Source organism: Pseudomonas sp. StFLB209 (genome assembly GCF_000829415.1).
In the GTDB taxonomy this organism is placed as follows: domain Bacteria; phylum Pseudomonadota; class Gammaproteobacteria; order Pseudomonadales; family Pseudomonadaceae; genus Aquipseudomonas.
On sequence record NZ_AP014637.1, the window covers coordinates 4928271 to 4985941 of the forward strand.

46 protein-coding genes, 2 pseudogenes and 1 riboswitch (2 of these 49 cut by a window edge) are annotated in these 57671 nt (G+C 57.0%); of the genes and pseudogenes, 21 read left to right on the top strand and 27 right to left on the bottom strand.

The features are described 5' to 3' along the window. Nucleotides 1-270, bottom strand: partial view of a taurine ABC transporter ATP-binding subunit gene (gene tauB, locus PSCI_RS22145; protein ID WP_045491114.1) — the beginning only. The gene continues 525 nt to the left of window position 1, outside the view; the window shows 270 of its 795 coding nt (coding positions 1-270); it begins with the start codon at nt 268-270; its stop codon lies off the left edge, out of view. A gap of 146 nt (nt 271-416) precedes the next feature. Continuing rightward, nucleotides 417-1397 (bottom strand): taurine ABC transporter substrate-binding protein, encoded by a 981-nt coding sequence (tauA, locus tag PSCI_RS22150; protein WP_045491116.1) that lies wholly within the window; start codon nt 1395-1397, stop codon nt 417-419. A 342-nt stretch (nt 1398-1739) separates the two neighbouring features. Here tauA and PSCI_RS22155 point away from each other — a divergent pair, with 342 nt between their 5' ends. Further along, nucleotides 1740-3095: an LLM class flavin-dependent oxidoreductase gene (locus tag PSCI_RS22155; RefSeq protein WP_045491118.1), complete on the top strand. Its 1356-nt coding sequence runs from the start codon at nt 1740-1742 to the stop codon at nt 3093-3095. Between the two features lie 171 nt (nt 3096-3266). Here the strand turns inward: PSCI_RS22155 and betA are convergent. Together betA and betB are read right to left on the bottom strand one after the other, a co-directional pair. Then, a pseudogene (gene betA / locus PSCI_RS22160) lies at nt 3267-4946 on the bottom strand (choline dehydrogenase); the annotation flags it as partial. A 142-nt stretch (nt 4947-5088) separates the two neighbouring features. After that, nucleotides 5089-6561 carry a betaine-aldehyde dehydrogenase gene (gene betB / locus PSCI_RS22165; protein WP_045491120.1) on the bottom strand — a complete coding sequence of 491 codons (1473 nt, stop codon included), beginning with the start codon at nt 6559-6561 and terminating at the stop codon, nt 5089-5091. A gap of 539 nt (nt 6562-7100) precedes the next feature. Between betB and PSCI_RS22170 the strand changes: the two genes are divergently transcribed. The 3 genes from PSCI_RS22170 to PSCI_RS22180 all read left to right on the top strand — a co-directional run bounded on the left by PSCI_RS22170 (nt 7101) and on the right by PSCI_RS22180 (nt 11122). After that, nucleotides 7101-9047, top strand: coding sequence for a BCCT family transporter (locus tag PSCI_RS22170; protein ID WP_231906615.1), 1947 nt, complete (start codon nt 7101-7103; stop codon nt 9045-9047). A 237-nt stretch (nt 9048-9284) separates the two neighbouring features. After that, nucleotides 9285-10604 carry an LLM class flavin-dependent oxidoreductase gene (locus PSCI_RS22175; RefSeq protein WP_045491123.1) on the top strand — a complete coding sequence of 440 codons (1320 nt, stop codon included), beginning with the start codon at nt 9285-9287 and terminating at the stop codon, nt 10602-10604. Nucleotides 10605-10717: 113 nt separating this feature from the next. Beyond that, on the top strand, nt 10718-11122 hold the full coding sequence (locus PSCI_RS22180; protein WP_045491126.1) for a DUF2251 domain-containing protein: 405 nt from the start codon (nt 10718-10720) through the stop codon (nt 11120-11122). Between the two features lie 42 nt (nt 11123-11164). Here the strand turns inward: PSCI_RS22180 and PSCI_RS30265 are convergent, their stop codons facing one another. Together PSCI_RS30265 and PSCI_RS30270 are read right to left on the bottom strand one after the other, a co-directional pair. Continuing rightward, nucleotides 11165-12028 carry a methyl-accepting chemotaxis protein gene (locus tag PSCI_RS30265; protein WP_442965479.1) on the bottom strand — a complete coding sequence of 288 codons (864 nt, stop codon included), beginning with the start codon at nt 12026-12028 and terminating at the stop codon, nt 11165-11167. Next, a pseudogene (locus PSCI_RS30270) lies at nt 12020-13009 on the bottom strand (HAMP domain-containing protein); the annotation flags it as partial. The pseudogene PSCI_RS30270 and the gene PSCI_RS30265, both read right to left, overlap by 9 nt. Before the next feature lie 65 nt (nt 13010-13074). Continuing rightward, nucleotides 13075-13175: riboswitch (guanidine-I (ykkC/yxkD leader) on the top strand. 65 nt (nt 13176-13240) lie between these two features. Between PSCI_RS30270 and PSCI_RS22190 the strand changes: the two are divergent. From PSCI_RS22190 to uca, 6 genes are all read left to right on the top strand, one after another. Further along, nucleotides 13241-14308, top strand: a complete 1068-nt coding sequence (locus PSCI_RS22190) for a putative urea ABC transporter substrate-binding protein (RefSeq protein ID WP_045491131.1) — start codon at nt 13241-13243, stop codon at nt 14306-14308. 13 nt (nt 14309-14321) lie between these two features. Further along, nucleotides 14322-15137 carry an ABC transporter permease gene (locus PSCI_RS22195; protein ID WP_045491134.1) on the top strand — a complete coding sequence of 272 codons (816 nt, stop codon included), beginning with the start codon at nt 14322-14324 and terminating at the stop codon, nt 15135-15137. Next, nucleotides 15134-15913 carry an ABC transporter ATP-binding protein gene (locus PSCI_RS22200; protein ID WP_045491137.1) on the top strand — a complete coding sequence of 260 codons (780 nt, stop codon included), beginning with the start codon at nt 15134-15136 and terminating at the stop codon, nt 15911-15913. Before PSCI_RS22195 ends, PSCI_RS22200 begins: the two co-directional genes overlap by 4 nt. 2 nt (nt 15914-15915) lie before the next feature. Further along, complete coding sequence (locus PSCI_RS22205) at nt 15916-16629, top strand: urea amidolyase associated protein UAAP1 (RefSeq protein ID WP_045491140.1); 714 nt, start codon at nt 15916-15918, stop codon at nt 16627-16629. A gap of 9 nt (nt 16630-16638) precedes the next feature. Then, nucleotides 16639-17265, top strand: coding sequence for an urea amidolyase associated protein UAAP2 (locus PSCI_RS22210; RefSeq protein ID WP_045491143.1), 627 nt, complete (start codon nt 16639-16641; stop codon nt 17263-17265). A 209-nt stretch (nt 17266-17474) separates the two neighbouring features. Beyond that, on the top strand, nt 17475-21089 hold the full coding sequence (uca, locus tag PSCI_RS22215; RefSeq protein WP_045491146.1) for an urea carboxylase: 3615 nt from the start codon (nt 17475-17477) through the stop codon (nt 21087-21089). Between the two features lie 148 nt (nt 21090-21237). Here uca and PSCI_RS22220 read toward each other — a convergent pair whose 3' ends face one another. Next, entirely contained in the window at nt 21238-21873 is a 636-nt protein-coding gene (locus PSCI_RS22220; protein ID WP_045491148.1) for a hypothetical protein, read from the bottom strand. 695 nt (nt 21874-22568) lie between these two features. On the opposite strand from PSCI_RS22220, the gene PSCI_RS22225 reads away from it, so the two are divergent. Further along, nucleotides 22569-23516, top strand: coding sequence for an integrase (locus PSCI_RS22225; protein WP_231906459.1), 948 nt, complete (start codon nt 22569-22571; stop codon nt 23514-23516). A 458-nt stretch (nt 23517-23974) separates the two neighbouring features. Here the strand turns inward: PSCI_RS22225 and PSCI_RS22230 are convergent, their stop codons facing one another. Next, on the bottom strand, nt 23975-25396 hold the full coding sequence (locus PSCI_RS22230; protein ID WP_045491149.1) for an aminotransferase-like domain-containing protein: 1422 nt from the start codon (nt 25394-25396) through the stop codon (nt 23975-23977). Nucleotides 25397-25518: 122 nt separating this feature from the next. Between PSCI_RS22230 and PSCI_RS22235 the strand changes: the two genes are divergently transcribed. Next, nucleotides 25519-26430: a GNAT family N-acetyltransferase gene (locus PSCI_RS22235; protein WP_231906617.1), complete on the top strand. Its 912-nt coding sequence runs from the start codon at nt 25519-25521 to the stop codon at nt 26428-26430. Nucleotides 26431-26886: 456 nt separating this feature from the next. Here the strand turns inward: PSCI_RS22235 and PSCI_RS22240 are convergent, their stop codons facing one another. Then, nucleotides 26887-27579: an ImmA/IrrE family metallo-endopeptidase gene (locus tag PSCI_RS22240; RefSeq protein WP_045491153.1), complete on the bottom strand. Its 693-nt coding sequence runs from the start codon at nt 27577-27579 to the stop codon at nt 26887-26889. A 191-nt stretch (nt 27580-27770) separates the two neighbouring features. Here PSCI_RS22240 and PSCI_RS22245 point away from each other — a divergent pair, with 191 nt between their 5' ends. Further along, nucleotides 27771-28829: a hypothetical protein gene (locus tag PSCI_RS22245; RefSeq protein WP_223272539.1), complete on the top strand. Its 1059-nt coding sequence runs from the start codon at nt 27771-27773 to the stop codon at nt 28827-28829. A 597-nt stretch (nt 28830-29426) separates the two neighbouring features. On the opposite strand, the gene PSCI_RS28805 is transcribed toward PSCI_RS22245, so the two are convergent. The 3 genes from PSCI_RS28805 to PSCI_RS22260 form a co-directional block, all read right to left on the bottom strand. After that, nucleotides 29427-29660 carry a transposase gene (locus PSCI_RS28805; RefSeq protein ID WP_045491157.1) on the bottom strand — a complete coding sequence of 78 codons (234 nt, stop codon included), beginning with the start codon at nt 29658-29660 and terminating at the stop codon, nt 29427-29429. Nucleotides 29661-29770: 110 nt separating this feature from the next. Continuing rightward, a complete protein-coding gene (locus tag PSCI_RS22255; RefSeq protein WP_045491159.1) occupies nt 29771-30652 on the bottom strand; it encodes an alpha/beta fold hydrolase in 882 nt (293 codons plus the stop codon). A 102-nt stretch (nt 30653-30754) separates the two neighbouring features. After that, on the bottom strand, nt 30755-31537 hold the full coding sequence (locus PSCI_RS22260) for an SDR family NAD(P)-dependent oxidoreductase (RefSeq protein ID WP_173426698.1): 783 nt from the start codon (nt 31535-31537) through the stop codon (nt 30755-30757). Nucleotides 31538-31700: 163 nt separating this feature from the next. On the opposite strand from PSCI_RS22260, the gene PSCI_RS22265 reads away from it, so the two are divergent. Next, on the top strand, nt 31701-32444 hold the full coding sequence (locus PSCI_RS22265) for an SDR family oxidoreductase (protein ID WP_045491161.1): 744 nt from the start codon (nt 31701-31703) through the stop codon (nt 32442-32444). Between the two features lie 51 nt (nt 32445-32495). Here PSCI_RS22265 and PSCI_RS30005 read toward each other — a convergent pair whose 3' ends face one another. The 4 genes from PSCI_RS30005 to PSCI_RS22280 form a co-directional block, all read right to left on the bottom strand. After that, complete coding sequence (locus PSCI_RS30005) at nt 32496-32990, bottom strand: SDR family NAD(P)-dependent oxidoreductase (protein ID WP_269451211.1); 495 nt, start codon at nt 32988-32990, stop codon at nt 32496-32498. Nucleotides 32991-33001: 11 nt separating this feature from the next. Continuing rightward, entirely contained in the window at nt 33002-33334 is a 333-nt protein-coding gene (locus tag PSCI_RS30010; RefSeq protein ID WP_269451212.1) for an SDR family NAD(P)-dependent oxidoreductase, read from the bottom strand. 21 nt (nt 33335-33355) lie between these two features. Further along, nucleotides 33356-34078 carry a haloacid dehalogenase type II gene (locus PSCI_RS22275; protein WP_045491163.1) on the bottom strand — a complete coding sequence of 241 codons (723 nt, stop codon included), beginning with the start codon at nt 34076-34078 and terminating at the stop codon, nt 33356-33358. 69 nt (nt 34079-34147) lie between these two features. Next, a complete protein-coding gene (locus PSCI_RS22280; protein ID WP_045494744.1) occupies nt 34148-35044 on the bottom strand; it encodes an NAD-dependent epimerase/dehydratase family protein in 897 nt (298 codons plus the stop codon). Nucleotides 35045-35241: 197 nt separating this feature from the next. On the opposite strand from PSCI_RS22280, the gene PSCI_RS22285 reads away from it, so the two are divergent. Then, nucleotides 35242-36237 carry an aldo/keto reductase gene (locus PSCI_RS22285; RefSeq protein ID WP_003435185.1) on the top strand — a complete coding sequence of 332 codons (996 nt, stop codon included), beginning with the start codon at nt 35242-35244 and terminating at the stop codon, nt 36235-36237. A gap of 47 nt (nt 36238-36284) precedes the next feature. Here the strand turns inward: PSCI_RS22285 and PSCI_RS22290 are convergent, their stop codons facing one another. The 4 genes from PSCI_RS22290 to PSCI_RS22305 form a co-directional block, all read right to left on the bottom strand. Then, complete coding sequence (locus tag PSCI_RS22290; RefSeq protein WP_003435183.1) at nt 36285-37112, bottom strand: aldo/keto reductase; 828 nt, start codon at nt 37110-37112, stop codon at nt 36285-36287. Nucleotides 37113-37175: 63 nt separating this feature from the next. Then, nucleotides 37176-38321 carry an MFS transporter gene (locus PSCI_RS22295; RefSeq protein WP_029240976.1) on the bottom strand — a complete coding sequence of 382 codons (1146 nt, stop codon included), beginning with the start codon at nt 38319-38321 and terminating at the stop codon, nt 37176-37178. Nucleotides 38322-38528: 207 nt separating this feature from the next. Further along, nucleotides 38529-39386 (bottom strand): SDR family NAD(P)-dependent oxidoreductase, encoded by an 858-nt coding sequence (locus tag PSCI_RS22300; RefSeq protein WP_045491166.1) that lies wholly within the window; start codon nt 39384-39386, stop codon nt 38529-38531. Between the two features lie 10 nt (nt 39387-39396). Next, entirely contained in the window at nt 39397-40542 is a 1146-nt protein-coding gene (locus tag PSCI_RS22305; protein WP_003435177.1) for a metallophosphoesterase, read from the bottom strand. 128 nt (nt 40543-40670) lie between these two features. On the opposite strand from PSCI_RS22305, the gene PSCI_RS28810 reads away from it, so the two are divergent. Beyond that, nucleotides 40671-41591, top strand: a complete 921-nt coding sequence (locus tag PSCI_RS28810) for a LysR family transcriptional regulator (protein WP_084710073.1) — start codon at nt 40671-40673, stop codon at nt 41589-41591. A gap of 104 nt (nt 41592-41695) precedes the next feature. On the opposite strand, the gene PSCI_RS22315 is transcribed toward PSCI_RS28810, so the two are convergent. The 4 genes from PSCI_RS22315 to PSCI_RS22330 form a co-directional block, all read right to left on the bottom strand. Continuing rightward, nucleotides 41696-43183: an efflux transporter outer membrane subunit gene (locus PSCI_RS22315; protein WP_045491171.1), complete on the bottom strand. Its 1488-nt coding sequence runs from the start codon at nt 43181-43183 to the stop codon at nt 41696-41698. Nucleotide 43184: 1 nt separating this feature from the next. After that, nucleotides 43185-46349, bottom strand: coding sequence for an efflux RND transporter permease subunit (locus PSCI_RS22320; protein WP_045491173.1), 3165 nt, complete (start codon nt 46347-46349; stop codon nt 43185-43187). A gap of 32 nt (nt 46350-46381) precedes the next feature. Next, nucleotides 46382-47527: an efflux RND transporter periplasmic adaptor subunit gene (locus PSCI_RS22325; RefSeq protein WP_003435170.1), complete on the bottom strand. Its 1146-nt coding sequence runs from the start codon at nt 47525-47527 to the stop codon at nt 46382-46384. A 252-nt stretch (nt 47528-47779) separates the two neighbouring features. Continuing rightward, nucleotides 47780-49132 carry an FG-GAP repeat domain-containing protein gene (locus tag PSCI_RS22330; protein WP_223272536.1) on the bottom strand — a complete coding sequence of 451 codons (1353 nt, stop codon included), beginning with the start codon at nt 49130-49132 and terminating at the stop codon, nt 47780-47782. 202 nt (nt 49133-49334) lie between these two features. On the opposite strand from PSCI_RS22330, the gene PSCI_RS22335 reads away from it, so the two are divergent. Further along, nucleotides 49335-50234 carry a LysR family transcriptional regulator gene (locus PSCI_RS22335; RefSeq protein WP_003435167.1) on the top strand — a complete coding sequence of 300 codons (900 nt, stop codon included), beginning with the start codon at nt 49335-49337 and terminating at the stop codon, nt 50232-50234. Nucleotides 50235-50437: 203 nt separating this feature from the next. On the opposite strand, the gene PSCI_RS22340 is transcribed toward PSCI_RS22335, so the two are convergent. Continuing rightward, the gene (locus PSCI_RS22340; RefSeq protein WP_003435165.1) at nt 50438-51589 is read right to left on the bottom strand and encodes an MFS transporter; all 1152 of its coding nucleotides are present in this window, start codon (nt 51587-51589) and stop codon (nt 50438-50440) included. 163 nt (nt 51590-51752) lie between these two features. Next, nucleotides 51753-52915, bottom strand: a protein-coding gene (locus PSCI_RS28815) for an IS3 family transposase (RefSeq protein WP_144403305.1) whose coding sequence is annotated in 2 segments (ribosomal slippage) — nt 51753-52660 and nt 52660-52915 — 1164 coding nt in all. Because the reading frame shifts where the segments join, the coding sequence is not laid out codon by codon here. A gap of 1033 nt (nt 52916-53948) precedes the next feature. Here PSCI_RS28815 and PSCI_RS22360 point away from each other — a divergent pair. Both PSCI_RS22360 and PSCI_RS22365 read left to right on the top strand, forming a co-directional pair. Then, entirely contained in the window at nt 53949-54878 is a 930-nt protein-coding gene (locus tag PSCI_RS22360) for a hypothetical protein (RefSeq protein WP_045491181.1), read from the top strand. Between the two features lie 210 nt (nt 54879-55088). Then, nucleotides 55089-55841 carry an SIR2 family NAD-dependent protein deacylase gene (locus PSCI_RS22365; RefSeq protein ID WP_045491182.1) on the top strand — a complete coding sequence of 251 codons (753 nt, stop codon included), beginning with the start codon at nt 55089-55091 and terminating at the stop codon, nt 55839-55841. A 69-nt stretch (nt 55842-55910) separates the two neighbouring features. Here the strand turns inward: PSCI_RS22365 and PSCI_RS22370 are convergent, their stop codons facing one another. Beyond that, complete coding sequence (locus PSCI_RS22370; RefSeq protein WP_045491184.1) at nt 55911-56264, bottom strand: hypothetical protein; 354 nt, start codon at nt 56262-56264, stop codon at nt 55911-55913. A gap of 464 nt (nt 56265-56728) precedes the next feature. Between PSCI_RS22370 and PSCI_RS22375 the strand changes: the two genes are divergently transcribed. Next, entirely contained in the window at nt 56729-57511 is a 783-nt protein-coding gene (locus tag PSCI_RS22375) for a DUF5131 family protein (RefSeq protein ID WP_045494750.1), read from the top strand. A gap of 31 nt (nt 57512-57542) precedes the next feature. Beyond that, nucleotides 57543-57671, top strand: the start of a protein-coding gene (locus PSCI_RS22380; protein WP_045491186.1) for a three-Cys-motif partner protein TcmP. The gene runs 1101 nt beyond the window's last position; 129 of the gene's 1230 nt are visible here — the first part of the coding sequence; its start codon is at nt 57543-57545; its stop codon lies beyond the right edge, outside the window.

A 57671-nucleotide genomic window follows, 5' to 3' on the forward strand; every position in this document is an offset into this window, starting at 1 on the left:
ATCGAGCCAGGGCAGCAGGGCGTCATCCTGGAACACCACACCGCGCTCGGCGCCGGGGCCTTGTACCGGGACGCCATCGAGCGTGATCCGCCCGCTGCTGGGCGCTACGAAACCGGCGATCAGGTTCAGCAGGGACGTCTTGCCACTGCCCGATGGCCCAAGGGCCACCAGCAACTGCTGAGGACCGAGGGTGAGCGAGATGTCGGCCAGCACCGGCTCGGCGGCGCCAGGGTAATGAGCGCTGACGCGTTCAAGTTGCAGCAGGGCCATGGGGCCTCCCTTGTGATCGACTGGTTTGGCGGCTGAAGCTTCGCGGCTAAAGCTTCTTAGCTAAAGCTTCCCGGCTAAAGCCGGTCCTACTGGATAATGCCGATCAGTTAACGGACCGCGCTGCCCTTAACTGATCAGCATTAGTCCTACTGGATGTATTTGTCGCTGACGTAGGGGCTGTAGTCGCTGAGTACGGTCTCGACCTTGCCTTGTTGCTTGAGGAACGCGGCGGTCTTGGCCACGGCGTCGACCGTGCCGCCACTGAGCAATGCGGCAGAGCGCTGGGTCTGGGCGTCGGCGTATTCAGAGCCGGCCAGCAGATCGGGCACGTCTTCGGCGTTGGAGCCGGTCAGTTTGGCGATCTTTTTCACCTGTTCTGAATCAGCGGTCCATTTGGCCTTGTTGGCGGCGTAGTCAGCGAAAGAGTCGAGGGTGACTTTGGCGAATTTGGCCACCACTTCTGGATGTTTTTCGGCGTAGTCCTTGCGCGCCACCCAGACTTCGAAGGTGGGTGCGCCCCAACGGCCCACTTCTGCGGCATCGGTCAGTACCTTGCCGGTCTTGCGAATTTCACCCAGGGCCGGCGACCAGACAAAGGCACCGTCGATGTCGCCACGTTTCCAGGCGGCGGCGATTTGCAGCGGTTGCAGGTTGACCACTTTGACCTTGCCTTCCAGGCCCCATTGCTTGAGGGCGGCCAGCAGGCTGTAGTGCGAGGTGGACACGAACGGGGTGGCGATGGTCTTGCCGACCAGTTCCTGCGGGTTGTTGATACCACTGCCATTACGGACCACCAACGCTTCGGCGGAGTTGATCTGTGCCGAGACGATGAAGGCCACGATCGGCAGCTTGCGTGAAGCGGCGGCGGCCAGCGGGCTGGAGCCCAGGTTGCCGATCTGGACGTCGCCGGAGGCCAGCGCGGTCACCACTTCCGGGCCGCTGTTGAAGCGCCGCCAGTCGATCTTCTCGCCAATGGCTTTTTCATAGACGCCGTCAGCCTGCGGCACCTTGCTGGGGTCGACACCGGTCTGGTAACCGACCACCAATGGAGCTGCCTGGACATTCAAGGCCAGCAGAGAAGCTGCCAGCGCGGTGAGCAAAGGACGAATGAACGTTTTATGAGCCATGACGAGTCTTCTTCAATTCATGAATTTGGCTGGCGCCGCTGCATGTAAAGATGAAATGCAGGGCAATCACGGAGGGCTGGGCACGCTGCCAGGATCCGGCGAAGAGATATTGAAGTTATAAAAAATGCCAATCCAATAATTAATTGGAATTAGCTTAGAAAGTTCAGCTGCCCGGGCTCTGGCCCGCGGATGCCAGGCAGCGAGGCTGCGATGAAGGCCCCCCAATAGCCAGAATCATCACGTTTATTTATCATTGCGCGTTTTATATATTCGGCCCTGTTATAACCTTGAGCGCTAAGGATATAGCCGGTTGATCTGGGTCACATCGCTGCGGAACACCTTATGAGTCATACCCCCAAACACATGCGACTGGGCCTGTTCATTCAGGCCGCCGGTCATCACGCCTCTGGCTGGCGCTACCCTGGCGCGCAGAGCGGCAGCGAAAACTTCGCGCTGGTCCGACGCTTGACCGAAAGCGCTGAGCAGGCCTGCCTGGACCTGGTGTTTTTCGGCGACAAGCTGGTCACCGGCCCGCAGGAGCCGCCCTCAATGATCGTGCGCTTCGAGCCGCTGACCCTGCTCGGTGCGCTGGCGATGGTCACCGAGCGTATTGGCCTGGTCGCCACCGCCTCCACGACCTATGGCGAGCCTTACAATATTGCCCGGCAGTTCGGCACGCTGGACCATATTTCCAACGGCCGGGCAGGCTGGAACGTGGTGACCACCGGCTACGACAGCGCGGCGAACTTCAGCCTGGGCAAGCACCCTGACCATGAGCGGCGTTATGCCCAGGCCGAAGAGTTCGTTGATGTGGTGCGCGGCTTGTGGGACAGCTTCGAGGACGAAGCCTATGTGCGCGATGCGCAAAGCGGTGTGTACCTGGACAGCGAAAAGATGCACCGCCTGGATCACCAGGGCGAGTTCTTCAATATTGCGGGTCCGTTGAACCTGACCCGTGCGCCGCAGGGCCATCCGGTGCTGGTTCAGGCCGGCTCGTCAGGGCCGGGCATGGCGCTGGCTTCGCGGATTGCCGAGGTGGTATTCACCGCCCAGCAGGACCTGCCGAGCGCCCAGGCCTTCTACCGCGACCTTAAACGCCAGGCGGCCGGGCAGGGCCGTGACCCCGCCCACTGTGTGGTGATGCCCGGCATCATGCCGATCATCGGCCGCACCATGAGTGAGGCGCTGGAGCATTTCGAACGGCTGCAGCAGTGGAATGACCTTGACGCCGCGCTGGCGCTGGTCAGCGATCGGCTGGGGCATGACGTGCGCGGTTTCGACCTGGACCAGCCGCTACCGGAGCTGCCGCTACCGGAAAACATGAAAAGCCGTGCGCAGTTGCTGCTCGACATGAGCCATAAGGACGGTTTGACCCTGCGTCAGGTCTGTCACCTGGCTGCCGGGGCACGGGGGCACCGGATTGTGGTGGGCACCGCTCAGCAGGTGGCGGACGAGATGATTGCCTGGTTCGAGAACGAAGCCGCCGACGGTTTCAATCTGATGCCGGCGCATTTTCCTGAAGGGCTGGATGCTTTTGTCGAAGGGGTGCTGCCGATCCTGCGCCAGCGCGGGCTGTTCCGCGAGCGCTATGAAGGTCGCACGTTACGCGAGCATCTGGGATTGCCACGGCCGCAGTGGCGTAGACATCCTGTGAGCGACATTGGTCTGGGCGGCATACCGACGACGGGGGCGGTATAGGCCTTCCCGTAGGAGCAGCTTCAGCTGCGAAAGGCTTCGCAGCTGAAGCTGCTCCTACGGGGTTCCGTGTTTGCTACGCGACGCCGGGGTTTATTGGGTGACCGGCTCTGGCGCTACAACAGCTTCCTGCACTGCTTCCAGAGCCGGGATGCCGTCGGTGTGTTCAGTCTTGCGCATAGGCGCGCGACGTACCGGGGCGCCGTTGGCCTTGAAGTATTTGGCGTTGCTGCGCGGCAGCGGCTGACGACCACGGATGCGATCGGCGATCTTCTCGGCGAGCATGATGGTGGTGGCGTTGAGGTTGCCGGTGATGATCTCCGGCATGATCGACGCATCGACGACCCGCAAGCCTTGCAGGCCGTGGACACGGCCCTGGCCATCGACCACTGCCATATCGTCGGTGCCCATCTTGCACGAGCAGGACGGGTGGAACGCGGTTTCGGCGTGTTCACGCACGAACGCATCGAGCTGCTCGTCGGTCTTGACCTCCAGGCCCGGGCTGATCTCGCGGCCACGGTAAGCGTCCAGTGCCGGCTGGGCAATGATCTCGCGGGTAATCCGGATCGCATCACGAAATTCCTGCCAGTCCTGCTCGGTCGCCATGTAGTTGAACAGGATGCTTGGATGCTCGTGCGGGTCTTTTGACTTGATCTGCACCCGGCCACGGCTCAGCGAGCGCATCGAGCCGACGTGGGCCTGGAAGCCATGTTCCTTGACGCCGTTGGTGCCGTTGTAATTGATCGCCACGGGCAGGAAGTGGTACTGGATGTTCGGCCATTCGAACTCGGGACGGGTACGGATAAAACCGCCGGCCTCGAACTGGTTGCTGGCGCCGATACCGGTGCCGTTGAACAGCCATTCGGCGCCAATGGCTGGCTGGTTCCACCACAACAGCGAAGGGTACAGCGAGACCGGCTGGGTGCAGGCGTACTGGATGTACATTTCCAGGTGGTCTTGCAGGTTTTCGCCGACCCCCGGCAAGTCGTGGACCACCGGTACATTGTGTTTTTCCAGCAGTTCGGCCGGGCCGACGCCGGAGCGCTGCAGGATCTGCGGTGAGGCAATCGCGCCAGCGCACAGCAGCACTTCTTTGCGTGCCCAGGCTTCATGAACAGCGCTGCTGTCACCGATCAGGTAACGCACGCCACTGGCGCGTTTGCCGTTGAACACAATGCGGTCGGTCATGGCGTGGGTGACGATGGTCAGGGTGTCGCGCTGTTTGGCGGTGTCCAGATAGCCACGGGCGGTGCTGGCACGACGACCTTTCGGGGTCACGGTGCGGTCCATCGGACCGAAGCCTTCCTGCTGGTAGCCGTTGAGGTCTTCGGTGCGCGGGTAACCGGCTTGCACGCCGGCTTCGACCATCGCGGCGAACAGCGGGTTGTTGTTGGGCTTGGGCGTCGCCACGCTCACTGGACCTTCACCACCGTGCCAGTCGTTGGCGCCGATGTCGCGGGTTTCGGCCTTGCGGTAGTAGGGCAGGCAGTCCAGGTAGCTCCAGTCTTCCAGGCCCGGCAGCTGAGCCCAGCGGTCGAGGTCCATGGCGTTACCACGGATATAGCACATGCCATTGATCAGCGACGAGCCACCCAGGCCCTTGCCGCGACCGCACTCCATGCGCCGGTTATTCATGTGTGGCTCAGGATCGGTTTCATAGGCCCAGTTGTAGCGTCGGCCCTGCAGCGGAAAGGCCAGTGCTGCCGGCATCTGGGTGCGGAAGTCGAGGCGGTAGTCAGGGCCGCCGGCTTCGAGCAGCAGGACCGTGACACCAGGGTCTTCGGTCAGGCGAGCGGCGAGGGTGTTACCGGCCGAGCCGGCACCGATGATGATGTAATCGTATTCTTGGGACATAAAATGCGTCCTCTATCATGGGGCAATTGTAGGCGCGAGCTTGCTCGCGAAGGCGGACTTGAAGGCGCTAGAGATGTAGCGCCTGATACGGCCCCTTCGCGACCAAGGTCGCTCCTTGCGCGGTTACTCAATATCGCGTTGTTCAGAAGACGGACGCGTAGTCGCCCAGCTCGACTTGCACCGACTTGATGCGGGTGTACTGCGCCAGAGACGAAATGCCGTTTTCACGACCGACGCCGGACTGTTTGTAGCCACCGACAGGCATTTGCGCGGCCGACTCACCCCAGGCGTTGATCCAGCAAATACCGGCTTCCAGCTGGTGAATCACGCGGTGGGCGCGGGTCAGGTCCTGGGTGACGATACCGGCAGCCAGGCCGTAGTCGGTGTCGTTGGCGCGGCGGATGACTTCTTCTTCGCTGTCGTAAGTCAGGATGCTCATCACCGGGCCGAAGATTTCTTCGCGCACGATGGTCATCTCGTCGCTGCAGTCGGTGAATACGGTCGGCGCCACGTAGGCACCCTGTGCCAGTGCACCTTCAGTCAGGCGCTCGCCGCCAATCAGCAGCCGTGCGCCTTCTTCTTTACCCTTGGCGATGTAGCCCAGCACGCTTTCCATGTGCGCGAAGCTGACCAGCGGGCCGAAGTTGGTGGTCTCGATGGTCGGATCGCCAACCCGGATGCGTTTGACGCGCTCGACAATCTTCGCTTCGAACTCGGCCTTGAGCGCGGTCGGTACAAATACGCGAGTACCGTTGGTGCACACCTGACCGGAGCTGTAGAAGTTGGCCATCATTGCGATGTCGGCGGCCTTGTCCAGGTCGGCGTCGGCGAAAATGATCAGCGGCGACTTGCCGCCCAGTTCCATGGTCACTTCCTTGAGGCTCGAAGCCGACGCGCTGGCCATGACTTTTTTACCGGTGCTGGTGCCACCGGTGAACGAGACCTTCTCGATCTGCGGGTGCTCGGTCAGTGCGCTACCGACATCCCGACCGCTGCCGGTCAGGACGTTGAACACGCCATCGGGCAGGCCGGCCTGGGTGAAGATCTCGGCCAGTTTCAGGGTGGTCAGGGAGGTGACTTCACTCGGTTTGAAGATCATCGCGTTGCCGGCGGCCAGGGCCGGGGCAGACTTCCACAGGGCGATCTGGATCGGGTAGTTCCATGCACCGATACCGGCGGTGATGCCCAGTGGCTCGCGGCGGGTATAGACAAAGGATGTGTCACGCAGCGGGATTTGTTCACCTTCGATGGCGACCGCCAGGCCTGCGTAGTACTCCAGCACATCGGCACCGGTGACGATGTCGACGTAGCGGGTTTCCGAATAGGCCTTGCCGGTGTCCAGGGTTTCGAGCTGAGCCAGCTCGTCGTTGCGCTCACGCAGGATGTCCACGGCGCGGCGCAGAATCCGCGAGCGTTCTGTCGCGGTCATCGCGGCCCAGATTTTCTGGCCTTTCTCGGCGCTCTTTACCGCGCGGTCAACGTCAGCGGCAGTGGCGCGCTGCACCTTGGCCAGGACTTCACCGTTGGCTGGGTTGATGGCGTCAAAGGTCTCGGTGCCGCTGGCGTCGACATAACCGCCATCGATATAGAGTTTTTGCGTTTCAAAACGGGCCATAGGGTTCTCGCAAGGCAAATGGTTGATTGGCGATTCGCGTCCTGATCCAGATGCAAGGAGCCAGGACTCAGGCGCGATTTCTCATTCGTGCGGTGCAGTGCACCGGCGCATAGGGCCGCCAAAGGTCAGGCCATGGCTGGCCGTGATTAACGAAATTCAGCCTACCTTTTTTATATTGAACAATCAATCAATAACAAATAAGCTCTGCGACAATCTGCCGCTGCTGGCTGTTTCCTTGAACAGTCAAGCAGTCGCAGAGAGGCATTCCGTAAAGTTTGTGACAGGGCATGACGCCAGACGTTCGCGATATTTCGCTGCACGTTCGCTCAAACCCTGCCAGCGGCTCCCTATTCCCGATACCTGCGCAGACAGGTGGGAGCCGTGCGCCGCCTGATGCGCCCTGACTCATGGATGTCGGCACACATGGGCTGCCGGCTTTAGCCTGCGGCGTTATTCACCTCGCTCTGCCTTGGAGCCGTGCAATGAGTTCTGCCTCCCTGATAAAGGCTTCCACCGAGAAGCCAAGGGTCAACCGCGTGGTGTTCTTCACTTCGGCGCTGTTGGTCCTGCTATTGACTGCCTTGCTGATCGCTGCACCCCAAACCGCTGGCCGTGTGCTGGGGCAGGCCCAGGCCTGGCTGTCGCGCAATTTCGGCTGGTATTACATGTTGATGATTGCCGCTTACCTGGTGTTCGTGATCGGTATCGCGTTCAGCTCATTCGGTAAACTCAAACTGGGCAGCAAGGATGATCAGCCCGATTTCAGCTACGGCGCCTGGGCCGGCATGCTGTTCTCTTCCGGCATCGGCATTTCATTGTTGTACTTCGGCGCTTCCGAGCCGCTGGACCATTACTTCAATCCGCCCGAGGGCCCTGCGGCCAGCCTGGAGGCGGCGCGGCAGGGGCTGCAATTGACCTTTCTGCACTGGGGGCTGCATGGCTGGGCGATCTACGCGCTGGTCGGGCTGGCGGTGGCGTACTTCGCCTACCGGCACAACCAGCCGCTGGCACTGCGCTCGGCGCTGTACCCGCTGATGGGTGAACGTTGGGTCAAGGGCGTGGCGGGAGACACCGTCGACATCTTCGGCATGTTCGTGACCCTGCTGGGCCTGGTCACCAACCTGGGCATCGGTTCGATGCAGGTGGCCTCAGGGCTGGAGTATCTGTTTGGCATCGAGCACAGCAACAGCAACCTGCTGATCGTCATTCTGGTGATGAGCACTGTGGCGACCATTGCGGCGGTTTCCGGTGTCGAAAACGGTATTCGCCGCCTGTCGAACCTGAACATCGTGCTGTTCAGCAGCCTGTTGTTGTTCGTGCTGTTGGCCGGCCCCACCCAGTACCTGCTCAACGGCTTTGTGCAGAATATCGGCGACTACCTCAATGGCCTGGTGCTGAAGACCTTCGATCTCTACGTGTACGAGAACGCCGCCGCGCGCTCGGAGCGCTGGCTGGGACTGTGGACCGTGTTCTATTGGGCGTGGTGGATTTCCTGGGGGCCATTCGTGGGCATGTTCATCGCCCGAATCTCCCGTGGCCGCACGGTGCGCGAGCTGGTCGCCGGCGTGCTGTTGATCCCGCTGGGCTTCACCCTGGCCTGGCTGTCGATTTTCGGTAATACCGCACTGGACCTAGTGATCAACGGCGGCGCTGCGGAGCTGGGCAAGATCGCCGTGGAACAGCCGGCCATGTCGATCTATAAACTGCTGGAGTACTTCCCGGCCGCCAAGGTGGTGGTCGGGGTGGCAATTTTCGTCGGCTTCGTGCTGTTCCTGACCCCGGCCGATTCCGGTGCGGTGATGATGGCCAACCTTTCCTGCAAGGGCGGCGATGTGGACGAAGACGCACCGCACTGGATGCGCATCGTCTGGTCGGCGATCATCACCCTGGTGACCATCGGGCTGTTGCTGGCGGGTAACTTCGAGGCGATGCAGACCATGGTCGTGCTGGCGGGGCTACCGTTCTCGGTGGTACTGGCGGTGTTTATGTACGGTTTGTACAAGGCCATGCAGCAGGACCAGTTGCAGGAACAGACCAAAGCCGAACTGGCCGCTCGCGGGCGGCGCGGTTTTGCCGAGCGGTTGGGCCAGATGGACCTGCAACCTAACCAGGCCACGGTGCAGCGCTTCATGGATCAACACGTCAGTCCCGCGCTGAAGGACGCCGTGCTGCAATTGCAGGAGCGGGGTTTTGAGGTGGTCAGCCGGGTAGGGCAGTCGCGCTCGATGATGGGTTTGCGCATTGATCTGGAGGAGGGCAACCCGTTCGTTTACGAAGTCAGCCTGGATGGTTATCTGGCGGCACCGAATGACCTCGGCAGTGACGGCGACAGTGAGCCACGCAGGCGTTTCTACCGGGCCGAGGTGTATCTGTTTACCGGCAGCCAGGAGTACGACCTGATGGGCTTTACACAGGAGCAGATCACCCAGGACGTACTCGATCAGTTCGACACCCACCAACATCGCCTGGACCGGGTGTATACCTGAGCCGTAGGAGCGGCTTCAGCCGCGAAGGCTTCAAAGCTCAAGCGTATAGCCGCCTGGCCGCTCCTACGAGGTGGCGCCAATCATTTGATGGAAATCAAATGATCAATCATTCGCATGATTTGGAATTAGATTATGTCCAAAGCGAATTTCACACGATCCCGGCAAGTGGTTAGCTTATAACCATATCGGTTATTCAGAGCGATCCAATAGATCGCCAGACGCAAGGGATCGGACACAATGAGCAAGCGACAGATCAAACTCGGCGCCCTGACCATGGGTTGCGGCGGGCCGGGCAAGCACAACCTGTGGCTTGATCCGCAGTTGCCGGCCGATGCCAGTGTGAACATCGACTGGTACATCGACATCGCCCGCCAGGCAGAAGCCGCACTGTTCGATCTGATTTTCATCGTCGACAGCCAGTTCATCACTCCCGGCTCGCCCTCGCATTACCTCAACCGGCTGGAACCGCTGACCCTGTTATCAGCGCTGGCGGTCAGCACCAGACACATCGGCCTGGTCGGCACCCTGACCACTTCCTATAACGCGCCGTTCAACGTCGCCCGGCGTCTGGCGTCGCTGGACCTGATCAGCAAGGGCCGCGCTGGCTGGAATGTAGTTACCAGCGGCGACGCCGGCACCTCAGGCAACTATGGGCTGGACGAGCACTACGACTACGACACCCGCTACAGCCGCGCCCAAGAGCACGTCGAGGTGGTGCAAAAGCTGTGGCACTCCTATGAGGACGATGCCTTCACCCGTGACCGCAGCACAGGCGAGTTTCTCGACACCAGCAAGCTGCACGCCCTGCATCACAAAGGCGAACATTTCTCGGTGGCCGGGCCGCTGAACATCCAGCGTTCGCCGCAGGGCCAGCCGGTGATTTTCCAGGCCGGTGACTCGCAGCAGGGCCGCGAGCTGGGCGCCGCCACGGCGGATGTGATTTTCACCCACGCCGCCAGCATCGAGCAGGGCCAGGCGTTCTACCGCGATATAAAAGAACGTGCCCGGCGCCTGGGGCGTGACCCCGAGCAGATCCTGATCCTGCCGGGCGCCGAGATTTACGTGGGCGATACCGACCAACACGCCCGGGAAATCGAGCGCCACTACCATCAGCAAGACCACAGCTTCGAACTGGCGCTCAAGGAGTTCGGGCGTAACTTCGGCTGGCACGATTTCAGTCAATACGACCTCGACGCGCCATTCCCGCAAGAGAGCCTGGAATACGCGCGCAGCAGCTTCTTCACCAACGCCAAACGGATTGCCGATCAGGCTCGGGAAAAGGGCTTCAGCTTGCGCCAGGCTGTGGAGTTTGGCCGACAACTGCGGCCGGGGGCGTTTGTTGGCTCGGCTGAAACCGTGGCGGCGAAATTGACCGAATGGTTCGAGGCGCGTGCGGTGGATGGCTACAACATCTATATCGGCCATCCGGGGCAGTTCAAGCGCTTCACTCAGGAGGTGATTCCGCTGTTGCAGGAGCGCGGGGTGTATCGCCGCGAATATGAAGGCAGCACGTTGCGCGAAAGCCTGGGGCTGGAGATTCCGCAGTTCAGTCGCTGATCAGAAGCACTGCACCGCTGTGGCAGCGACCTAGGGCGCGAAAGGGCCAGTAAGGGATAAAAATCCTCCGCCGATGGTCAGCATGTCACTGACATTTTCGAAGGAACAGTCTCATGACGATCTACCTGGCTGGCGAAAGCACCTTGCAGGTTGGAACCCCTTTGGTCCTTGAAGCGCCAGCGCAGGAGGGGCCGTATGTGGTGGTATTTGAAGACGATGAGGACACAGGCTACTTCTACGCCTTGGACACCAGTGCTGACGGCAATCCGATTCAGGATGCCTTGCATATCTATAACGTCAGCAATGTATCTGACCGTAATCAGCCATCGACAGTGAAAATCGGCTGGTCCACCGACCATCGCAAGGCGGTGCTGCTGATCAATGATTATCCTCACGCGATTTTCGATTTCGACAGCAAACAGGGTTATTGCCGCAGCGGTTTCCCGGAGCCGGCGGGTAACGGTTGGTCGCAGAAGGGGCACGATTGGGATGACGAGGCGCTGAATCTTTTTGCCTGAGCCTTTTGGCCTTACCCCCGGCGCACGGCGTCGCCGGACCATTCAAAGCCGGAAACGCATCACGCTTGCCTGCATCCCCTCAGCAATATTGCCCAGCCGCTGGGCAGCGGCAGCCAGGTCATTCATGACCTGGGTGTTGTCGTGTGCCATGCGGGCGATCAATTCGACCTGTTGCGCAACCTCCTGACTGGCCCGGGATTGTTCGGTGATGGTCTGGGAGATTTCTTCGACCACAGTCGCCGACTGACGCGCGCCCTGACGAATCTGCCTGATCGAATCGCCTGCCTGCGTGGCCAGTGCCACACCTTCACGTACCCGAGAGACGCCGGTCTGCATGCTGTCGACCGCCTGGCCGGTGCTTTGCCGGATGCGCTCGATCATTGCGGTGATTTCCCGGGTCGATTGCGCGGTACGTGCAGCCAGACCGCGCACTTCGTCCGCCACCACGGCAAAGCCTCTGCCGGCTTCACCGGCGCGGGCCGCTTCGATGGCGGCATTAAGCGCGAGCAGGTTGGTCTGTTCGGCGATGCTGTTAATCACCTGGATGATCGAGTGAATCTCTTCCGAACTCTGGCCCAGCGCCGTGATGGTTTCTGAAGAACGGTTGACCGCTACGTCGATACCCTGCATGCCGTCCACCACGTTGAGAATCACGTCGCCGCCGTCACTGGCCAGGCGTTCAGACTGGCTGGAGAACGACTGTGCATCCCGGGCATGCTCAGCGATCCTGGTGATGTTGGTGATCATCTGTTCAGTTGCCGCGGCCATGCTTGAAGCGCTTTGCGACTGCTGGCTGGCGCGCTGTACCAGGCTGGTAGAGGACTGTCCCAACTCCTGGACGACACTGTGCAGCAGCTGGTTTTCCTGCTGAATTGCCTGGATCATCTGCCGCAGGTTATCGCGCATCTCAGCCAATGCACGCAGCAGCCGTCCGGTTTCATCGCGGTCGTGTGCGTCAATTTCGCCGGTGAGGTCGCCCTGGGCAATGCGTTCGGCAATACGCATGGTGCTGCCCAGTGGCCGCAGCACCGAACGCAGCAGTTGTAGCGTGCACAGCAACATCACCACAGTGACCAGAGCGATCCCGCCGCTCAGGACGGTGACGCTCTGCTGCAGCGCAGCGCGGCTTTGTTGCCGGGTGGCGTCGGCATTGTTGCTGATCAGGTCGCTGAGTGCTGAATTGCGCTCTTCAAGCTCCTTGAACGTATTCAAAAACGATGGCAGTTGCGCGCGTGCCTGCTCAGGCGACTCCAGTGCCAGACGAATGATCGAAGTGGCACTGTTTATATACGCTTCGAGGAGCGGTTGCAGGTCACCGATCGCCTGCTTCAGATCGGCATCAAGGGGCAGGGCGAGGTTGTTCTGGACCACGGTACGGAACCACTTCGCATGCTCATCGAGGTCGGCCAGCACCTGCTCCACTTCGGCCTTGTACTGACGATCGACCAGCAGCGCCGCCAGCACATCGGCACGCAGGGCATCGTGCATCATGTCGCCCTCCATATGATTACGAATCGCGGTCAGGCTGTCGTCATTGCGGGTCAGAGCGGTGTTCTGGACATGCTGCCCGAGCAGCCCGGCGGCACCGAGTAACCAGACGGCGAGAGTGCCGACCAGGCCGAAACCGATAATCTTCTGGCGAATATTCATGATGCGACATCCCTGATTCAGCAGTTTGAGCCAAGCATAGATTGTGATGGGCGGTATTGTCTTGTAGCGCGGCGCAGCACTCAGGCCAAGCAACGCCCTAATGGAGTGCGGTGCGCCCCACACGAGCGCACAGGCCCTGCGTGATCGCTTGCCAGAAAACCGCGCAGCGACGCTCGTGTTGGCCCGTGAGGGCCGACTGGCAAGGCTGCCAGGCTGATCAAAGCGCCTGCCCGACATGTTGGCACGCCTCTGGCATTAGCCTTGGTGTGCGGGAGTAGCGCGAGCTATAGCACCAAAATCTGAAAATGGTTGGCTAGGGTTCCGGCTTGCGAAAGCGAGCGTCAGGTCCGAGAGCTGACGACCTCCAGTTGAGGTTACACGGCGGGATAAAAGCCCGGGAGACAGACCACCTGATGCAACGGGTGTCGCGCTGCTCCTTGTCCGTCCACAGTCAACTGGAGTCCCTCCATGCGAAAGTCATTTGTTAGCGCTGTTCTGGCCGCAAGCCTTGTGCTGTTCGCCAGCCCTCATTCCAAAGCCGCGGTCAAAACCGACTTCGACATCTGCTGGACGATCTATGCAGGCTGGATGCCTTGGGAATATGCCGCCTCTGAGGGCATCATCAAAAAGTGGGCCGACAAATACGGCATCCACATCAAGCTCACTCAGGTTAACGATTACGTAGAGTCGATCAACCAGTACACGGCTGGCCAGTTCGATGGCTGCTCGATGACCAATATGGACGCATTGACCATTCCGGCCGCGGGCGGCGTCGACAGCACCGCGTTGATCGTCGGCGACTATTCCAATGGTAACGACGGTGTGGTGCTCAAGGGCAAGGGCAAGACGCTGCAAGACCTCAAGGGCATGAACGTCAATCTGGTCGAGCTGTCGGTTTCCCATTACTTGCTCGCCCGGGGCCTGGATACTGTCGGGCTCAAGGAGCGGGACCTGAAGGTCATCAATACCTCCGATGCCGATATTGCCGCTGCCTTCGATACCCCTGATGTGCAGGCGGTGACCACCTGGAATCCGATGCTGGCCGAGATCACCGCCAAGCCGGATGTGACCCAGGTGTTCGATTCCAGCAAGATCCCCGGCGAGATTCTGGACCTGTTGGTCGTCAATACCCAGACCCTGCAAGACAACCCCGCGCTGGGCAAGGCCCTTACCGGCGCCTGGTATGAAGTCATGGCCTTGATGGCCAGCCAGTCAGCAGAGCAGCAACGCGCCCTGGAACACATGGCCAAGGCCTCCGGCACCAGCCTGGACGGCTTCAAGAGCCAGCTTGCCACCACCCACTTGTTCGCCACCCCCCAGTCGGCCCTGGCATTCGTGCGCAGTCCGGAACTCGCCAACACCATGCACAAGGTTGCTGCATTCTCCTTTGACCATGGTTTGCTGGGCGACGGCGCCGTAGACAGCGGCGCCGTGGGGATGAGCTTTGCCAGCGGCCAGGTGCTTGGCAACCAGGCCAACCTCAAGCTGAGGTTCGATCCGGCCTACGTGCAGATGGCTGCTGACGGTTCGCTTTGAAAAGGGGCACATCATGCGTTTGATCAATCGCCACCCGGACCGCCCCTCACGCATGCTGCTGATGCTGCTGCCTTTCGTGTTGGTGCTGTTTGCCTATTTTGTCAGTTCAGCCCAGCGGCTGGCTGACAATCCCAATGACAAATTACTGCCTGGCGCAGCGCAGATGGGCGCAGCGATCGAGCGGGTGGCTTTTGTCGAGGACAAACGCAGCGGTGAGTACCTGCTCTGGCAGGACACCGGTTCAAGCCTCAAGCGGCTGGCCACGGGCCTGGCGATCAGTGCGGCGCTGGGGCTGTGCCTGGGGATTGCCTCCGGCGCCTTGCCCATCTTCGGCGCCTCGTTGTCGCCGCTGCTGGTGGTGATGTCGATGGTGCCACCGCTGGCGATCCTGCCGATCCTGTTCATTGTCTTTGGCCTGGGCGAGCTGTCGAAGGTGATGCTGATCGTGATCGGCATCACCCCGATCCTGGCCCGGGATCTGGAGCAGCGGGTCCGCGAAATCCCGGCGGAGCTGCTGATAAAGGCGCAAACCCTGGGGGCGACCAGCTGGACGCTGATCCTGCGGGTGGTCTTGCCGCAACTGTTACCCCGGCTGCTCATTTCGCTGCGGCTGGTGCTGGGCTCGGCCTGGCTGTTTCTGATCGCCGCTGAAGCGATCGCCTCGGAAGATGGCCTGGGTTACCGGATTTTTCTGGTACGGCGCTACCTGGCGATGGACGTGATTTTGCCCTACGTGGTGTGGATCACGCTGCTGGCCTGGCTGACCGACTGGCTGCTCAAGACCCTCACACGCCGGGCTTTCCCTTGGTATGAAGGGGCACGCCCATGAGCTTTATCGAAGTCAGCAATGTCTGGCAGCAATACGGTGAGCATGTCGTGCTCGAAGGCCTGAACCTCAGTATTGCCGAAGGTGAGTTCTGCACCATGGTGGGCGCCTCGGGCTGTGGCAAGTCGACCTTCCTGCGCATGCTGCTGGGCCAGGAACGGCCGAGCCGGGGGCAGATCCTGCTCAACGGCCAACCGCTGGTGGCCGAACCCGATTCCAGCCGGGGCGTGGTTTTCCAGCGCTATTCGGTGTTCCCGCATCTGAGTGTGCTGGACAACGTGGCGCTGGGCCTTGAGCTGCCCCGTGCGCCCTGGCTGGGCCGCCTAGTGGGGCGGGCAAAGCGTGAAGCCCGTGAGCAGGCTGCGCAACTGCTGGCCAGGGTGGGACTGACCCATGCCCAAGACAAGTACCCCAGCCAGTTGTCCGGCGGCATGCAGCAGCGTCTGGCGATTGCCCAGGCGCTGATCATGAAACCCAAGGTGCTGCTGCTCGACGAGCCGTTCGGCGCGCTGGACCCAGGCATTCGCAAGGACATGCATGCCTTGCTGCTGGAGCTGTGGCAAGAGACCGGGCTGACGGTGTTTATGGTGACCCATGACCTGAGTGAAGGGTTCAGCCTCGGCACCCGCCTGCTGGTCTTTGACAAGGTGCGTCTGGACCCACATGCGCCCACGGCCTTCGGCTCGCGGGTGACGTATGACCTGCCGCTTAACAGCCAACGCACCAGCGCCATGTCGGGCTTTATCCCTGAATCCTTATCGCTGCACACAGGAAGCTAATCATGTCTTACACACAGACCATCGCAGAAGACCTGCTGCCAGGCGGCGGGCATCTGTCATTTGTGCTCAAACGCGGGCAAGTCGTGCGGTTTACCGACCTTGAGGGTGGCGCCAATGTCAGCCTGATGCTGTTCAACGCCCATGAGAAAAGCGAGCGGCTGAACCTGCCCGATTCCCTCAAATGCCAGCACACCGCAAAGCTGACCCGCGGCCATTGCCTGTATTCAGACATGGGCCGGGTACTGGCGGCGATCACTCAGGACAGCACCGGCTGGAGCGACAGCATCGGTGGCGTGCTCAACGCAGACGAGGTGCAAGAGAAATATGGCGTCGGCCGCTACCAGGAACTGCGTAACGGTTTTTACCGCAACGGGACCGACAACCTGCTGGTGGAAATGGGCAAATGGGACCTGCAACTGACCGATCTGACCATGCCGCTGAACCTGTTCAGTCGTGTTGAGGTGGACGAGCAGGGCGGGTTGCACTTCGCCCAGGGGCATTCGCAAGCCGGCGATGTCATTGAACTGTATGCGCCCATGGACACGCTGTTTGTGGTGACCGCCTTGCAACACCCGATGGACCCGGCACCTGTGTACGCGCCCAAGCCGGTCCAGCTCACGTTCGCCAACGCTGACGAGTCGGTGGCCGAGCATTGCCGCACCTCGCGTCCAGAGAACGAGCGCGGCTTTATCAATACCCATCGCCTGTTTGCTTGAGGACTTGCCATGACCCGTAACCTGCAACCCGACACCGCTGCTTTCAGGGCAACCATTGCTGCCGGTGAGCCATGGCTTGGCGAAGTCAAGGCCGGGCAGACCCTGCGCATTCTTGACCTGGAAGGCAATCAGGCAATCGATACGCTGTTCTACAGTACGGCCAACTCCCGCGAGCGCTACGACGTGCAGCGCACGCTGCGCAAGCAGGCAAACGTCTATCTGGGCGAGGGCAGCGTGCTCTACTCCAACCTGGGCCGGCCGATGCTGACCATCACCCAGGACAACTGCGGTCGCCACGATACCCTTGGCGGCGCCTGCGCCCAAGAGAGCAACACGGTGCGCTATGCCCTGGAAAAACGCCACATGCACAGTTGCCGCGACAACTACCTGCGTGCCTGCTGCCATGATGGCCGGCTTGGCAAGCGCGACATCGCGCCGAACATCAACTTCTTCATGAACGTACCGGTGACACCTGACGGTGGCCTGACGTTTGAAGACGGCATCTCGGGGGCAGGCAAGTACGTGCAACTGACGGCGCAAATGGATGTGATGGTGCTGATTTCCAACTGCCCGCAGCTCAACAACCCCTGCAACGGCTACAACCCGACCCCTGCGCAGGTGCTGATATGGAACTGAAGCCACTGCTTGCGCGTATCCGCCTGTGGCTGTTCAAGGCCTGTGAGATCCGCGCCGGCCAGTATCGAGGCGAGCCGCCCAAGGCCCCCGACAAGCATCGCTGAGTGGCTAAAGACCTTTCTGTCCGGGGACGACCCCAGGACTTCTTACAACTGCGGGACGGCCCGCAACCCAGTCGAGGCGCTTATGGACCTCCAGGGGACGTTGTCATGTTCGAATCGTTGCTCATCGCCAACCGTGGCGCCATCGCTTGCCGCATCCTGCGCACCTTGCGTGAACTGAATGTCAAAGGCGTCGCTGTCTATTCAGAGGCTGACCTCGCCAGCCGCCATGTATTGGAGGCTGACCAGACCTTGAGCCTGGGGGAGGGCGCAGCGGCCACTACTTATCTGGCCGTCGATAAAATCCTGGCGGCTGCTCAGGTGAGTGGCGCCACCGCGATCCACCCCGGTTACGGCTTTCTTTCCGAAAATGCCGCCTTCGCCGAAGCCTGCGAAGCGGCTGGCGTTGCCTTTGTAGGGCCGACGCCTGAGCAATTGCGGCTGTTCGGCCTCAAGCACACCGCACGCGCCCTGGCACGCGAACAGGGCGTGCCGCTGCTCGAAGGCACCGAACTGCTGGACACGCTGGAGCAGGCACTGCTTGAGGCGCAGGCGGTTGGCTACCCGGTCATGCTCAAAAGCACCGCCGGTGGCGGCGGCATCGGCATGCGCGTGTGCCGCGACAGCCAGCAACTGAGCGAGGCGTTCGAGACAGTCAAACGCCTGGGCCAGAACAATTTCAGTGACGCCGGTGTGTTCCTTGAAAAATACATCGAGCGTGCGCGGCACCTTGAGGTTCAGGTGTTCGGTGACGGTCAGGGTGATGTGCTGACCCTGGGGGTACGTGACTGCTCCATTCAGCGCCGCAACCAGAAAGTCATCGAAGAAACCCCGGCGCCCAACCTGCCGCAGGGCATGGAGCAGGCACTGTGTGACGCCGCTGCGCAACTGGCCAAGGCCGTTAACTACCGCAGCGCCGGCACGGTTGAGTTCGTCTATGACAGCGATGCCGGCTGCTTCTACTTTCTGGAGGTCAATACCCGGCTGCAGGTCGAGCATGGCGTCACTGAGCAAGTATGGGGCATCGATCTGGTGAGCTGGATGGTGCAACTGGCCGCCGGCGAACTGCCGCCCCTGAGCGAACTGCGCGAGCAACTGACGCCGACCGGGCACGCCATTCAGGCAAGGTTGTATGCCGAAGATCCTGGCAAAGACTTTCAGCCAAGCCCAGGCTTGCTCACCTCGGTGGCCTTTCCTGCAGCGCACGGGCGCGCCTTGCGGATCGACACCTGGGTCGAGGCTGGCTGCGAAATCCCGCCGTTTTTCGACCCCATGATTGCCAAACTCATCGCCTGGGCCCCGGACCGCGAACAGGCACGTACCGGCCTGCAACGTGCGCTCGGCGAAACCCGCCTGTATGGGGTAGAAACCAACTGTGGCTATCTGGGCGAAATCCTCGCCAGCCGGCCGTTTGTGACGGGCCAGCCATGGACGCGATGCCTGGAAGCGCTTGTTTACCACCCGCACACCTTCGAAGTGGTGGTCGGCGGTACCCAGACCAGCGTGCAGGACTATCCCGGCCGGCTGGGCTATTGGGCGGTGGGCGTGCCGCCTTCCGGTCCGATGGACAGCCGCGCCTTGCGCCTTGGCAACCGCCTGCTCGGCAACCCGGAGGGGCTGGCAGGTCTGGAGATCACCATCAATGGCCCGGTACTGCGCTTCAACACCGAGGCGGTGGTGGCCGTCACTGGCGCGCCACTGCCGGTTACCCTGGATGGCGAAGCGGCGCCGATGAACACGACCATCCATGTCAAGGCCGGCGCGGTGCTGACCCTGGGCGCCGTCAGCGGGGCGGGCGCGCGCAGCTACCTGACCCTGCGCGGCGGAATTGACGTGCCGGACTACCTGGGCAGCAAAAGTACCTTCACCCTCGGCCAGTTTGGCGGCCACGGGGGGCGTGCGCTGCGGGCAGGGGATGTACTGCACATCACGGAGCTGAGCGACTCCAGTGCCGGCGCGTCTCTGCCGCGACAACCCGCCTTGCCTGCGGTCCGTGCCATCCGGGTGATCTATGGTCCGCATGGGGCGCCGGAGTACTTCACCGAGTCGTACATGGACCGGTTCTTCGCCACCGACTGGGAAGTGCACTTCAACTCCAGCCGCACCGGCGTACGCCTGATCGGCCCCAAGCCTGAATGGGTGCGCAGCGACGGCGGCGAAGCGGGCCTGCACCCCTCCAATATCCACGACAACCCATATGCCATCGGCGCAGTGGACTTCACCGGCGACATGCCGGTGATCCTCGGCCCGGACGGTCCGAGCCTGGGTGGCTTCGTCTGCCCGGTGACCGTCATCGAAGCTGACCTCTGGCAACTCGGCCAGCTCAAGGCCGGTGACAAGCTGCGTTTCATCCCGACCGACGTTGTGCAGGCCCGCCAGCTGGCAACCCGCGAATTGCTGGAGGTGCCGCCGGCCGTTATCGGCGAGGTGGCGACCGCCGTGCTGGCATCGCCGATTGTGCTCGACATTGGTGAGTCCGACACCCGCCTGGTCGCCCGGCTGGCCGGCGATACCCATCTGCTGCTGGAAATCGGCGGTCCGGAACTCAATCTGGTATTGCGCTTTCGCGGCCATGCGCTGATGCAGGCACTTGAAAGCCTGGCGCTGGACGGCGTGATCGATCTCACCCCCGGTATCCGTTCACTGCAAGTGCACTACCAGCCAGAGCAGGTGAGCCTGGAGCAACTGCTGAGCGCAGTGGCTGGCGAGTGGGACGCGGTCTGCGCCGCTGACGACCTGCAAGTGCCCTCGCGCGTTGTGCATCTGCCGCTGTCCTGGGATGACCCGGCGTGCCAGCTGGCCATCGAGAAATACATGACCACGGTGCGCAAGGACGCCCCATGGTGCCCCAGCAACCTGGAATTCATCCGCCGCATAAACGACCTGCCGGATCTGGACGCCGTGCAGCGTACAGTCTTCGAGGCCAGTTACCTGGTCATGGGCTTGGGCGATGTGTACCTCGGCGCGCCGGTGGCCACACCGCTGGACCCGCGTCACCGGCTGGTGACCACCAAATACAACCCGGCCCGCACCTGGACCGCCGAAAACTCGGTCGGAATCGGCGGTGCCTATATGTGTGTGTACGGCATGGAAGGGCCGGGGGGCTATCAGTTCGTCGGGCGAACCCTGCAGATGTGGAACCGCTACCGGCAAGTCGCAGCGTTCAACGGCAAGCCCTGGCTGCTGCGCTTCTTTGACCAGATTCGCTTTTACCCGGTCACGGCTGACGAGTTGCTCACCATCCGGCGTGACTTCCCGCTCGGCAGGTTTGACCTGCAGATCGAAGAAGGGGAGCTGCGCCTGTCGGATTACCAGGACTTCCTGGCGAAAGAGGCCGACGGCATTGAAGCGTTCCGCGAGCAACAACAGGCCGCCTTCCGCGCCGAGCGCGAACGCTGGATCGCCAGCGGCCAGGCGCATTTTGACAGCCAGGAGGAGGTGGCCGAACTCACCCAGGACGACGTCCTGGAGCAAGGCTGCTCAGGCGTCGAAAGCCCGATAGCCGGCAACCTCTGGCAAGTGCAAGCCACGCCGGGAACGCACGTGGAAGCTGGGGACGTGCTGGTGATTCTGGAGTCGATGAAAATGGAAATACCGGTGCTGGCAAGCTGCGCCGGAATCGTGCGGGAGGTGCTGGTGAGCCCTGGTAGTGCGATCCGTGCCGGCCAGCGAGTGGTGGTGATTCAGGAGGCTGAGGCTGGAAAAGTGCCTGAAAGCGCTTGAGTTGGACGGCGTATGAGGAGTAGAGAACAGGCTCGAAACTCATCGCTGAATGCTGCTTAATATAACTCAACTAAATGTTTCTTTAGTTGAGTTATGTGTCGTACGCATATTTCAGAGGGCAGGGGGCAACCCCCTGCATCTGTCGATCTTACTTGCCAAACAGCCTTTCGTGAACCCAGCCATTGTTGGTCAAGATAAACGCACGGGTCTCCTTGATCGGCGTGTCTTTGCTCGAAACCATCGGGCCCAGCTCGCGATTCGTCTCGACAACAGCCTGATCACTCGCCCATTTGGGCAGATCGTCCACCCGGTAGGTATAAGTCACGCGGGAGATCTTCTGGCCCATCATGTCGCCTGGCTCGCTGAACTGCTCGATCTTGGTGACTTTGGCCTTGCCAATACACAGGCCAGGGGCCGTGGAGCCATCACGCAGCTTCTGGGCATCAGCCTTGTAGTACTTGCGACCTTCGTCGGTCAGATCATAGGAGTATTGCACCTGGGTACGCGCCGACTGAAAGATCGAGGCTGGAATCTCTTTGCGGGATAACTCAACTTCCTTGAGCACGCCAGCGCCCGCCAGTGCATGCAACATCTTATTGCTGTTGCCGATATCGAACTCCTTGGACTCGGTCGGGAATGCCGACATCAGAAAGCACTTCGGATACGCCGTATCGAGCCAGGCCTGTGTGGCTTTCTCGAAGTTGCTCTCGGATGCTTTCTTGGGATCAGAACAGCCGACCAGTGCAGTGGCCAAAATTACCAAGGGGAAAATTTTTCTGTGCATCGAATTGCGTCCTTAAAAACTTGAACAGACGGCATCCATCCGAAATTGGAATTGCCGAGCCGGTTTCGATTCGATCAAGCGCGATTGGTTCGATGGCAGATGAGGTGATGCTGGTGATTGTGGAGACAGGCAGCTGCCTGGGAGGCTTGCAAGGTTGGTGACTGGAAACGGTGTTCAGGCGAAGGTATCCGATTTCGCTGTGGTGGATTGTGCTGGGGACTTGGTTACAACGGGCAATGTATCGTTACGCATAATGTATATTATGTTAAATAGTGTATGTCTGTAAGCGCTTGCTACCTACTTGTCCAATCCCACATACCTCCGGTCAAATCCCCACATACCCCCGTTTCCCAGAAATTCAAAAGCTTGGGTTCCATTCATAATCCTATCTCTGCGCATGGCCCTTCACTAACCTCCGGTTGACTCCACTCGACCCCGAACCCCATTCGACCACGACATCCACCATGGCAATGCTGCAGCTTTCTGCTACAGGTTAAAGGAGCCATCACTCATTCTAGCCCCCTGGTTCTGTCATGACTCGGCCGTTCATCCCATTCCCGATTTTCCCTCCCTACGTTTACTGGAGGCCAAATCAGCTTCGATCCTTTCCTACGAATCTGGCTGTGGCTGATCGGTTAGCCCAGATAGACCCGGCAGCCCATCCCTCCATCAACCTTTGGTACGTCGACAGGTATGTGAATTGGATTGCTCACGATTGGGGAGCAGAAAATCCTCACCGCCAGTACCACAGCTGCATTATGGGTCTGGAGAAAATGCTCAATTGGAGCTTTGCTCATGGCCTATCGCTCGTTGACTGGCGCCGCAAAGACTTTGAGAACTACGCAGAGTTTGTGCTCAACCCGCCAAAAGCTTGGACTGTGTACGGCCAACAGGCTCGCTTCGTGCAGGAACCCGGCGTCGCATTTGAGGGATGGTCTATAAACCCAATCTGGCGTCCGTTCCTTGATTCCAGATCAATTGGTGATGACGGCGAAATCGAGAAAAATGTGTGGAAGCGAGAGATTCGATGCGCGACGCAGTTTCTGGATTTCTACCTCAAGGATACTTCAGCCTCACGTGAAAACGTTGCCGCGCAGCCCCTTGCTGATCTTGCTTTCAAGCAACCCAAGGCGATCGGTTTCTTGACCGATGCTGAGCTGGAATGGGTCTTAAAGTCGCTTCCAAATTTCATCGGCGTGCATGAATTCCGAATAATTGAGATGTACCTGATCATGGCTAGATACTCAGGCCGCCGGCTCTGGAGCGTCATGGGAAACGCCAGGTCTCCCGGACTTCTCGATCAGTTCAATCGTAGGTCGGACGGACGTTGGGTTGAGCTTCGCTCAGCCAAGGATGGCTGGCTGCCGCTGTCACCCCATTTCGATGAAGTCTTTGGTCGTTACCTGCGTTACCTGAATATTGATCCGCTCCACCCTCTCCCATCGATTCCAATTTTTCCCAAAGATGATCGGAGTTCTTACTATCCCAAAGCGCTCGGACGCATCCTTGTTTCCATCAGAGACGCTTTGGCTGACAGCGCAGCTGGGTCTGATGATCCAGAGATCTCCAGCGCCTCGGAGAAGATTCGCGGTTTGACGGTTATGTTGGTTAGTCGCAAGCCTGTACCTGTGTACTCCCGGTGATCGTGGCAACCTATTCCATTGATTGTGCGTCATCCGATCCGCAGGTTTTTCCTAGCCAATCCAGCGGTTGTGATCCACTGCGCCGACGATCCTGCCCTACCAAGCCATAGGCAGCGGACGTCGAAATTTCCTGGCCCCTCTGTTGGAATGAGAACCGCTTCTGGCCGATAGCTGTCGAGGATGACGGGCAGCTATCGGCCCAGAGTTTGTAAAAAAGCATCGCCAAAATTGAAGTGCGCGCACCTACGTAATATATGAAAATTGTCGGCACGACAGCAGATGTAGATTCAGCCTAGGTGCGCGGATTTCAGTTTGGTCTTAAGTACCTGGCGCGCCCGAAAACGTTTTTACACTGCCTCGGCCAAAAGCAGCCGGTCTAACAATCGATGGATAGACACATCCATGAGGCCCGAGAGTCTCAATGAAGCCAGAGGGGATTCATACTAACTATCGACTGATCAGATGCTTGTCCTGTTATTGGTAACGTTCTCGTGCACAAGCTTCCCCAAACTAATCATTCCTTGGGCGAGCCGCTCATCCCATGGCAAGCCGCAAGTCAGGCGTAAATGATCACCGTAGCTACCGGTGCTTGAGAAAAGGGGCCCTGGCGCGATTCCAATGCCATTATCCAGCGACGTGTTGAATAACTGCTGGGCGTCGCCTCCGGCAGGTAACTGAATCCACAACGACAGTCCTCCACGCGGCTGGCTTGTAAGTGTTTCCTTAGGCCAATAACGGCTGATTGCATCACGCATACGAAGCGAGGTTTCTGCCAACCCCCGGCGTAGTCTTCGCAGTCCGCGCTCAAGATCGTGGCGCCCAAGGTAGTCGCTGATTGCGAGCTGGGGAAGCGCGGTATTGCCGATGGTGGAGAAGTATTTTGCCCTGCTTAATTCTTCTGTCCAGCGCCCCCCTACAATCCAGCCAACACGTAATCCAGGTGCTAAAAATTTGGAGAATGAACTACAGGTAATCACGTTGCTACCTGAGTCCCAGCGCCGTAATGGAGATGGGCGGCTGTCGTCCCACGCTAACTCACCGTAAACATCGTCTTCCAAAATTATAGTGCCGTGCCGCTCGCACGCTGAAAGCAGTTGCCGTTTAGTCGCATCATCAAGCAGGCGGCCAGAGGGATTGGAGAAGTTCGGTACAACAAGTGCTACCCGAACGGGCTCTTCTGCAAGGATTGCCTCCAAGCGCGCCATATGGATCCCATCGACAGGATCCTGAGGAAACTCGACGACCCTTAGGTTCAAGGCGGCGAGTGTTTGCAAGATGCCCTGATAGGCAGGGGATTCGACCAATACCAAGTCCCCAGGAGAAGTAGTGGCACGCAAAGCTAATGAGATGGCCTCCATAGCGCCTGCAGTTACGATGATCTCTTCCGCCTCCACTTGGGCTCCAAGGTTCACGTAACGCTGGGCTATTTGACGTCGTAGCGGGCCATGCCCCTGAGGGGGCGAGTAGTCCAGAGCGCTGCTCCGCTGTCTGCGTAAGCATCTCGAAAGAGCAGCAGCAATAGCTGCATCAGGTAATAGTGCGGCGGCAGGACGAGCGTAATGCAGAGGTAATACGTCTGCACTTGCATCGATGAAACGCATTTCTCGCAATGCAGGGTTGCTGATAAACGCTGGCTCACGTGCAGAGGGCGTTTTGAAGGTGACGGACGGTGTGGAGCTGCATACAAAAAATCCCATGCGCTGCCGAGCCAAGATCAACCCTTCTTTTTCCAGCTGATGACATGCCTGAACCGCAGTGGCAGTGCTGAGACCATGGTTGGTGGCTAGCTCACGAATTGATGGAATGCGCTCGCCAGGCCTCAACCAGCCTCGCTCGATCTGGGTACGCAGCGACTCAGCAAGGGCCATATAGCGCAGCATCGACTCTCCCCCCCCCCCTGTATTGGTATCTTTTCACTCTATCTGACTCTGTATTGATTTGTCTCCTCTTCTTAAGATTTCCGCCTGGAGCTGATACACCCCGTCCAAGCGTCGGCTTGAGTGTGGAAAAAGCTTCCCCCCCTTATCCACGATCCAATTTCTACGGTCAGACCGATATGACAACACACACACCAAATGGGCTATCCATTCGCCCGATGCAGCCAAGCGACCTAGATAAAGTCATTCAATGGACATCTGAGGAAGGATGGAATTTGGGCCTTAACGACGGAAGGGCTTTTCAGGTCGCAGATCCCACGGGGTTGTTCGTTGCCTGCTTGAACGATGATCCCGTCGCGGCTATCTCCGCTGTCAAATACGGCGATACCATAGGCTTTGTGGGCCTATATATTGTCAGAGAGGATTTACGTGGAAAGGGCATGGGTTATCCACTCTGGAAAGCCGCAATGACCTCTCTCGAAGGTAGGACAGTAGGTTTGGATGCGGTTGTTGCTCAGCAGGGGAACTACGCGCGCTCAGGCTTTGAAATGGCTTTCAAGACCACGCGTTATTCCGGGATTCCGCAGGTTTTGAAGCCTAATAATCCTTGTGTACAAAGCATTGGCGAAGAACTTATTGATCGGGTATTGGACTATGACTGGTCGTTTTTTCCAGCCAGTCGAGAGACTTTTCTTCGACACTGGCTTCTCATGCACTCGTCTTACTCTGTTGCCTACGTCGAGGAGGGTGTGGTTAAAGGTTTCGGTGCAATCCGACCAGCTGAGAGCGGTTATAAGATTGGCCCATTATCTGCTCAGAACGAATTTATAGCGGAATCCATTTTCTGTTCGCTTGTTGCATGGGCTGATGGTGCATCCGTGATTCTTGATGTCCCACAACCTAACAAGGTTGGCACTCTTCTCGCAGAGAGTTATGAGCTCACACCCCTATTCGAGACTGCCAGAATGTACCGAGGGACTGCCCCAGATCTACCACTCGCAAAAATCTTTGGCATGTTGACACTAGAGATCGGTTAACGAAAAGGCCTGCGTCTCGGTGCCTGCGAGTCACGCGCAGCATCGAAGCCACGCAGGTTACCGAAACTGGCATAGTAGCTAACGGCTCTGCGGCTAGCTGCACGGGACGGTCTGCACCAGAGCGCTTACCGCCCCATTGCCCCCGCGCTTTTTCTCGACATCGGTACTACGCCTCGGCCCGTAAGAGCATTGGCCGAATCAGAAGCGGATAGCCCTGCAGATGCCGGTTGATTTGTCGGTAAATCTGATATGCCTGGGGCGGTAATCCATCAAGGTTGTGCAGTAGATCTAGCTGCTGGCAGCCCTGCGTCACCGTCGCTTCTTCATCTTTGCAGAACTAAATCAGGCCATATTGGAATTGCTACCGGCATTCAATCAGCGCCCATTCAAGTAACAGCCTGGATGCAGGTCGCGTCCAGGGATGCCTCTACTTGCATGCTTTGACCCCTGCCCGCCTTATGGCCACCGCACCAACTCCAGTTCCTTGAGCCGGATGGCCATCGCCGAATCCGAGACGCCGAATTGCTGGGCAAGTGACACCAGGTTCTGGTTGTTGAAGCGGGTGCATCGTGCTAGAGCCAGTTCACGTTCTCCTGACTCTTTTGGGGCGTAGAGGAGTCGATCCGGATTGTTGGGGTCGAGGTGATAGGCAATCACGTCGCTGAAGCGCAGCTGTCCCTTGCAGCAGAACATAAATTCGAAGCGTTCCTTCACCAGCTTTTGAGGCATGAGGAAGCAGGCCGCGAAGCGGTCGGCTTGTCGCTCTGCGGGTACACGTGGTGTTTGCAACGGGCTGCCATCAAACGCGCGGTCGCGATGCATGACGGTGTCCTCATGCAAAACAAGATGGCCGACTTCATGGGCCCCCGTGAAGAGCTGAACTTTGTCACCAAACTCGGTCGCGACAGCGATCTTATTGGATTGACGGTCAATCAGGCCTGCAATGCGAGTACCGGTTTTATGCCGGTTGAACTGGGTGTCTCCCAGGGTGGGATATTCGTGATAGTCGTAGCCGCAGACCATGGCGGCGATCCGGGGGCTGCGCATCATCATCGGTGGAATTTCTTGATCTGGCCACAGGTACCGGCGATCACGGTAAATCTGCACTAGCAGGTCAGTAGCTGCTTTCTCGATTGAAGCTTCGTTCATGGCAGAACACCACATGTAGGCTGTCAAAAACAATTTAGCCCAATATGTAGTGGTTTCAATATATGGCTAAACCACCATATGGGTTTTCAGATGAACGGTGGAGGGGTTTGGCACAAGAAATAAGGTGATTTCATTTCGCTATCTTTGGGTTCGCCCTGCTCCAGATTGTGTGCGAGGATTCGGCTACGGCGGTGGCCGATGAGGGCGTGCCAGACCGCTATCCACACATCGAACCCTTGATGTCGCCCGCTGTAGCGTTGGGGGCCATCGAAAGGATTACCGGAGGTTTGACAAGAAGCATGGCATTGGATGTTGCGTTCAGCATTGAGGCTGGAGATTTTGTCGATCCCGATCGAGCCTATGACCTGTTTTGGGCAGGTGTAATTACCAATAAACGAGCCTTCGTTTGCCCTGGAGCGGACTGTGCGGCCCAGGTGACCTGTGCGAATTTGGACAAGGACGTGCAGAGCATGCGGGTCGTGCCGCACTTCAAGGTTTACGGAGAGCATAGTGAGGCATGCGGGATCATCAACGGGAAGGCGATCGACCTTGAGGTTGAACCGAGCGGCCCCGATGGGCAGGAGCGCAAAACCGTCGATAAGTCCATTGTTGACGTGTTCAAGCTTGCTCGACCTGACTCGTACTATGACGAACCGACTCAGGATCCCAGCGCTGATGTGCATGTGGCGAAACAACGCGCTAGAAACACAAGGCCTTACACGACCAAGCTGGGTGAATCCGGGATCGTAGGCCCCATTTACTCCGTGCGCTCTGTAGTAAGCCGGTATATCCGGTATCGAACCGACAACACCTTGGAGTTTCGCCGGCTCAATATTGCCGGCCAGGACGTGGCCTACGACAGCATTTTTAAATGCATCTGGGAGCAGGATCTGAATGACCTCCCCGACCACCCTGTCATTTACTATGGGTGGGCCTACATCGATCGCACTAGAAAAAATGACGCGTACCGGATCAAGTTCAAGAAATGCTTGATGCGCGGAACCGAAAGCCTGACGACCTCAAGCTTCGTTTCGGACACGCTCGTCGAGCGCTACAAACTCAAAAACCTCATGGCTACCAGGCTTGCAAAGATCTCCCAGCAGCCCAAGCCCACTGCGTTTGTGTTTCTGTACGGACAACCCACAGTACGGACGTCACAGGGGACGAGCTACGCCAATTTCGAGCTGAAGAACTTGGACATGGTTGACGTTAACTACGACTGCCCATTGCCTTCCAAGTACGACAAGTAGCCGGTTAAGCCTGAGCCACCCGACGCATATGCCGATGGTGGTTCGGGCCTGCCATGGATGCTAAGCGAGCCCTTTCGGGCTCAGACTATTCCGGGACAAACAGTCCTGGGGCGTCAGGGCTGAGGGGCCTATCGAATTGTTATGTATCCACGCTACAGCTCCAGCATCGCCCGCCTGCTGGCACAAGAACAGCCCCATGGTTCACGTCTTCACTCCCCTCGCCCATGCTGCTTTTACGAGCAGCTTGATATGTCATGTGCGAGGGTCAGGTTACTCCCATGCAGGTCAGCATCACACCCTATCGGCGCTCTACGGTGGTCGCTGAGCTGCTACCTTCAGCGCTCGGCGATGGCCATAGATCCCATTCACCTCGTGGTGGATGGTGCGGATCTCCTTGCTCAGACGCCGATTCGCCATCTCTCTCGCCGATGGAGGCCGCTGCTGCCAGGCATAGAAACCGCTGCGCGATACCTGCAGCAGCCGGCACATTGGCGCTACGGGATAGCGACCGGCCAACGCCTCAATCAGCGGGGCGAGAGCGCGGAGCTAAGTCGCCTACGCCAGCAACTGGCTCAGGTCACCATGGAGCGCGATGTTTTAAAAAAAGGCGCTCGCCATCTTCTCGCAGCCCACGAAGTGAAGTTCCGCGCCATTGCCATTGCCCGGAAATGCATCGTCACCTTGCTGCTCAGACTGGCGCTTCCATTTGCCCAACAGGCTTTCAGCGATGCCGAGCGTCTCGGCGACATGACGAAGCGTCATGCCGGCAAGCACCTGGTCGACCGCTTCGCGTTTGAAGGATTCTGGAAAACGTCGTCTGGTCTGGGTCATGAACACTCCTTGCGGTGGGCATTATCCACCTTAAGTCAGTGTCCACTCAGCCCGGGACAGACCACATCCATCTACGATGCTTTGGTGTGAGATCAAGACCTTGTAATGATTTAGTTAGCACGGTCAAAATTCAGCAAGGCCTCGACCAGACCCGCTGGATTTTCTTCTGCGAGCCAATGCCCCGCCTGTGCAAGGCATAAGAATTTCACACTCTTCGCCACCTCCTTCATCATCCTTTCCATGACTGGCGCAAAGGCGCTCGACTCTCCTGCAACCGCAAGAACGGGCACGGCAGTTTTGCCGTGCTCCGCAAGCTGAGTTCGGTTAAACGCCGCGTCCTGAGCAAAAGCTCTATACAGCTGAAAACCAGCTCGCATGCCACCCGGCCCGCTGAAGCTCTCTAGATAGCGCTGCTTCGCGGCCAGATCGATAGCGCCGGCATCGTACGCAAGATCGTGCCAAAACCGCTCAAGATAAAAAGCCTCCTTGCCAGCGGTCAAAGCTTCTGGGATATCCGGAGCCTGGTGGAAATGGAAATGCCAGACGCGCTTATCATCAAGCAAAACATGGTCGAACACTTGGGTACCGGGTAATGGTGCGTCTAAAACCGCTAACGCCTTGGTGGAGTCCGGGAACTGCCGGGCGAATGCGTAGGCAACCATCATGCCGATATCGTGACCGACTACGAAAGTGGGAGCCTTGATCTCGGCATCCTGTAGCACTGCAAAACAGTCGCGGGCCATCTGAGCCTTGTCATATCCATCTGCTGGGCGAGTCGAACCGCCAGCACCTCTGAAATCCGGGGCTATAACTCTGTAACCGCTTTCCATAAGTGGCCCTACGATGCGACGCCAAGCGATCGCCGTCTCCGGGTAACCATGGATCAGCAGTATATTTTTAGGGCCAGTACCCCCTACCGCGTAACGAAGCCTCACGCCGTTGCCAACGTCCACGGACGCCCACTGCATGCTATTCATTTCTGAACTGTCCATCGTGTCCTCTTTAGCCAAGTAGCCACCTCCGGGCAAGAAGGTGCTGTTTGTCGAGTCGAGCTGAAGCTCAGCTTAGAGCTGAGCCTCATGCCGAAAACAATGTCAGTTGAGGCGCGCATTTTTGGCGTGATTGTGAGCTTTAACCACCTCAGGGGTCGTACGATTTTCGATCGCTTTGCGCTTGGTGGCTTCATCGCCACCGACGACATGGTCTACGTCATTCATAAGTGCTTCAAAGCCTTGACGAGCAACCTCGGTCTTATCGTTCTTCTTTGACTCGCCAATCTTGCTGTTGCTCATACCGGCATTTTTGTGAAAATCGCTATCGGTAGCCCCTGGCAAGAGTGCTGTGACGGTGACCCCGGTATCGCGAAGCTCTTCACGGAGCGACTCTGCGAAAGAAAAACCAAAAGCCTTCGATGGGCCATACACGGTTTCGTAAGGAGTCGGTTGAGTCGCTGAAATCGACGATGTGATCAGGATACGTCCATTGCCGTTATCGACCATATGTTTAACCACGCGCTTAGCCATATGCACGGTGCCTGTGATGTTGATAGCGATCAGTTTGAAGTCATCTTCAAGGTCGTTGTCCACGAAGGCCCCACCTTGACCGATACCTACGTTCAAAGCCGCTGCTTCAAGCGGTCGGCCCAACGAAACCACAAAGTCCCACAGCCCCTGAACGCCCTCGTAGGTAGCCGCGTCGGCCTGATGAGGGAAACACTCAACTCCGAGCGCTTTCAGCTCATCCGCCGACGTGTGAACTTTGTCACTGGATCCAGAGATAACCAGATCGTAACCGTTCTGAGCGAATTGCTTGGCAAGCTCCAATCCGATACCTGATGAACCTCCAGTGACCAGTGCCAGTGGGCGTGTAGCTGTCATGTCTGTCTCCTCAAATAAAATTAGCGTGACCTAATCTCTGAACGCCATGACGACGCCATGATCCGTGAATTGCATTCAACGTAGCATTGGGTTTAGCGCAAGGTCATTCAGGTGAAGGAACAGTCAGAGCCCTTACCGTTACTAAATAGGAAAGGTGCGAGTAATGTCGAATGTGAAAAATACTGTCATCGTCATCACAGGCGCGTCATCAGGTATTGGCGCGGCCTCTGCGATTAAATTGGCCAGCCTTGGCGGCAAAGTAGTTCTTGCCGCACGCAATGAGGAAAAATTGAAGGCTTTGGTTGCCGAAATCAGAAATGCGGGGGGTGAGGCGTCCTACTTCGTCACAAACGTCACCGACAAAACGAGCCTGGTCGGCCTGGTCGAGTTTGCGATTAAGCAGTATGGTCGTATCGACAGTCTCGTCAACAACGCCGGGTTGATGCTTTTTTCCGACTGGAAAGACGTCGTAGTCGATGACTGGGAAAAGATGATCGACACCAACATCAAGGGCTATCTCTACGCTATCGCGGCAGCGCTTCCCCAAATGCTGGAACAAGGTCATGGCAAGATTTTAAACATGTCATCGGTCGCAGGCCTTCACGTCGGTGGTTCAAGCGGCGTGTACAGTGCAACGAAGTTTTTCATCCGTGGCATCACAGAGAGCCTGCGAAAAGAAGTTGGCGTGGACAGCGGGGTTCAAGTTTCCATGATCAGTCCGGGCGTTATCGATACTGGCTGGGCTGACAAGGTGAGTGATGCCAAAGGCAGAGAGGCTGCGAAAGCGCTGAACGAGATTGCGATCACTCCTGAGCAGGTGGCTGATGCAGTCGCCTATGCGCTTGACCAACCCACCAATCTCACCATCAACGACATCGTAATTCACCCAACTAAGCAGGACTGGTAACAGCAAAATGGCGGCCTTCTTGGGCCGCCATCCATGTACTAAAAAATCTAATCACTCGTCCGCATCTTTGAGGCCGGAACCAGGCCGAGCGCCCTTCGCATGCAAACTTGCTGTCGTGGAGTCGGGGAGGATCTTGTTGATCACATTGCCAATGAGCTTACTGTCCGGCTTACCCGCTACCACCCGATCTTTCCCGACTTTCATAGCCTCATAACCCTCCTGAGCGACCTTCGTCGGAGCGGCCTTTGGGCCGAGCCCCAATGTCGTCGTGTCCATGCCCGCTCGATGCCAGAAATTTGTGTCGACCTCCCCTGGCAATAGCAGTGTAAAACTGACACCGCTGTCCTTGACCTCAGTCTTTACTGCTTCCACGAAAGAAATTAGAAATGCCTTCGTAGCGCCATAAACCGCCTCATACGGCGTGGGCATCGTTCCAGAAATCGAGGCCGTGTATAGCAAGCGTCCTTGGCCCCTCGCGACCATGTCCGGCAGCAACAACTTGGTGAGATGGACTTGGGAAGCGGTGTTGAGCTGAATCAGTCTCATCTCATCTCATCTCATCTCATCTCATCTTCAAGGACTGTACCGCCTAGGAAGAATCCGCCCAGCCCTAGGCCTGCGTTCAACGCAGCGGCGTCGAGAGATCGCTCCAGTGCATGTATAGCGTGCACTAAATGATCAACGTCTTCAGGTTGGGTCAGATCAGCGTTGATGATTGTGACTGCCGCCCCCGTGGCTGCGACGGCTTCAGCCGTGCGTTGCAGTCCATCATTTGCGCCCGTGGCAGTAATCACAAGATCGTAGCCGTCGGCCGCGAAAAGCCTTGCTAGCTCATAGCCAATCCCACTGGATGCACCCGTTACTAAAGCAAGCGGTCTTTGTTCACTCATCATAATTCTCCAGCTGCTAAGTCAGCAGCCCAGCGCGTCTGCGGCTTCGGTCATGGATTCAGCTACGACGTCCCAGTCTTGCTCGGCCGTTAAATCCGACGCTTGATCAGGGCCGTGTTCGGTCGGGCGGCGCACGAATATGGTTTTCAATCCACTGACGCGAGCGGCAGCTAGATCCGAGTTGTGAGCTGCAACCATCCCTACCCGCTCTGGTGGGAGACCCACTGTCTGCGCCGATTTAAGATAGGTCTGGGGCTGTGGCTTGTACGACTGAGCGACCTCCGCACCCACGATGACGTCCCAAGGTAACTGAGCGAACTTGGACAAGTTGAGCATTCCGGCAATATGCCCATTGGAAAGCGGCCCTATTGAGTACTTGCGTTTGAGCCGGCCCAGGCCGGCTACCGAGTCAGGCCACGGATCGAGCTGCTCCCATGCTTTGTTCAGCTGGGCTAGCTCCGCTTCGGCAATCCTGCCGTAATCGACGCTATACTTTGAGAGAACGGTTTCCAGATTCTCCCTGTTGAGAACGTCCAGAGTTACAAAGAGACGTTCGCCGCTCCTGACACGATCCATCGAAGGTTGGTAAAGGGAGCGCCATTGATCAGCGAACTCCAATGGGTCGATGTCTATTTGATGGCGGCGAAGGAAAGGCTCAGCTGCTCTGGCAACACCTGAGCGCCAGTCCACAACCGTGCCGAAGACATCGAATCCAAGAAAACCTACATCGTCTAGCTTGCTCATATCGACTCTCATGGTTCGCTGCAGGATTCAGACCGCTACTCCTGAGTGGGAGGAGCGGTCAGCCACAAATTATGGTTTAGAAACCTCGTTGACCCAGGAGTACATAGGTTTGAACCCGAGCACTCGCTTGGCTTTGTCATTCGAGAGCAGAACCTCGTTTCCGGTGATCTGCTTGCGACGCTCGATATTCGGGTAGTGGCGATCAAGCAGCTCGCTGCTCGGAGTACGCATGACCGTCTCATCATTGGTGATGAAGAACTCGTCCTTGCCGCGAACGTCATAGTGCAACGCTAACTCGATGCCTTGCGCCACATCCCTGTTGTCCACGTACGTCCAGAAATTCCACAGTCGGACAGTCGGGTCATCCTGCCAGGTTTCAAATTTCGCGTACTCCTCAGGGTTCATTACGTTTGACAGGCGCAGGCAGGTGATTCGCAGGGTCGGATCGTTGAGGCAGAACTGCCTTGCCATTTCCTCTCCCAGCACCTTGGTAAGCGAATACACGTTGTAACCTCGCATGGGGTAGTCTTCGTCCACCGGTACGTAGGGGGCGTCGGTCTTGTCATAAGGAACGCCTGTCCCAACCTCGCTGGCAGCCCAGATAATATTCTTGACGCCCAGGCGACGGCATGATTCGAACACGTTATAGGTCGCGACCATGTTCAGCCGGAACTCATCGCTGTCAGGAATCATGCGCGGATGCGGCATGCTCGCTAGGTGCACGACTGCATCGAACCCTTGCGGTTCTGGGCGGGCATAAACGTCTTCACCAACGGATGAAAGCGCGTCGAGCGTTTGACCAAAATCTTCCAGGTCGGCTTTCATCATCAACTCATCCGGATCAAGTGGATCGTCTTTGTCGATAATGAACACTTCATATCCCCGCTCTTTGAGGTACGGAACTAACACTCTGCCAACCTTGCCGTGGCCTCCGGTGACTGCAACGCGCTTGATTACTTGAGACATCATTTCTCCAGATTCATGACGGCGAATTCGCCTACTCATGAACTGACCTTGGAGGTATCAGAAAGAGCCTTGCATTCCAATCAACGCGTGGTTGAGATTTTCTCAACGATGAGAGGACAACACGGACGCCTGGATACGTTACCTTGTCAGGGTAGAGATGAGCATTCATTGCTGATCTCGGAAATGTAGGAGGCCTCATGAAGTTCGTTAAGCTAGGTTCGACAGGACTGGACGTATCCTCGCTTTGCCTTGGTTGCATGACGTTTGGTGAGCCTGATGCAGGTACACACCCATGGACGTTGGATGAGCACGCCAGTCGTCCTATTGTTAAACACGCGGTCGAGCAAGGCATTAACTTCTTCGATACAGCGAACAGCTACTCCGCCGGAACCTCTGAGCTGATTATAGGTAAGCTGCTGAGAGAGTTTACCCGCCGAGAAGAAACCGTGATCGCCACTAAGGTCTTTTACCCAGCCAACATGTGGGAGGGCTCCTCGAAGCCCAATGAAAAGGGGCTTTCTAGAAAAGCCATCATGGCGAGCATTGATGCGAGCCTGACACGACTTGGCACTGACTACGTTGATCTGTACCAGATACATCGTTGGGACTATCACACGCCCATTGAAGAAACCATGGAAGCGCTTCACGACGTGATCAAGTCAGGTAAAGCACGTTATATCGGTGCCTCATCAATGTATGCCTGGCAATTTGCAAAGGCGCAGCAGGTGGCGGTAACAAACGGCTGGAGTCGTTTTGTCTCGATGCAGAATTATCTCAATCTGATCTATCGCGAAGAAGAGCGCGAGATGATCCCTCTGTGCATGGATCAAGGTGTTGGACTCATGCCTTGGAGTCCGATGGCGCGCGGAAGGCTGACACGTCCTAAGGGCCAGCAAACAACACGCACGCAGACAGATGTTTCTGGGCAGTCTTTCTACCATGCGACCGAAGCTGAAGATGGGCGGATCATTGATCGTGTGGAGCAGATAGCCAAAGAAAAAGGAGTGCCTATGGCTCAGGTTGCCTTGGCCTGGGTTCTAAGCAAGACAACAGTGTCAGCCCCCATTGTGGGAGCCTCCAAAGCTCACCACCTAGATGATGCGATTGCCGCACTTGATCTGGCCCTCTCTACCGAGGAGATCCGGCGTCTCGAAGAACTCTATGTGCCGCATGCAGTAACTGGTTTTTCTTGAGCCGACCGGCCGGGCAGGGTCTGCCTCCCTGCTCGGCATTGACCAAATTAGCCGAATGCGCTGGGATCCGGGCCTAGTCGCTTGCGGTTATCCAGCGTGGCGAGGGCAGACATATCCGAAGCATTCAGAGAGAAGTCGAATACGTGTAGGTTCTCCTTGATTCGCGCAGGCGTAATGGATTTAGGGATAACAATATTCCCAAGCTCAAGATGCCAACGGATGATGATTTGGGCAGCCGTTCGGTCATGCTTGCGAGCAATGTCCAGCACGACTGGATTTGTTAGCGCACTACCTTGGCCAAGCGGGCTCCACGCTTGGGTAGCAACCTGCAGTTCATGATGCACGCTGCAGATTTCCTTCTGCTGCATGAATGGATGGAGCTCGATCTGGTTGAGCACCGGCACCACTCCACTCTCCGTTATCAGCTTTTGCAGGTGATCCTTATTGAAGTTCGACACGCCGATCGATTTGGCCTTGCCGGCACGCTGCAAGTCGATGAGCGCACTCCAGGTTTCAACAAATTTGTCTCTGCTAGGCACAGGCCAATGGATCAGCAGTAGATCCACATATTCGACGTTGAGTCGAGCCAGGCTTGCATCCAATGCTTTTTTGGCCGCGTCGAATCCGTGCGCATCGTTCCACACCTTGGTGGTCAGAAAAACCTGATCACGAGATACACCAGATGCGCGTATACCCCGGCCAACCCCCTCTTCGTTCCCGTAGATCGCTGCTGTATCAATATGCCGATAGCCTTCTTCTAGCGCGATTTTCACCGCAGATGCAGCCTCTGCATCACTGGCTTGCCATACACCTAAGCCCAGTTGAGGAATGGTGCAGCCGTCACATAGCTGAACCGTGAGTTGAGGATTACTCATCAATATTCGCTCCACTTCAAAAAATCATGCGTTTGCATGAGGTTCAAATATCCAACCTTTGAGTTACACCTCATCTCCCTCCGCGCTTTGACGATTCTCAACCTTGATGGAAACGGCAAAGAAGATGATCCCCAATAGCGCCAGGCTAGCTCCAACCCATCCGGTGGAAGCCCACCCCCATCCGCTCGCGATGGACAATCCGCCAAGCGTGGCACCTACAGCGTTAGAGATGTTGAATGCACTGTGGTTAAGCGCAGCCGCCAAGGTCTGGGCTTCGCCGGCGACGTTCATCAGCCTAACTTGAAGCGCAGGCACCAGAGCAAATCCGCAACCGACAAAGAACAACACAACCACAGTACCTGCCGGCGAAGATGTGAACAGGGAAAAGAAACCAAGAAAAACCATGTTCCAGATCATGATGTAGAAAATTGCCGGCACCAAAGCGCGGTCGGCCAACCATCCGCCTACCAGGTTGCCTACGATCATTCCAACTCCCCAGACAGCCAGCACCATTGGCACCTGGTCAGAGCTATAGCCCGTCACTTCGGTGAGCGTTGGAGTGATGTAGCTGTAGACGGCAAACATCCCTCCGAAGCCAATTGACGCTACCGCAAGCGTGATCCAAAGCTGCGGCCGTCTTAGGCCATCCAATTCGGATTTCGGGCTCGCAGAGTCATCACGAGGGACGGATGGAATGAAAAACCAAAACAGGGCCACAGCCAGTACACCTCCCACTGCGAGCATTCCAAAAGCACCTCGCCAACCGAATAGCTGACCTATCCATGTGGCAGCAGGAACGCCAATGACGTTTGCAGCAGCAAGTCCCGCCATGACATAACCTGCGGCTTGGGCTTTACGGTTCTCTGCGACGAGCCTGGCAGCAACCAGGCAGGCCACGCCGTAATAGGCACCGTGCGGCAGCCCCGCCAGGCAACGTGCGATGAGCAGCGAGACATGGTTCCAGGCAACAGCGCTGGCGCCATACCCTATGACGAACATAGCCATGAGTGCGAGTAGCAACGACTTGCGGTGCCAACGAGCGGCCAAGATAGCGATCAGAGGTGCGCCAACTACGACTCCAAGGGCATAAGCCGTGATGTAACCGCCGGCAACGGGAACAGAGACACCTGTGCTTGACGCCAGGCCAGGCAACAGGCTCATTGATGCGAATTCGCCTGTGCCGATAAATAGGCCACCTAGCGCAAGCATCAGAATCGCCGCCCACACCCCGTAAGGAGCATCGATTTGATTGGGCGTAGAGGGAATAACGAGTGAGTCAGTGGAGAGTTGGCTGGTCATTTGATATTGCCGCGCATCGTGAACCACACGGCAGGCACCTCTTTCGTTGTCGATTAGTGATCAGTCCTCGTGGGAACGAAGAGCGAATTCGCGCGAGGGCGCAACACCAAGAGTGGATTACTTGGTTACGTCTGCGGTGTAGGCCGAGAACTTTTCCGAAAAATCTTGATGCCAGCGCGAGAGCGCTGGCCGATTTTGAATCATGTCGTCGGCAGCCCACTGCATCCGCCGCTGGTCGAGCTCCCAAGTAGACTCGTTATCCTCGCAGAAGATGTAGAAGTCCCCCGCCGCCATCCCGTCGAACAGTCGTTGCACTACCTGGGAGGGCGTCCAAGGGCTCGCCGGCTTCTCAGTAGTGTTGGTCATTCCAGGAAAATTCATGGGTGTGAAGGTGTACCCAGGGATCAACAAATGAGCAGAAATTCGGTCACCTACTTTCTCGCGCAGCTCATGAGCCAGTTGTTCAGTCAACACCTTGATAGCCGCTTTAGAAACTGAGTACGCCGCGTTGCCTGGCGGCGTAGTGATACCCTCCTTGGAACCGAGATTGACAATGGCGGCGGCGCCACACTGGGAAAACATCGTTTCCACAAAAAGCGACTGTAGGGTTAGCGCACTCCAGAAATTGATGTCCATAAGCTTTCGCCATTTACCGAGTCCGCTCCAAGGGCCTGCTCCTTGAATCACCGCCGCGTTGTTGACCAATAGAGACACCTCTCCGAACTCACACGACTGCTCGTATAAACTGTGAAGATCCGCTTCTGACGTCACATCTCCCGAAATTGCCAGCAGCTTGAGACCTGGAAACTCGTTGAGGAGCATTCTGGTCGCAGTATTGAGTGCCTTTTCGTCACGGTCGAAGATAACCACCTTCATACCCTCCGCCGCTGCTCGGTACGCGATGGCATAGCCAATCCCTACGGCCGCACCTGTGATGACTGCGACGGCATCTTTCCTGATAGCTGGATGGTTCATGGTAGGTCTCCTAGTTGGCAGTGGTCGCATCCGACGGGCTCGATCTCAGCACGATCTCAGTGATCTCGGCGGGAACGCCTAGTCGGATTGGAAAGCCGTTCCATAAGGCCGTCCCATTGTTCAGGTACAACGTCATTCCTCCAACGTCATATTTTCCAGCGATGAACCCCTGATTCGCGTATCGAGCCACCTGATCTAGGCCGAGTATCATCCCCCCATGGGTATGCCCGGAAAGCTGCAGACTGACACCCGCTGCCGCAGCTGCAGCAGCGCCGACTGGCCGGTGCTTAAGAAGAATCGTGGGGACATCCTTAGGGGAACCAGACAGCGCTCGATTTAGATCCGGGCCGGGAAAACCAAACGAAGGTGCTGCTTCATCCGTTACACCTGCGACAACCACGCTGCCCTCACCCCGTTGGAGCAGAACGTGCTCGTTGAAAAGTACTTTGAGACCCAAGCGCGTAAACTCAGCACCCCAGCGGTCGCAGTCAAAGTAGTACTCGTGATTCCCGGGGATTGCGATCACTCCAAGCGGAGCACGCAGGTTACGCAATGGCGCAACGTCGCTGCGTCGAGCTTCAACGGTGCCGTCGATGAGATCCCCGGTGATTAGAATCGCGTCAGGCTTGAGAGCGTTCGTGCGAGCAACGACTTGCTCGACCCAGTCCGCTTGGAAAAGCTTGCTGATGTGAAGGTCTGTCAGCTGAACGACTCTAAGGCCATCCATCGATTTGGGTAGATCCTTGACTTCAACCTCTAGCCGGCGCACCTCCGGTACCTGGATAGCTTCATGAACGCCGATAGCCGACAGCATCAACGCCAATACTGCAATGGCGCCCCTAAGTCGAACACCGAAGAACGTGTTCAACGCTGTCTTGCGCGCCAATGAGAACGCAACACCGATCACGTCGGCCAGCAGCGTCAACACCATGAGAAGGACGAAAGCGCAAAACAGCCAGCCTGCAGCAATCACCGCAGCGCGTGGCATCTCGGGCGAGAACATGTTCCCGAAAACGCCGATGAGAATCAGGTGATATTTGGAAATAGCCAGAAGCGCAGCACCCAACAACAACCGCCAGGCAGCGCTGATCGGCAACGGCATGACAAAGCGCCACAGCACATAGAGATAAGCAACAGAGAGATAGACGTGGAACACAGTACGACACCCGCAAAGCCAATTTATCTTGCAATCGTTGAGGTAAATTAATGTAACCTATTCGAAAGCGAAGATTGATTAGCAGAATTGCATCAGTCATTGAAGTTTGCTCAACAGTGGATACGCCCATGCCTGTACTTCCCACCAGCCGACTGTCACGAGCAGATCTCGCAGATTTGAATTCTTTCCTAGCAGTAGAACGGCTCAGGAGCTTCACTCAGGCGGCTGTGGAGTTGGGGATAACGACGTCTGCATTAAGTCACTCGGTTCGAAACCTGGAGGCGCGGCTCGGCGTCAGGTTGCTTAATCGCACGAGCAGAACCGTTTCCCCTACTGACGCTGGTGCCGTTCTCGCCAAACGGCTAACCGTTGGGTTTACCGAGATAAGTGCCGCGCTGGCCGCGCTGGATAACCATCGTGATCGCCCATCTGGTCGACTGCGACTGAACGTGTTGTGTGACGGTGCCAGACTTCTTCTCTCTGAATACCTCCCTCGCTTTCTTGAGGCTTATCCTGATGTCTCGGTCGAGGTTGCCGTGGATGACAAGATGGTGGATATCGTATCTGCGGGATTCGATGCGGGCGTCAGGTTTGGCGACACGATCCCGGAGGATTTCATCGCCGTACGGATAAGCGACCCGCTTCGCTGGGTTGCAGTGGCTTCTCCAAAGTACCTGAACACACGGCCTCGGATAGAGGTTCCAGAAGACCTCAAAGACCAGAATTGCATTCAGATTCGCACAGGTAATGGCGTCATCTACCGATGGGATTTTGAAAAGGATGGTGACCACAGAACCATTGATGTACCGGGCCAGCTTTGCTCAAACGAGACCACGTTCGGTGTGGAGATGGCACTCGCACATTGCGGTATCACGTATTGCCTGGAGGCGCGGGTTCGTTCCTACCTGGATCGCGGAGAATTGCAGGTAGTTTTGCCCGATTGGGCCCCTATTGAACCGGCTTTCCACATCTACTACCCCGGGCGTCGTCAGATGCCACCAGGTCTTCGAGAGCTAATAGATACCCTTAGACTTGGAATCACGTCCTAGTCGTCCATGCCAGCTCTTTCGCAGCACCTCGCGGGGCGAAGGTGCTGCGTCAAGCTTGACCTGTCCATCGACAGGTCAACGGTTCATCAGTGACGTCAGACGCGCTAGTTCACAATGGAGGCGTCTGTTGCCGAGACTGAAGTGCCCTCCGTCCATCCACCTCCCAACGCCTTGTAGAGCGACACCAGGTTGCTGGCCCGTGATACCCGAGCAGCTACAAGACTCTGGTTGGCGTCAAACAAATCCGTCTGGGCTTCCAGTACCGAAAGATAGCCATCGACGCCGCTGCGGTATCGCAGGTCGGACAGCTCAAGACGCCGGGTCTGTGTGCTCTCATACTGCTGCAGGTACTGAATCTGCCGGTCATAGGTGCGTCGGGCTGCAAGCCCGTCTGACACCTCGCGAAAGGCTACCTGGATCACCTTTTGATAGTTGGCAACCTCTATGCGCTTCTGAACCTGGGCGGCATCGAGATTCGCCCTGTTGGCACCTCCTGCGAAGATAGGTACGGATATTTGCGGCACAACGCTCCATGCCCCCTGCCCGCCCTGAAACAAGCCCCGGGTCGAGGGCGATAGAGTGCCGTAGCTGCCAGTGAGCGATACGGTCGGAAAGAATGCCGCGCGTGCGGCGCCAATACTCGCATTGGCGGCAATAAGCGACTGCTCCGCCGCTGCTATGTCTGGACGGCGCTTTAGTAGTTGGGACGGCAGGCCGGCCGGGATGTCGGACAATAGCGCCTGATCGGATAGAGACAACCCAACTGGAAGCCCTTCAGGGATGGGCTGACCGATCAGTAGAACCAGCGCATTTTCATCCTGGGCGCGCGCCCGCGTATAGGCCTCAAGGCTGGCGGATACCTGTTCTACGATGCCTTGGGACTGATGAAGATCGAGCTCGGTCGCGATACCGTTATCAAAACTGAGTTTCGTGATGCGGTATGACTCCTCAGCGTTCTTTAACGTGGATCGGGTCACTGCAAGCTGATCGTCGCTCCCTAGCATTGCCAAGTACTGGTTCGCCACCTGTGATACCAAGAGCATCTCAGCGGCTTTGCGCGTCTGAGCTAAGGAGAAATATTGCGCCAATGCCTCATCCTTCAGGCTTGCGATCCGACCGAAGAAATCCAGCTCCCACGAGACATTAAGTCCCACTGAATACTCGGTTGACAGCTCTGCCCCGTCGCTCGAAAGGTTGCTAGGCGTTCGCTCCCTTGATGCTGAAGCAGCTGCATCCACATACGGCAGTAACTGGGAGCGTGTGATCCGATATTGAGCCCGGGCGACCTCCACATTCAGCATGGCGATCTCAAGGTCTTGATTGTTCCGCAAAGCCAGTGCGATGAGTGCTTGCAGTCGCTGATCGCGAAAAAACTCACGCCACCCTACTTCACTGGCAGGCTGCTCTGCTCTTGCCTGCTGCGCGCCATTGTTGGGCGGCTGTACGAGCCCGCCCTGATAAGCCGATCCCGATGGAAAGCTGTTAGCGATCGCAGGCTCCGGCGCCTCATATGAGGGCTGAAGATTACATCCAGCCAGCGCGACTGCGAGGCATGAACAGGTAATCGCTCCAAAGGCTCTTGCCCTCGACATATCACTGCCCTCCTTGCGTCTGTGGTGCTGTACGCTGCGGTACTTCAGGAGCCGCTTGTGCATTTTGTTTTGCACCAGAGAGCCTGCTCACCAAAACGAAGAACAGCGGGGTCATGAAGATCGCAAGGAAGGTAGAGGCCAGCATACCGCCGATCACACCAGTGCCAATGGCATTCTGGCTGGTGGAGCCCGCACCACTGCTAAATACCAGTGGCAAAACACCCAGAATGAACGCCAGCGAGGTCATCAGGATTGGACGAAGACGAAGACGTGCGGCCTCGATCGCTGCCTCCACCGCGCTTCGGCCCTGATCCTGGAGGTCTCTTGCGAACTCCACGATCAAGATCGCGTTTTTTGCAGACAAACCTACGGTGGTCAGCAATGCAACCTGGAAGAACACGTCATTTTCCAGACCCCGCAACAAAGCCGCTGCCAGGGCGCCAAGAATCCCCAGCGGGACTACCAGGATGACTGAAACAGGAATCGACCAACTTTCGTAAAGCGCTGCTAAGCAGAGGAAGACGAAAACGATGGAGATGGCATACATGATGGGGGCTTGAGATGCCGACTGCCGCTCCTGCACGGAGATGCCTGTCCACGCGTAGCTGATTCCCTCCGGAAGGTCTTTCAACACCTCCTCCATGGCATCCATCGCTTGCCCGGTGGAATACCCATCTGCAGCATTACCATTGATCTGAACCGCCGGCACACCTTGGTAACGTTCGAGCTGAGGCGACCCGTAGATCCACTCGCCGGTACCAAACGTGCTGAAGGGCACCATCTCACCTGCATCATTACGGAGGTACCAATCGTTGAGATTTTCAGGTGTCATCCGCCATTGGGCATCAGCCTGGACATAGACACTCTTGATTCGGTTGTCGAGGTCGAGAAATTTGTTCACATAGGCCGAACCCCAAGCAACAGAGAACGCCTGGTCTATCCCGGCAGCGGTGAGACCCAGCGCGCTGGCTTTCTCGCGATCAATGTTCACTTTGAATTTCGGGGCATCGTTCAGGCCGTTGGGGCGAACGTTTTGAACCACTGGCGAGGCGTTGCCCCGCTCCATCACGCTGTTCCTTGCTCTCATGAGCGCGTCATGACCTACACCACCGCTGTCCATCAGTTCCAGGTCAAAACCAGACACATTTCCAAGCCCTGGAATCGCTGGAGGATTACCCGCAGTGATGTTGGCATCTTTGTAATCCGCAAAGCGTGCGTTCAGTCGGTTCACCAGATCCTGGGCTCTAGGTGCATCGCCGAGCCTGTCCTCGAATGCCTTCATCTGAACAAAGATCACCCCAGAAGTCTGCGCGCGTCCTGGAAAGCTGTAGCCATTGATTTCCCAGGTAGACGTGACGATGTCTTTTTCATCCTCACGCAGATATGCGCTTACGTCACTGAGTGCTCGACTCGTCCGCTCTTGGGTTGCCCCCGGTGGCGTTGTGACCACGACGAATATCCGGCCCTGGTCTTCGTCCGGCAGGAAGCCCGTGGGTACGCGCAGAAACATGAAGACAGCAGCGCCGGTAAGCAGAACATAGAGCAAAATGTATCGAGATGAAGCTCGAATAACGCGCTGTACACCGACGTGGTAATTAGCCTGGCCGCGATCAAAGATGCGGTTGAACCAGCCGAAGAAACCTGTCTTTTTTTGATGGTCACGCCCAACAGGTTTCAGCATGGTTGCGCAGAGTGCCGGTGTGAGGATCACGGCTGTCAGCACCGACAGCACCATCGCCACCACGATGGTAAGCGAAAACTGACGGTAGATAGCGCCGACCGAACCACTGGCAAACGCCACAGGTACAAACACGGCACCCAGAACTACTGCGACGCCAATCAGCGCTCCGGTGATCTGGCCCATCGCCTTGCGAGTCGCCTCCTTCGGGCCAAGGCCCTCCTCGACCATGACCCGCTCCACGTTCTCAACCACTACGATCGCGTCGTCAACCAATAGCCCGATCGCGAGCACTAAACCGAACATCGACAAGGTGTTGATGGAGAACCCTACCGCCACCATTGCAGCAAAGGTGCCCAACAACACCACTGGCACAGCGATGGTCGGAATAAGCGTCGCTCTGAAGTTCTGCAAGAAGAGGTACATGATCAGGAATACCAAAACGATGCCTTCAATCAGCGTTTTGAAGACACCTGTGATCGCATCTGTCACGAAGGGCGTTGTGTCTTGTGGGTATTCAATGACCACACCTGGAGGCGCGAACGGTGCAAGCTCTTTCACACGAGCTCGCACACGCTCAGCCACCTCCAAAGCATTCGCACCGGTAGCAAGTTGCACACCAATGGCAGCTGCAGGTTTACCGTTGTAAAGCGTGAGATAGTTGTAGTCTTCACCGCCAAGCTCGACTCGGGCGACATCCTTGACCCTCACCTGCGATCCGTCAGGCTCAACTTTCAGAAGGATATTGCCGAATTCCGTTGGCGTACGCAGAAGGGTGGCTTCGGTGATGGTGGCCTGCAGCATCTGGCCTGGAGCAGGCGGTGTTCCTCCCAGCGAACCGCCTGCGATCTGCACATTCTGAGCTGCGATCGCATTGGTTACATCTGTGGGATTCAGCTTGTAGTTGTTGAGCCTGAGCGGGTTGAGCCAGATCCTCATGGCGAACTGGCGGCCGTAGAGTTGAACCTGCCCGACCCCGTCCAGACGACTTACCGGATCTTGAATATTGGAGGCGACGTAGTTGGCGAGCTCGTCTCGATTCATCGAGCCATCGGCTGAGATGAAGCCTACAGCCAATAGTGTGCTGCTGTTGGACTTAGCGACCTCAATGCCCGTCTGCTGCACCGTCTGTGGGAGCTGAGGTGTGGCAAGCTGAAGCTTGTTTTGCACCTGAACTTGGGCAATATCGGGGTTCGTGCCCGGAGCAAATGTCAGCGTGATCGCCGCCTGACCGAAATCATCGCTAGTCGATGACATGTACATCAGGTGATCCAGGCCACGCATCTGCTGCTCAATTACCTGGGTCACCGTGTTCTCCACCGTGCTGGCGGATGCACCCGGGTAACGGGACTGAATTTGTATTGTGGGTGGTGCAATGGTTGGGAATTGAGAAACCGGCAAATTCAAAATGGCGGCGATGCCGGCTAGCATCAAGATAATTGCCAAGACCCAGGCAAAAATAGGTCGATCAATAAAAAAGTTAGCCATATGGCACGGGCTCGCTGGTTGAGGAGTGAGGGCTATGCGCTAGGGCTAGTGCGGGTGTCGCCACCTTGTGGTGTACCGTCAGCGGTTGAGCCATTGAGCTGGGCGGGGACGGTTTTGACCTTTGCACCAGGTCGAGTTTTGTCGGTTCCCTGCACGATCACTCGATCGCCAGGTTTCAGGCCACTAGTAACAATCCAGTAAGTGCCGCGCGTGCCTGAGGTGGTCAGGACGGCTTGGGAGACTTTGTCATCTGAGCCAACGATCAAAGCGATAGGCCGGCCTGACTGATCGTGGGTTACGCCTACTTGGGGGATCAGCATTGCGCCATTGTTCGTCCCCTCCTCCAAACGTGCCCGCACAAACATGCCAGGTAATAGCGTCCCGTTTGGATTTGGAAAAACGGCCCTTACTGTTACGGAGCCAGTGCCTTGATTGACACTGACATCGGAAAATTGAAGCTTGCCTACCTGTTCGTACTGGCGGCCATTCTCAAGCGTCAGTGTGACCTTGGCAGCATCGTTGCCTTGGGTCTGAAGCCGGCCTTCCTGAATGTCGGTACGAAGCTTTAAGCCGTCGGCGCTTGACTGCGTAAGATCGACATACATGGGGTCAAGCTGCTGCACGGTGGTCATTAGCGTCGCACCGGTAGCCTGCACATAGGCACCTGGTGTGACCTCTGAAAGGCCTATGCGCCCGCTGATGGGTGATACGACATCTGTGTAACTCAGGTTGATCTCTGCACGCTCAACCATGGCCTTACCGGCTGCGACATCCGCTACAGCTTGGCCCTGAGCTGCGAGAGCGTTGTCATAGTTTTGCCGACTGATCGCATTGCCCTCAACCAAGACTTTATAGCGTTGCACTTGTGCATTTTCTGCGACCAAGCTGGCTTGAGCCCGCGCTAAGGTCGCTTTTGCGCTGTTCAAGGCCGCGACGTAGGGGGCAGGGTCAATCTTGTATAACCGTTGACCTGCTTTTACGTTTGCCCCCTCCGTGAACTCTCGCCTAAGCACAATACCGTCCACTCGCGCTCTGACTTGGGATACCAGATAGGCATTGGTACGCCCTGGAAGATTGCTGAAGACTGGTACGGAGCTGGTTTTGACGGTGATAACGCCCACTTCAAACACCTTTGGCGGAGCCGCTGCCTCAGGCTGGCTGCACCCGGCTAATACCATTAGTGAGGCTACGAATCCTCCTCGAAAAACCATGTTTACATGTGCACGGGACATATCAACCTCAGTCTCAATCGCTAAAATTCATTCGTGACTGGCAGCTAGCCTCGGAAGCTCCGAGGCGCGAGGCAACGTCCCCCAGGCGCTGAATTCTCTGGGGCACGATGCGTGGATTTTTGTTTGTCGACTGCGCTTTGAATTACTTGCAGAAGAGATCAACGCTACTGCGAGCGGCGTCTCAAACCCCATTGATGGCTACTGGGTCTCGGCCTTCGGAGAGTTCAAAGGAGTCACAGCCGGGCGTGTCGCCTCATAGGCGTTTGTATCGCTGAGTAGAAGACGGGCTTGCGTACCCCAACCGCCGATGAACACATCTTCTCGACCGTCGCCGTCTAGGTCGCCACGACCCATGCTCCAACTGCGGCCAACTGTGGAACCAGGCATCACATCGCCTGTGACGTCGCGGAATTGGCCCTTTCCGTCGTTTTGCCACGCACGAACCTGGAGAGGCACGAACCCAGGCACATCAATGGCGCCGACGAGCAAATCGGGATTTCCGTCGTGATTGAAATCCACCACGGTTCCACCCCAACTTGAGAACTTGTGCGCAGGCAGACGCCCGGCAGTCTCATCGCGAAAATGACCTTTGCCGTCATTCACCAGGATGCGAGTTTGGGGATCCTTGTCCCAGCCGAAGTTATTGCTGGTGATGTTGAAGAAGACAATGTCGAGATACCCGTCCTGGTTCACGTCGACGACCTGAACCTCTCGACTCTCCATCGGAACTCGCAGGTCGAGTTGCGATGAGGCGTCTTTGAAGTGACCACTGCCGTCATTGATTAGCAGCCGATTTGGGAACGCTGGACTGGCCAATACCATGTCCAAATCGCCGTCGCCATCCATGTCTGCAAGCGCTACTCCCTCGGTCTGATCGTTGGTATCAGGGAGATGGGTCTTCGTGGCATTGATAAAGTAGCCTGGGCGTTTGGGGTCATTTAGAAAAAGCAGATTGCGTGCAGGGATGATCTTCGCATCTGGGGCATAGGCTGTCTCACCTGTGCTGCCAATCACGATGTCAGGTAGCTTGTCCCCATTCACGTCGCCGAGAGCTAGCGCATTACCTTGGCTTGTTTGAGGCAAACGCTCACTGGCATCGGTAAAACCACCCTTTCCATCACCTAGAAATAGTTGATGGATCTCATCCGCCTCGGCCACGAAGACGACGTCCATGTTGCCGTCGGCATTTAAGTCCGCCGCGCGAACGTGCTCGCTGTCGTGGATGCCCTTGCCGAAAGCGCCTGGCTGCTCTACCAAGCGACCCTGGCCATCGTTTAGATAAAGGCGATTTACGCCATGCTCTACGGAGACGACAACATCAAGGTCGCGATCCTTGTCCACATCGATGAAAACCGAGTCGGTTGCATGCAGGCTCGGGGCGATCGGTACATTCGTGGATGTGGCGTCCGCGAAAAACTCCGTTGGTTTGTCAGTCAGAATGTCAAAGGCATCAGACCCGCTCTTCTCCTGATCAGCCCAGGAGCACCCGCTTAGTACTGAAAAAAGGCCCGAGGTTAGCCAGGCGACAGGGGCGTTGAATCTGCTTTTCATGAGGTGTCCTTCAGTCATTAGAGCGTCCAGCGCGAAGCTGCAAAACTCAATTATTCACTGGGAAGTCACCGAGAATTAGGGCGAAAAAATCGAATGAGGCTATGACGTTGCGTCATAAATGAAATGGGTATGGCCCGGAAAACCGCACCGGGATATGATCCGCTCACGGGATGGGCACACCGTTTATGACATGGGTAACTAAATGTTTCAAGATGAAATGGGTAGCCTCATGGCTTTTGTGGCCGTGGCGGAGGAGCGTAGTTTTACGCGGGCGGCAGGCCGACTGGGCACTTCCCAATCGGCGCTGAGCCATAAAATTCGCAGGCTAGAAGCACGCCTGGGAGTTCGTCTTCTCACAAGAACCACTCGCAGCGTTTCACCAACCGCTGCTGGCGAGCGATTACTGGAAACACTGAAGCCTGCACTAGCTGACATCACTGCCCAGCTTGAGAGCTTGACTGATGTGCGGGATAAGCCTGCCGGTTCCATCCGGATTACCACAGCGGATCATGTAGCTGAGACCATTTTATGGCCTGCCCTCAATCGATGGCTGCCCAAATACCCTGACATTGAGGTAGAGATCACCGTCGACAATGGATTCGTGGATATTGTCGCCGAGCGCTTCGACGCAGGTATCCGGCTTGGCGAAAACTTGGACAAGGACATGATCGCTGTTCCGATCGGGCCGATGGAGCGCTGCGTCATCGTCGGCTCGCCTTCGTATCTGGCCAAATACCCCGTGCCTACTCACCCTGATCAGCTCGTCAACCACCTGTGTATCAATCGCCGTTTCCCCAGCTTGAACGGTAAGTCTGCCTGGCACTTTGAAAAGGACGGCCAAGCGACACAGGTTCGGGTGTCGGGTCAGGTAGCTTTCAATCGACCAGAGATGATCTTAGAGGCCGCCGTAGCGGGATACGGGCTGGCATGCCTGCTGGACTCTCAAGTCATTCACCAAGTCGAAGCGGGACGCTTGGTGAGAGTGCTGGACGATTGGTGCCCTGCCTTCCCTGGCTACTACCTGTACTACCCAAGCCGCCGACAAAACACCTCGGCGTTCCAGTTACTCGTCGAAGCTCTGCGGTACTCTAAGTCAGAGTGACATCAAGCGAATGCCCCGACATTCAGGTGCGGTTCCGGCAAAAATTTTAGATGATCAAACAAAGTGATTACGCCCAGCCAAAACCGCGAAGATGACCTGGAGCGCCGCACAAGCCAGCAACAGCGCTAGCGGCACTTCCCATCCGCCAAAAAGATCATGAAGCCAACCGCACATGAATGGGCCTGCTGCGCCGATTGAGTTAGCTAGGCAGGCGTGAGCCGGGCTCTGACGAGCAATGCAAGCAATACGAAACCGCCACCCAGGCAGCCTATGAACGCTAAACCGATATGGTCTATCAACAACCCTCCGGCGACAGAGCCAAGCATGATTCCAACGTTAATTGCACTGACATTGAATGCGCCTACGAGCTGAGCGTTGGCACCGGCCCGGCGTAGCACATCGATCCCTGTCATGAGGCCCGCAGCTGCGTGACAGCAGCCCACTGCTGCGATGACGAAAGGAATCATCCACACCGTGGTGCCGAACAGGGATAAGGCCGTCAACGAAATTGCGAGCACGATAAGCAGGCGTTTAAACATGCCCTCAAGTGGATCTGGTATGTGCCTGGAGACAACAAGGTTACCCACGATGTCGGCTACACCGTATAACGCCAAGACAGGTGTGACGTATGCGAATGGGAAATGGGTGTAACGGACGAGGAAGGTAGCGAGGTAGCTGAACACCGCCATTATCCCCCCGAAAATCAACAAGTAGCTCAGCAGTGCCCGCACAATGTCGGGGCGGCACACCGCCCTGAGTCGCTCTGACAATGTAGATTGGAGCTGAGACCCATCTCTCTCAGGCACGTGAATCCAGCGAATGACCATTGCCAAAGCTAGAGCGCTGAGCACCGCCATCAGCAGCAACGCATCTTCCCAACGCCAGGCATCGCTCACGGCCTTACCCAGAGGAACGCCTACCACCGATGCGATCGAAGCACCGATGAGCACTCGGGAAACTGCAAGACTTTTAGCCTCAGGCTTGGACATGGCCGCAGCGGCCAATGCAGCATTCGTCCAGAACATCGCGACACCTACCCCGCCCAATGCGCGGCCTATCATCAACAAGGCGAAATTGTCAGTAAGCGCGCAGATGGTATTGCCGAGGAACAAAGCGACACAGGCCGTGATCAGTAACAAGCGTAGACTGACTCTGTGCGTGAACGCCGCTATTAACGGCGCACCCACGCCCATGCCCAGTGCAAAGGCCGTGACAAGCCAGCCGGCATTACCCACGGTTATCTGTAGCGCAGACGCGATTTCAGGTAGCAGCCCTGCGACGATGAATTCTGAAGAAAGCATGACAAACGTGGTGAAAGTCAGAGCATAGACTTTGGGGTTAAGCGAGTGAGCCATAAATGTCCAACATCTCTAATGAAAGCGGGTGCGGCTTGAGTGGAACAAGGCTGATCTTTACAGCCTGCAAATTGGGACGGTCTGTGGACTCTGTTTTCAAATGTGCACTTCTACATCCTCATCACTGCTTTGCGTTCGGCTACCCAGGTTCCGTGTGTAGTGGTCAACTGATCCCGGACACGACGTTAAGTTTTTTCTCGGCCTGAGCCGGAGCCAGCCCACCGTTGAACTGATGCGGTCGAATCCAGTTGTAGCGATGCGTCAGGTAATGGCTGATGTCTCGGTGTGCCTCTTGTACCGTCATGTAGCCCACGGTCGGTATCCACTCAGTTTTCAAGCTGCGAAACATACGTTCCATCGGCGCATTATCCCAGCAGTTTCCACGACGACTCATGCTCTGGCGCATGCGGTAACGCCAAAGCCGTTGGCGGAACGCTCGGCTGCCATATTGCGAGCCCTGATCCGAGTGGAATAGCAGTCCTTGAGGCCTGCCACGCTGCTCGTAAGCCATATCCAACGCCTTGATCACCAAGTCCGCGTCGGGTTTGCTCGACAGTGCCCAGCCTACAACTCGGCGTGCGTAGAGATCCAGCGCGACAGCCAGGTAATGCCATTTCCCTTGAGCCCAGATGTAGGTGATATCGCCACACCAGACCTGGTTGGGAGCCGGAACTTCAAACTCTCGATTCAAGATGTTCGGAATATCCGGCCGCTCAACCGTCGCTTGTTTGTAGGCATGTGATCCCGGTTGTTTGCTGACCAACGCCAGTTCCCGCATCAGGCCACGCATCTTGAACCGCCCGATTTGCTCGCCATCTTCCTGCATCATCGACACGATGCTGCGGCTGCCGGCAGCGCTTCGACTCTGCGTAAACAGTTCGTTGACTCGACTGCGTAACCGAAGTCGCTCAACGTCCGGAGTTCGACGTCGGATGCGATAGGCGTAGTAACACGAACGCGTGACATCAAAGATTGCGCAAAGCCAATCGACCGGCTCTTGGGAGCTCAGTTGATCAATCAGCGCATGCGCTCGTGTTCTTCCGACATCAAGAGCGCGGTAGCCTTTTTTAAAATGGATTTCTCCCGCTCAAGACGAGCGATCCGAGCTTCCAGCTCTTGGATTTTCTGCTGCTCGGGCGTCAGGGCTTTGCTCTGGGGCGTGACGCCATTGCGCTCTTGCTGAAGCTGGTTGACCCAGCGACGCAGCGCGGATTCGACAACCCCAAGTGAACGGCTGGCTTCGATATGGCTATAGCCTTGATCGAGCACGAGGCCTGCGGCCTCGCGTTTGAATTCAGCGGAAAAGGTACGGCGTTGTTTGGTCATCAGACACCTCTATCTGGCGAGCATTCTCGCCTAAATGGGTGTCCGGTTTCATTAGACCACTACAATTTCGGGCAGGAGTTTGAGTCCGCCATCATTGCAGATCTAATACATCAGAAACATTACCACTGCTCGGCGCAAGACCTTCGCCCTGCTCGCTTTCGAAAACTACCCCGCCCAGGAGCAGCCTACGATTTTCAAGGCTACTTTCCCGGCCACGGCTGGCACGGTGTTTCATGGACGCAGTGCATCGACCCCAGAGACGAAATGGCATGGCTGGGTCGCGCTCTCCGGGACGCCGCGTACCCTATAGTTTCGAGCTACAGGGCGATGCATCCAATGTGCGAACGCTGCGGCGAAAAACCGTCAACGGAAGTCGACCATGTGTCTCCCGAGTTCAACGTAATAGTCACGCAGATCACTCAGACGCTGAGCACTTCTCAGCTTGAGGAGATATTTTCCCGCTTCGACTGGCTGGAAAGAGAGCCTTTCTCGTTGCCGCCTGGCCACTCTGCTTTGCAGCTCCTTGATGACGCACATCAGGCTGCGATTCTCCAGGCAGTGTGCCAGCCGTGCCATGTCCTCAACGGTAACGAACGCCGGCGCCAGGCGATTTAAATGCTCGCTATGAACCGAGAGAAAAACCTCGCGGGATAGTTCTTAGCCCCTGCATTTGCTGGCAAACGAGCCCGTGAGGAAGATTTCGCAAGAAGTGATTTGAACATCTCGCTGGTACGAATTTGAGACCCTGCATGTCGCATTATCCGCAGCCATCCGCCTAAGAAATCCGTGACGTCATGATTGATGTTTTGGCGCTTGCGACGAACGATCTGGGCAGCAGTAGACGTAGTGATCCAGCTTCCGCTGAACACGTAGGAAAACAGCTCGCCTGCAGGTGAGTCAGTACCTTGTGCTCGCAGCACGATGGCAGTAGCCGGCCACAATCTGAGATGCGATATGACCGCCTTTAAGGCTACGATTGGCGAGCGCTGCAACATGTAGTCCATGCCCTGAGCTGTAGACCAAGGAGGAATGAATGGGTAGCAAAATCCCTGAGGCTAGGAACGCTCTTGGAGCAAAAGTCAGTGCGCTTCAATATGAAAAAAACCCTGTAGGACATTTATCCTGCCCATCCAACGGGTGTGCAGCGAGGCTATCTTTCGTCAAGCGACATGACAGACGATACGCCACCAAGACGATTGAGGTGGCTCCTTGCTTCAGGCTGAAGAAGCGGTTCAACCACGATGCTAACTGCAAATATAACCTTGGGGGACAGCTCAGCATCATCGCAAAAGGATCGTCTTCAGATCTGTTTTCGGCCATCTCAGCATCGAAATTTGAGTTTCGTCTTCACATACTGATCAAAGCTCTATGGGAGCTTGATGACGAAGAAGTGGATGCTCGGGGACGAGGCTGGGGATCCCCTGAATCGCAGAACAAAAGCTATGGAAACAAGGGCCGCCTTTCCAACTATCTCAAAACCTTGGGTCAGATACTCGAGCTAAGGGCATTGTGTGAAGACAACGACGAGCTCAAAAACCTCGTTACGCTGAAATCCAAGGAAACCACCATCCCCTGGAATAAATTCTACTTCGATCACAGCAACCTTTGCGACTTCACTCGCTACTACGGTACGGGCACCCTGACAATTCCATTGGCTATTGCCGGGTATGTTCAAGACATTCGTCCACCTAGCGAACGCTTCCCATATCACGTGGCAGAGCTCACCTCTCCCTATGTTGAGCCCGACAAGAACGGCATCGTCCGCAAGCCCGTGCCTCAGGTGATTTTAAAGCAGTCCGCCCTCGCCTCCCTGCTCAAACGCCAACATGAGTACATCTTCTTTGGGCAGTGGAAAGCCCGTGTCCGCAAAACGAGCGGCCGAGGGGAAAATTCTAAGCAGACCTGGCTCTTCGAGAACATCGAAATGTACATTGACCAAGCGGATCATTTCATCGAGTGCTGAACAGGCGTCATTCTGTCCAGCGCATGAAACAGCAAGCGGAGCGCGCAGGCCACCGGCCGTAGCCGTGAGGATGGAACCCCACCGGGCCGAGACACGGAGTGGCTCGGTTTACGACAGCCGTCCGCAGAGCGGCACGTCCAATGTCCAAACAACGTACGACGCCCTCGCAAAAAACCGGGCCTCGGCAAAAGTAAATTGAGGAAAGCAGCGATGCCCATTACCACAATTGCAAAGCACCTTCGGGTAGCCAAACACGTCGTGGTTTTCACCGGCGCCGGTGCATCAGCCGAAAGTGGTATTCCGACCTTCAGAGATGCACTAACCGGCCTCTGGAAAAGCTTCGATGCATCGAAGCTCGCGACAGCCGAAGCATTTCGCGCAGACCCCGCTTTGTGCTGGGGCTGGTACGAATGGCGCAGACGCAAAGTCAGCCAGGCCCAACCTAACGGGGCACACTATGCAATCGCACAGCTCGCCAACCACGTGCCCAAATTGACAGTCATCACTCAGAACGTGGACGACCTCCACGAGCGCGCAGGAAGTCCCGCAGTGGCTCATCTCCATGGGAGTTTGCACTCGCCTCGATGCATCGACTGCAGCGCCGTACACGAGGCCCCTCTCCCTTCTGAGCCACTACCCGAAGCCGGAATTCGCATCGAACCACCACGATGCACCAGGTGTAACGGGTATGTGAGACCAGGTGTTGTATGGTTCGGCGAAATGCTTCCAGATGAGGCTTGGACAAACGCATTGGCGGCCGCAAGAGACTGCGACATGTTCATATCGATAGGCACATCCGGGATCGTTTATCCCGCCGCAGAATTGCCATTCGCCGCTTTGGCGAATGGTGCAAAGGTCGTGCACATCAACCCAGCACGCTTTGCGATTAGCAGTCAGGAATTTTTCGTAGAGGGCACCGCAGCGTTCAGCATGACGTCCCTGGTTGAAAGGGCATTTCTCTAACAGTACGAAGCTCAAGCGTCGCATCTACCAGAGCGAAACGAGAGCGCGAGCAGCAGCCGTTGAGGCAAGTCATCTCCCCATGTGTTGAGCCCAGGCGTCAGCGATGAGTATCTCATTCTCAGTAGGATCCCGGGTCTGCGCGTACTTTTGCTTCAATTGCCATAGGCTCTCTGCGATTGCGAAATCTTCGGCGACCGCAGAAATGTTGATGCGCCCCATGCCTGTTGCCGAAACAGCCTCGGTATCCCATAGCGCTAGCTGAAACTCGCTACTCAGAAACTCCTGATGAGACACGTCCCTGACCCGCACCAACCATTTCTGGAATTCCGTGATCCAGTTTTGATTACCCGCCAAGGAAATTACCTGCTCTTGGAGGCTAATACATGCAGTCCGCAGCTGTTCGTCATCCTTAAGATCCAGCAAGTCCTTTCTCCACAAACGATATTTATAGATGGCGAGATAGTGTCACCACTAGGAGACGGAGGCCAGATCCGACCTCAGCGTAAACAGAAGGTAAGCGACGATATATCGCCATCTCTCACCCTCCCAACCAAGTCGTAGCTGGTGCACCGGCTTGATGGTGAGCCCAGCAGGACTGGGTGCGGGCGCGCATTCTACGCTGAATTGACAGCCATTGCGTTGGCAGTCGCCTTCCCCCTCTCCTTCTCTAAGAGCAAGCCACTTGACGGGAAGCCTCAGGTGCAAAGCGATTTATCGAGCGAATGAGACTATGCTGTATGGATGTACAGATCTTGATCCGCAGAACCGCAATCGCAGCCTCATACCTGCCCTTACGGCAATTAATTCATTATGATGGCCACCGAATTCGGTTCTCTCGGTCAGAAATGCGCCAGTTAGGAACGCAAACGAGGGGGCTAGGAAAGGATATGGCAGAGACACAGATTGAGTGGACAGACTCTACCTGGAACCCGGTAGCAGGCTGCTCCATCATTAGTGCCGGGTGCAAAAACTGCTATGCCATGGAAATGGCACGTCGGCTTGAAGCCATGGGCACCCCGAAATACATGGGTTTGACCCGCAAAAAAAACAAGCGCATCGTCTGGAACGGCTCTATCGTCGAAGACTATGACGCATTGGCGATTCCGTATCGCTGGAAGAAACCCCGTAAGGTTTTTGTGAACTCAATGAGCGACCTCTTCCATGAGAAGGTCAGTGATGAGTTCATCGTTGCCGTGTGGAAGGTGATGCGAGAAACCCCGCATCACAACTATCAGATTCTGACCAAGCGCCCAGAGCGGATGAAACAGATCCTCAACGAAGTCATCACTGAGGTTCTGCCCAACGTCTGGCTGGGAACGTCTATTGAAGATAAAGATGCCGCTGGACGTGTCCAATTCCTGAAAGACACCCCCGCCCAGATCAGATTCATCTCCTTTGAACCGCTCATAGGGTCAGTGGGTAACATCGATCTCACGCGGATCGATTGGGCCATCGTCGGTGGTGAGAGCGGCAACAAGGCGCGTCCGGTTAAGGAGGAGTGGATCGATGAGATCTACACGCAGTGCCTCGAGAGCGGGACAGCGTTTTTCTTCAAACAATGGGGCACGTGGGGCAAGGACAATGTCCGTCGTTCAAAAAAAGCCAATGGTCGAGAATATCGTGGCAAAACTTGGGATGAGATGCCTGTAAAGCTGGTGGGCATGGCCTAGTAGAGACACCGTAGCCTGACAAGGAATATCCATGGTAGGAAAAAATTATACTTGGGAAGAAGGTGCTGTCCTTTCCGAGCACTCAAGGAAAAAACATCAGATTCTTCGCGAATATTTCTACAACTATGTGATGACACGGTGCAGGTCGCCTCTGGTCAGG

Excerpts from the sequence above, each read along its gene's own strand:
- PSCI_RS22255 (WP_045491159.1), bottom strand. The coding sequence starts at position 30,652 with ATGGACAGTTCAGAAATGAATAGCATGCAGTGGGCGTCCGTGGACGTT.
- PSCI_RS22175 (WP_045491123.1), top strand. The coding sequence starts at position 9,285 with ATGAGCAAGCGACAGATCAAACTCGGCGCCCTGACCATGGGTTGCGGC.
- PSCI_RS22220 (WP_045491148.1), bottom strand. The coding sequence starts at position 21,873 with ATGCACAGAAAAATTTTCCCCTTGGTAATTTTGGCCACTGCACTGGTC.
- PSCI_RS30265 (WP_442965479.1), bottom strand. The coding sequence starts at position 12,028 with ATGCGCGATAACCTGCGGCAGATGATCCAGGCAATTCAGCAGGAAAAC.
- PSCI_RS22200 (WP_045491137.1), top strand. The coding sequence starts at position 15,134 with ATGAGCTTTATCGAAGTCAGCAATGTCTGGCAGCAATACGGTGAGCAT.
- PSCI_RS22330 (WP_223272536.1), bottom strand. The coding sequence starts at position 49,132 with ATGAAAAGCAGATTCAACGCCCCTGTCGCCTGGCTAACCTCGGGCCTT.
- PSCI_RS22360 (WP_045491181.1), top strand. The coding sequence starts at position 53,949 with ATGGGTAGCAAAATCCCTGAGGCTAGGAACGCTCTTGGAGCAAAAGTC.
- PSCI_RS22210 (WP_045491143.1), top strand. The coding sequence starts at position 16,639 with ATGACCCGTAACCTGCAACCCGACACCGCTGCTTTCAGGGCAACCATT.
- PSCI_RS22190 (WP_045491131.1), top strand. The coding sequence starts at position 13,241 with ATGCGAAAGTCATTTGTTAGCGCTGTTCTGGCCGCAAGCCTTGTGCTG.
- PSCI_RS22290 (WP_003435183.1), bottom strand. The coding sequence starts at position 37,112 with ATGAGTAATCCTCAACTCACGGTTCAGCTATGTGACGGCTGCACCATT.
- tauA (WP_045491116.1), bottom strand. The coding sequence starts at position 1,397 with ATGGCTCATAAAACGTTCATTCGTCCTTTGCTCACCGCGCTGGCAGCT.
- PSCI_RS30010 (WP_269451212.1), bottom strand. The coding sequence starts at position 33,334 with ATGAGTGAACAAAGACCGCTTGCTTTAGTAACGGGTGCATCCAGTGGG.
- PSCI_RS22315 (WP_045491171.1), bottom strand. The coding sequence starts at position 43,183 with ATGTCGAGGGCAAGAGCCTTTGGAGCGATTACCTGTTCATGCCTCGCA.
- PSCI_RS22205 (WP_045491140.1), top strand. The coding sequence starts at position 15,916 with ATGTCTTACACACAGACCATCGCAGAAGACCTGCTGCCAGGCGGCGGG.
- PSCI_RS30005 (WP_269451211.1), bottom strand. The coding sequence starts at position 32,990 with ATGAGACTGATTCAGCTCAACACCGCTTCCCAAGTCCATCTCACCAAG.
- PSCI_RS22180 (WP_045491126.1), top strand. The coding sequence starts at position 10,718 with ATGACGATCTACCTGGCTGGCGAAAGCACCTTGCAGGTTGGAACCCCT.
- PSCI_RS22340 (WP_003435165.1), bottom strand. The coding sequence starts at position 51,589 with ATGGCTCACTCGCTTAACCCCAAAGTCTATGCTCTGACTTTCACCACG.
- PSCI_RS22285 (WP_003435185.1), top strand. The coding sequence starts at position 35,242 with ATGAAGTTCGTTAAGCTAGGTTCGACAGGACTGGACGTATCCTCGCTT.
- PSCI_RS22240 (WP_045491153.1), bottom strand. The coding sequence starts at position 27,579 with ATGAACGAAGCTTCAATCGAGAAAGCAGCTACTGACCTGCTAGTGCAG.
- PSCI_RS22230 (WP_045491149.1), bottom strand. The coding sequence starts at position 25,396 with ATGCTGCGCTATATGGCCCTTGCTGAGTCGCTGCGTACCCAGATCGAG.
- PSCI_RS22295 (WP_029240976.1), bottom strand. The coding sequence starts at position 38,321 with ATGCTTGCGCTAGGTGGCCTATTTATCGGCACAGGCGAATTCGCATCA.
- betB (WP_045491120.1), bottom strand. The coding sequence starts at position 6,561 with ATGGCCCGTTTTGAAACGCAAAAACTCTATATCGATGGCGGTTATGTC.
- PSCI_RS22325 (WP_003435170.1), bottom strand. The coding sequence starts at position 47,527 with ATGGTATTAGCCGGGTGCAGCCAGCCTGAGGCAGCGGCTCCGCCAAAG.
- PSCI_RS22300 (WP_045491166.1), bottom strand. The coding sequence starts at position 39,386 with ATGAACCATCCAGCTATCAGGAAAGATGCCGTCGCAGTCATCACAGGT.
- PSCI_RS22365 (WP_045491182.1), top strand. The coding sequence starts at position 55,089 with ATGCCCATTACCACAATTGCAAAGCACCTTCGGGTAGCCAAACACGTC.
- PSCI_RS22320 (WP_045491173.1), bottom strand. The coding sequence starts at position 46,349 with ATGGCTAACTTTTTTATTGATCGACCTATTTTTGCCTGGGTCTTGGCA.
- PSCI_RS22155 (WP_045491118.1), top strand. The coding sequence starts at position 1,740 with ATGAGTCATACCCCCAAACACATGCGACTGGGCCTGTTCATTCAGGCC.
- PSCI_RS22375 (WP_045494750.1), top strand. The coding sequence starts at position 56,729 with ATGGCAGAGACACAGATTGAGTGGACAGACTCTACCTGGAACCCGGTA.
- uca (WP_045491146.1), top strand. The coding sequence starts at position 17,475 with ATGTTCGAATCGTTGCTCATCGCCAACCGTGGCGCCATCGCTTGCCGC.
- PSCI_RS22335 (WP_003435167.1), top strand. The coding sequence starts at position 49,335 with ATGTTTCAAGATGAAATGGGTAGCCTCATGGCTTTTGTGGCCGTGGCG.
- PSCI_RS28805 (WP_045491157.1), bottom strand. The coding sequence starts at position 29,660 with ATGACCCAGACCAGACGACGTTTTCCAGAATCCTTCAAACGCGAAGCG.
- PSCI_RS22280 (WP_045494744.1), bottom strand. The coding sequence starts at position 35,044 with ATGTCTCAAGTAATCAAGCGCGTTGCAGTCACCGGAGGCCACGGCAAG.
- PSCI_RS22265 (WP_045491161.1), top strand. The coding sequence starts at position 31,701 with ATGTCGAATGTGAAAAATACTGTCATCGTCATCACAGGCGCGTCATCA.
- PSCI_RS28810 (WP_084710073.1), top strand. The coding sequence starts at position 40,671 with ATGCCTGTACTTCCCACCAGCCGACTGTCACGAGCAGATCTCGCAGAT.
- PSCI_RS22275 (WP_045491163.1), bottom strand. The coding sequence starts at position 34,078 with ATGAGCAAGCTAGACGATGTAGGTTTTCTTGGATTCGATGTCTTCGGC.
- PSCI_RS22195 (WP_045491134.1), top strand. The coding sequence starts at position 14,322 with ATGCGTTTGATCAATCGCCACCCGGACCGCCCCTCACGCATGCTGCTG.
- PSCI_RS22260 (WP_173426698.1), bottom strand. The coding sequence starts at position 31,537 with ATGACAGCTACACGCCCACTGGCACTGGTCACTGGAGGTTCATCAGGT.